This is a genomic window from Streptosporangium sp. NPDC050855, assembly GCF_044456585.1.
Taxonomy (GTDB): Bacteria; Actinomycetota; Actinomycetes; order Streptosporangiales; family Streptosporangiaceae; genus Streptosporangium; species Streptosporangium longisporum.
Map to the genome: position 1 here is coordinate 1 of NZ_JBITFY010000026.1, position 57114 is coordinate 57114.

Annotated in this window: 49 protein-coding genes and 2 pseudogenes (1 of these 51 only partly in view); 29 read left to right on the forward strand and 22 right to left on the reverse strand. The window is 72.5% G+C overall.

Annotation, left to right across the window (positions count from 1 at the left end):
• The 12 genes and pseudogenes from ACIBCT_RS35835 to ACIBCT_RS35890 form a co-directional block, all read left to right on the forward strand.
• Positions 1–183: pseudogene (locus tag ACIBCT_RS35835) on the forward strand (alpha-L-arabinofuranosidase); the annotation flags it as partial.
• Between the two features lie 4 nt (positions 184–187).
• A complete protein-coding gene (locus tag ACIBCT_RS35840) occupies positions 188–1528 on the forward strand; it encodes an extracellular solute-binding protein (RefSeq protein ID WP_399196422.1) in 1341 nt (446 codons plus the stop codon).
• On the forward strand, positions 1525–2469 hold the full coding sequence (locus ACIBCT_RS35845; protein WP_399196424.1) for a carbohydrate ABC transporter permease: 945 nt from the start codon (positions 1525–1527) through the stop codon (positions 2467–2469). The genes ACIBCT_RS35840 and ACIBCT_RS35845 overlap by 4 nt, the downstream gene beginning before the upstream one ends.
• Positions 2466–3302, forward strand: coding sequence for a carbohydrate ABC transporter permease (locus ACIBCT_RS35850; RefSeq protein ID WP_399196426.1), 837 nt, complete (start codon positions 2466–2468; stop codon positions 3300–3302). The genes ACIBCT_RS35845 and ACIBCT_RS35850 overlap by 4 nt, the downstream gene beginning before the upstream one ends.
• Positions 3303–3321: 19 nt before the next feature.
• Positions 3322–4143, forward strand: coding sequence for a patatin-like phospholipase family protein (locus ACIBCT_RS35855; protein ID WP_399196428.1), 822 nt, complete (start codon positions 3322–3324; stop codon positions 4141–4143).
• A gap of 7 nt (positions 4144–4150) precedes the next feature.
• On the forward strand, positions 4151–4768 hold the full coding sequence (locus tag ACIBCT_RS35860) for an AAA family ATPase (RefSeq protein ID WP_399196430.1): 618 nt from the start codon (positions 4151–4153) through the stop codon (positions 4766–4768).
• A 637-nt stretch (positions 4769–5405) separates the two neighbouring features.
• The gene (locus ACIBCT_RS35865) at positions 5406–6365 is read left to right on the forward strand and encodes a LysR family transcriptional regulator (protein WP_399196432.1); all 960 of its coding nucleotides are present in this window, start codon (positions 5406–5408) and stop codon (positions 6363–6365) included.
• 85 nt (positions 6366–6450) lie between these two features.
• Positions 6451–7956 carry a S1 family peptidase gene (locus ACIBCT_RS35870; RefSeq protein WP_399196434.1) on the forward strand — a complete coding sequence of 502 codons (1506 nt, stop codon included), beginning with the start codon at positions 6451–6453 and terminating at the stop codon, positions 7954–7956.
• Between the two features lie 208 nt (positions 7957–8164).
• Positions 8165–9757: a hypothetical protein gene (locus tag ACIBCT_RS35875; RefSeq protein WP_399196436.1), complete on the forward strand. Its 1593-nt coding sequence runs from the start codon at positions 8165–8167 to the stop codon at positions 9755–9757.
• Positions 9758–10072: 315 nt separating this feature from the next.
• Positions 10073–11260 carry an ROK family protein gene (locus ACIBCT_RS35880; RefSeq protein ID WP_399196511.1) on the forward strand — a complete coding sequence of 396 codons (1188 nt, stop codon included), beginning with the start codon at positions 10073–10075 and terminating at the stop codon, positions 11258–11260.
• 246 nt (positions 11261–11506) lie between these two features.
• Positions 11507–12043 carry a GNAT family N-acetyltransferase gene (locus ACIBCT_RS35885; RefSeq protein WP_399196438.1) on the forward strand — a complete coding sequence of 179 codons (537 nt, stop codon included), beginning with the start codon at positions 11507–11509 and terminating at the stop codon, positions 12041–12043.
• A gap of 178 nt (positions 12044–12221) precedes the next feature.
• Positions 12222–12950, forward strand: a complete 729-nt coding sequence (locus ACIBCT_RS35890) for a hypothetical protein (protein ID WP_399196440.1) — start codon at positions 12222–12224, stop codon at positions 12948–12950.
• Between the two features lie 50 nt (positions 12951–13000).
• Here the strand turns inward: ACIBCT_RS35890 and ACIBCT_RS35895 are convergent.
• The 5 genes and pseudogenes from ACIBCT_RS35895 to ACIBCT_RS35915 all read right to left on the reverse strand — a co-directional run.
• Positions 13001–13165: pseudogene (locus ACIBCT_RS35895) on the reverse strand (NAD-dependent epimerase/dehydratase family protein); the annotation flags it as partial.
• On the reverse strand, positions 13162–14286 hold the full coding sequence (locus ACIBCT_RS35900; protein WP_399196442.1) for a glycosyltransferase family 9 protein: 1125 nt from the start codon (positions 14284–14286) through the stop codon (positions 13162–13164). The pseudogene ACIBCT_RS35895 and the gene ACIBCT_RS35900, both read right to left, overlap by 4 nt.
• A gap of 92 nt (positions 14287–14378) precedes the next feature.
• The gene (locus tag ACIBCT_RS35905; protein ID WP_399196444.1) at positions 14379–15866 is read right to left on the reverse strand and encodes a glycosyltransferase family 9 protein; all 1488 of its coding nucleotides are present in this window, start codon (positions 15864–15866) and stop codon (positions 14379–14381) included.
• Positions 15867–16262: 396 nt separating this feature from the next.
• Entirely contained in the window at positions 16263–16706 is a 444-nt protein-coding gene (locus tag ACIBCT_RS35910) for a dCMP deaminase (RefSeq protein WP_399196446.1), read from the reverse strand.
• Positions 16707–16737: 31 nt separating this feature from the next.
• Positions 16738–17520, reverse strand: a complete 783-nt coding sequence (locus ACIBCT_RS35915) for a RibD family protein (RefSeq protein ID WP_399196448.1) — start codon at positions 17518–17520, stop codon at positions 16738–16740.
• A gap of 132 nt (positions 17521–17652) precedes the next feature.
• Here ACIBCT_RS35915 and ACIBCT_RS35920 point away from each other — a divergent pair, with 132 nt between their 5' ends.
• Positions 17653–18318 carry an AIM24 family protein gene (locus ACIBCT_RS35920; protein ID WP_399196450.1) on the forward strand — a complete coding sequence of 222 codons (666 nt, stop codon included), beginning with the start codon at positions 17653–17655 and terminating at the stop codon, positions 18316–18318.
• Positions 18319–18352: 34 nt separating this feature from the next.
• On the opposite strand, the gene ACIBCT_RS35925 is transcribed toward ACIBCT_RS35920, so the two are convergent.
• The gene (locus ACIBCT_RS35925) at positions 18353–19591 is read right to left on the reverse strand and encodes a damage-control phosphatase ARMT1 family protein (protein ID WP_399196452.1); all 1239 of its coding nucleotides are present in this window, start codon (positions 19589–19591) and stop codon (positions 18353–18355) included.
• A gap of 42 nt (positions 19592–19633) precedes the next feature.
• On the opposite strand from ACIBCT_RS35925, the gene ACIBCT_RS35930 reads away from it, so the two are divergent.
• The gene (locus tag ACIBCT_RS35930) at positions 19634–20320 is read left to right on the forward strand and encodes a helix-turn-helix domain-containing protein (RefSeq protein WP_399196454.1); all 687 of its coding nucleotides are present in this window, start codon (positions 19634–19636) and stop codon (positions 20318–20320) included.
• On the opposite strand, the gene ACIBCT_RS35935 is transcribed toward ACIBCT_RS35930, so the two are convergent.
• The 6 genes from ACIBCT_RS35935 to ACIBCT_RS35960 all read right to left on the reverse strand — a co-directional run bounded on the left by ACIBCT_RS35935 (position 20301) and on the right by ACIBCT_RS35960 (position 26524).
• Entirely contained in the window at positions 20301–21698 is a 1398-nt protein-coding gene (locus ACIBCT_RS35935; RefSeq protein WP_399196455.1) for an FAD-dependent oxidoreductase, read from the reverse strand. The two genes, ACIBCT_RS35930 and ACIBCT_RS35935, sit on opposite strands and share 20 nt — an antisense overlap.
• A gap of 1 nt (position 21699) precedes the next feature.
• The gene (kynU, locus tag ACIBCT_RS35940) at positions 21700–23034 is read right to left on the reverse strand and encodes a kynureninase (protein WP_399196456.1); all 1335 of its coding nucleotides are present in this window, start codon (positions 23032–23034) and stop codon (positions 21700–21702) included.
• 334 nt (positions 23035–23368) lie between these two features.
• Positions 23369–24385: an LLM class flavin-dependent oxidoreductase gene (locus ACIBCT_RS35945; protein WP_399196457.1), complete on the reverse strand. Its 1017-nt coding sequence runs from the start codon at positions 24383–24385 to the stop codon at positions 23369–23371.
• A 10-nt stretch (positions 24386–24395) separates the two neighbouring features.
• Positions 24396–24800: a TIGR04076 family protein gene (locus ACIBCT_RS35950; protein WP_399196458.1), complete on the reverse strand. Its 405-nt coding sequence runs from the start codon at positions 24798–24800 to the stop codon at positions 24396–24398.
• 57 nt (positions 24801–24857) lie between these two features.
• Positions 24858–25283, reverse strand: coding sequence for a DUF4440 domain-containing protein (locus ACIBCT_RS35955; RefSeq protein WP_399196459.1), 426 nt, complete (start codon positions 25281–25283; stop codon positions 24858–24860).
• Entirely contained in the window at positions 25280–26524 is a 1245-nt protein-coding gene (locus tag ACIBCT_RS35960; RefSeq protein ID WP_399196460.1) for an amidohydrolase family protein, read from the reverse strand. Before ACIBCT_RS35960 ends, ACIBCT_RS35955 begins: the two co-directional genes overlap by 4 nt.
• Positions 26525–27255: 731 nt before the next feature.
• Here ACIBCT_RS35960 and ACIBCT_RS35965 point away from each other — a divergent pair.
• From ACIBCT_RS35965 to ACIBCT_RS35995, 7 genes are all read left to right on the forward strand, one after another.
• Positions 27256–28854 carry an ABC transporter substrate-binding protein gene (locus tag ACIBCT_RS35965; RefSeq protein ID WP_399196461.1) on the forward strand — a complete coding sequence of 533 codons (1599 nt, stop codon included), beginning with the start codon at positions 27256–27258 and terminating at the stop codon, positions 28852–28854.
• Between the two features lie 13 nt (positions 28855–28867).
• Positions 28868–29932 carry an ABC transporter permease gene (locus tag ACIBCT_RS35970; protein ID WP_399196462.1) on the forward strand — a complete coding sequence of 355 codons (1065 nt, stop codon included), beginning with the start codon at positions 28868–28870 and terminating at the stop codon, positions 29930–29932.
• Positions 29933–29954: 22 nt separating this feature from the next.
• Positions 29955–30944: an ABC transporter permease gene (locus ACIBCT_RS35975; protein WP_399196463.1), complete on the forward strand. Its 990-nt coding sequence runs from the start codon at positions 29955–29957 to the stop codon at positions 30942–30944.
• Positions 30941–31981 (forward strand): ABC transporter ATP-binding protein, encoded by a 1041-nt coding sequence (locus ACIBCT_RS35980; protein WP_399196464.1) that lies wholly within the window; start codon positions 30941–30943, stop codon positions 31979–31981. Before ACIBCT_RS35975 ends, ACIBCT_RS35980 begins: the two co-directional genes overlap by 4 nt.
• The gene (locus ACIBCT_RS35985; RefSeq protein ID WP_344898265.1) at positions 31978–32943 is read left to right on the forward strand and encodes an ABC transporter ATP-binding protein; all 966 of its coding nucleotides are present in this window, start codon (positions 31978–31980) and stop codon (positions 32941–32943) included. The genes ACIBCT_RS35980 and ACIBCT_RS35985 overlap by 4 nt, the downstream gene beginning before the upstream one ends.
• A 217-nt stretch (positions 32944–33160) precedes the next feature.
• On the forward strand, positions 33161–34363 hold the full coding sequence (locus tag ACIBCT_RS35990; protein WP_399196465.1) for an amidohydrolase family protein: 1203 nt from the start codon (positions 33161–33163) through the stop codon (positions 34361–34363).
• Positions 34364–34389: 26 nt separating this feature from the next.
• The gene (locus ACIBCT_RS35995) at positions 34390–35466 is read left to right on the forward strand and encodes a LacI family DNA-binding transcriptional regulator (protein ID WP_399196466.1); all 1077 of its coding nucleotides are present in this window, start codon (positions 34390–34392) and stop codon (positions 35464–35466) included.
• Positions 35467–35592: 126 nt separating this feature from the next.
• Here ACIBCT_RS35995 and araA read toward each other — a convergent pair whose 3' ends face one another.
• From araA to ACIBCT_RS36030, 7 genes are all read right to left on the reverse strand, one after another.
• Complete coding sequence (araA, locus tag ACIBCT_RS36000; RefSeq protein ID WP_399196468.1) at positions 35593–37089, reverse strand: L-arabinose isomerase; 1497 nt, start codon at positions 37087–37089, stop codon at positions 35593–35595.
• On the reverse strand, positions 37086–37757 hold the full coding sequence (locus ACIBCT_RS36005) for an L-ribulose-5-phosphate 4-epimerase (protein ID WP_344898273.1): 672 nt from the start codon (positions 37755–37757) through the stop codon (positions 37086–37088). The genes araA and ACIBCT_RS36005 overlap by 4 nt, the downstream gene beginning before the upstream one ends.
• Positions 37754–39436, reverse strand: a complete 1683-nt coding sequence (araB, locus tag ACIBCT_RS36010; RefSeq protein WP_399196469.1) for a ribulokinase — start codon at positions 39434–39436, stop codon at positions 37754–37756. Before araB ends, ACIBCT_RS36005 begins: the two co-directional genes overlap by 4 nt.
• 70 nt (positions 39437–39506) lie before the next feature.
• Positions 39507–40493, reverse strand: coding sequence for a galactofuranose ABC transporter, permease protein YjfF (gene yjfF / locus ACIBCT_RS36015; RefSeq protein WP_399196470.1), 987 nt, complete (start codon positions 40491–40493; stop codon positions 39507–39509).
• Positions 40490–41542: an ABC transporter permease gene (locus ACIBCT_RS36020; protein ID WP_399196471.1), complete on the reverse strand. Its 1053-nt coding sequence runs from the start codon at positions 41540–41542 to the stop codon at positions 40490–40492. The genes yjfF and ACIBCT_RS36020 overlap by 4 nt, the downstream gene beginning before the upstream one ends.
• Positions 41539–43056, reverse strand: a complete 1518-nt coding sequence (locus ACIBCT_RS36025) for a sugar ABC transporter ATP-binding protein (protein ID WP_399196472.1) — start codon at positions 43054–43056, stop codon at positions 41539–41541. The genes ACIBCT_RS36020 and ACIBCT_RS36025 overlap by 4 nt, the downstream gene beginning before the upstream one ends.
• 298 nt (positions 43057–43354) lie before the next feature.
• On the reverse strand, positions 43355–44344 hold the full coding sequence (locus ACIBCT_RS36030; protein ID WP_399196513.1) for a LacI family DNA-binding transcriptional regulator: 990 nt from the start codon (positions 44342–44344) through the stop codon (positions 43355–43357).
• A 235-nt stretch (positions 44345–44579) separates the two neighbouring features.
• Between ACIBCT_RS36030 and chvE the strand changes: the two genes are divergently transcribed.
• The 4 genes from chvE to ACIBCT_RS36050 all read left to right on the forward strand — a co-directional run bounded on the left by chvE (position 44580) and on the right by ACIBCT_RS36050 (position 49872).
• Positions 44580–45716, forward strand: coding sequence for a multiple monosaccharide ABC transporter substrate-binding protein (gene chvE / locus ACIBCT_RS36035; protein WP_344898285.1), 1137 nt, complete (start codon positions 44580–44582; stop codon positions 45714–45716).
• Between the two features lie 103 nt (positions 45717–45819).
• Entirely contained in the window at positions 45820–47349 is a 1530-nt protein-coding gene (gene mmsA, locus ACIBCT_RS36040) for a multiple monosaccharide ABC transporter ATP-binding protein (RefSeq protein ID WP_399196473.1), read from the forward strand.
• A gap of 9 nt (positions 47350–47358) precedes the next feature.
• Positions 47359–48612: a multiple monosaccharide ABC transporter permease gene (gene mmsB, locus ACIBCT_RS36045; RefSeq protein ID WP_399196474.1), complete on the forward strand. Its 1254-nt coding sequence runs from the start codon at positions 47359–47361 to the stop codon at positions 48610–48612.
• Positions 48613–48741: 129 nt separating this feature from the next.
• On the forward strand, positions 48742–49872 hold the full coding sequence (locus tag ACIBCT_RS36050) for a TerC family protein (RefSeq protein ID WP_399196475.1): 1131 nt from the start codon (positions 48742–48744) through the stop codon (positions 49870–49872).
• A gap of 50 nt (positions 49873–49922) precedes the next feature.
• Here ACIBCT_RS36050 and ACIBCT_RS36055 read toward each other — a convergent pair whose 3' ends face one another.
• Positions 49923–50681, reverse strand: a complete 759-nt coding sequence (locus ACIBCT_RS36055) for a maleylpyruvate isomerase family mycothiol-dependent enzyme (RefSeq protein ID WP_399196476.1) — start codon at positions 50679–50681, stop codon at positions 49923–49925.
• 187 nt (positions 50682–50868) lie between these two features.
• Here ACIBCT_RS36055 and ACIBCT_RS36060 point away from each other — a divergent pair, with 187 nt between their 5' ends.
• Both ACIBCT_RS36060 and ACIBCT_RS36065 read left to right on the forward strand, forming a co-directional pair.
• On the forward strand, positions 50869–51579 hold the full coding sequence (locus ACIBCT_RS36060; RefSeq protein ID WP_399196477.1) for a TetR/AcrR family transcriptional regulator: 711 nt from the start codon (positions 50869–50871) through the stop codon (positions 51577–51579).
• A gap of 34 nt (positions 51580–51613) precedes the next feature.
• Positions 51614–53863 (forward strand): SDR family NAD(P)-dependent oxidoreductase, encoded by a 2250-nt coding sequence (locus ACIBCT_RS36065; RefSeq protein WP_399196478.1) that lies wholly within the window; start codon positions 51614–51616, stop codon positions 53861–53863.
• 71 nt (positions 53864–53934) lie between these two features.
• Here ACIBCT_RS36065 and ACIBCT_RS36070 read toward each other — a convergent pair whose 3' ends face one another.
• Positions 53935–54606: an ArsR/SmtB family transcription factor gene (locus ACIBCT_RS36070; RefSeq protein ID WP_399196479.1), complete on the reverse strand. Its 672-nt coding sequence runs from the start codon at positions 54604–54606 to the stop codon at positions 53935–53937.
• Positions 54607–54610: 4 nt separating this feature from the next.
• Positions 54611–55105, reverse strand: coding sequence for a cupin domain-containing protein (locus ACIBCT_RS36075; RefSeq protein ID WP_399196480.1), 495 nt, complete (start codon positions 55103–55105; stop codon positions 54611–54613).
• A gap of 255 nt (positions 55106–55360) precedes the next feature.
• Here ACIBCT_RS36075 and ACIBCT_RS36080 point away from each other — a divergent pair, with 255 nt between their 5' ends.
• Positions 55361–55957, forward strand: a complete 597-nt coding sequence (locus tag ACIBCT_RS36080; protein ID WP_399196482.1) for a DUF1349 domain-containing protein — start codon at positions 55361–55363, stop codon at positions 55955–55957.
• A 243-nt stretch (positions 55958–56200) separates the two neighbouring features.
• A protein-coding gene (locus ACIBCT_RS36085; RefSeq protein WP_399196483.1) for an N-acetylmuramoyl-L-alanine amidase crosses the window boundary here: on the forward strand, positions 56201–57114 show its 5' portion. It continues 673 nt past the right edge of the window; 914 of the gene's 1587 nt are visible here — the first part of the coding sequence; the start codon lies at positions 56201–56203; its stop codon lies off the right edge, out of view.

Sequence of the window (57114 nt, forward strand, 5' to 3'; positions counted from 1 at the left end):
CCGGTGGAGCACATCGAACTCGCCGACGACGACCCCTCGGCCGTCAACACCGCCGAGGCGCCCGACCGCGTCGTGCCCCGGCCCGGCGCGGGCGCGCGCCTGGAGGGCCGCAGCGCCTTCCTGGACCTCTCACCCGTCTCGTGGAACATCGTCCGTTTCGCTCCCTCTTCCCCCCAGGAGTAAGAACATGACCAGTCCCCTGTCCCGCCGCTCGTTCATGGGCCTGACCGGCGCCGCCGGCCTCACCGCCGCGCTGGCCGCCTGCGGCGGCGGTACCAAGATCGGATCCGGCGCCTCCTCGCCGGCCTCGGCCGCGCCGACCTTCGCCGGCGGGGAGTACTCCGGCCCCAAGGTGACGCTGGACTACTGGAACGGCTTCACCGGCGGTGACGGCCCGCACATGCGGACCATGCTGGAGGCGTTCAACAAGGAGTACGCCGGCCGCATCGAGGTCCGCAACGTCACCCGGCGCTGGGAGGACCTGTACCCGGCCATGCCGACGGCCATCACCGCGGGCAAGGGCCCGGACGTGGCGGTCATCCACAACGACTGGATCGGCACCTTCGCCACCCGGCAGACGCTGATCCCGCTGGACGACGTGGTCGGCGCGCTGCAGCTCAGCGAGGCCGACTTCATCCCCGCGGTGTGGAACGCCGGGATCTACGAGGGCAAGCGCTACAGCGTCCCGCTGGACGTGCACAGCCTGGCCGACTACTGGAACACCTCCCACCTGGAGAAGATCGACCTCAGCGAGGCCCCGTCCGACAAGGCCGGGTACGAGGAGGCCCTGGGCAAGCTGAAGCAGGCCGGGATCGAGCACCCGTTCTGGATGCCCAGCAAGTGGCCGGCCCACCTGATGTTCATGACCCTGCTGTGGCAGTTCGGCGGCGAGCTCTACAGCGAGGACGGCGCGAAGGCGCTGTGGGGCTCCGACGCGGGGGCCAAGGCCCTGGGCTGGATGGTCGAGCAGATCGACAAGGGCTTCAGCCCGGCCAAGGTCGCCCAGGACAGCCAGTACGCCGCCTTCAAGAACGACAAGGTCAGCTTCACCTGGGACGGCATCTGGCAGATCAACGACCTGAAGACCAACGCCAAGTCGCTGAAGTGGGGCATGTCCCCCATCCCGAACATCGGCGGCACGGCCGCTGCGTGGGCCTCCTCGCACAACTTCGTGATGACCTCCCAGGCGGGCAAGGACCCGAACAAGGTCCAGGCGGCCAAGTTCTTCATCGACCACATCAGCCGCCAGTCGACCGAGTGGGCCAAGGCCGGGATGATCCCGGCGCGCAACTCCGCCCGCCAGGACCCGGCGATCGCCGACCTGCCGCAGATCAGGCTGGCCTCCGACGTGAACATCTTCCGCTTCCTGCCGCCGCTGCCCGGCGTCGGCGACGTGCAGTCCAAGGCGCTGGAGCTCGCCATCGCCAAGGCCGTGCTGAAGCAGGCGTCCCCGGCCGACGCGCTGAAGGAGGGCGTGGCGTCCGCCGACAAGCTGCTCGCCGCCAACAAGCGGAAGTACGAGAAGTGAGCCTCCTCACCGAGGAGATAGGCCGGTCCGGCACCGCCGGACCGGACCGGCCCGCCAAGGCCGGGAGCACACGCAGAATGCGGGCGTGGACGCCGTACGCGTTCCTCGCCCCCTACCTGGCGCTCTTCGCCGTCTTCATGCTGCTGCCGATCGGCTTCGGGTTCTGGACCAGCCTGCACGAGTGGGACATCAACCTCCCGGACAAGCCGTTCGTCGGGCTGGAGAACTACGTCGAGCTGTTCGACCCCGACAGCGTGGACGGCTCGCGGTTCTGGACGGCCATGAAGGCCACCGGCATCTTCACGGTCGCGTCGGTGCCGCTGCTCATCGTGCTGCCGCTGCTCACCGCGCTGCTGATGAACGGCCGCTTCGCGGGACGCAACGTCTACCGCGCCGTCTACTTCGCGCCGTACGTGCTGGGCGTGGCGGTCGTCGGGTTCGTCTGGCAGTTCCTGCTGGACGGCAACATCGGCCTGGTCAACCACTACCTCGGCCTGAACGTGCAGTGGACCAACGACGTGGTGCCCGCCTGGATCGCCCTGGTGGGCGTGACGGTCTGGTGGACGCTCGGCCTGAACTCGGTCATCTTCCTGGCCGGGCTGCAGGACATCCCGCGCGAGCTGCACGAGGCCGCGATGGTCGACGGCGCCTCCGCCTGGCAGCGGTTCCGCTCGGTCACCCTGCCCGGCCTGCGGCCGGTCACGGTGTTCGTGGTCAACGCCACGATCCTGGCCTCGGCCAACATGTTCGGCCAGTCCTACATCATCACCCGCGGGGCGCCCGCCGACCAGACGAAGACCGCGATCTACCTCATCGCCGAGACCGGTCTGCGCCAGTTCGACATGGGCACCGCGTCCGCGATGAGCTTCATCCTCGCCGCGTTCCTGATGGTGGCCAGCGCCCTGGTCTTCGGCGCCTTCAGAGACAGGAGCACGCGATGACCACCGACACCCGAAGGCTGCGGCGCGCCCTGCTGCACCTGGTCCTGGCGGTGATCGCGGCGCTGTACCTGAGCCCGCTGGTCTACATGTTCGTCACCTCGTTCAAGACCCGTGAGGCGGCCGGCTCCACCGAGCCGCAGTGGATCCCCGACCCGATCTCGCTGGACGCCTACCGGCAGTTGCTCGGCAGCGCCGACAGCCCGATCATGACGTGGTTCTTCAACAGCCTCGCCGCCGCCACCGGCCACGCGGCCCTGGTCCTGGTGACCGCCGCACCGGCCGCGTACGCACTGGCCCGGCTCCGCTTCCGCGGCCGGAACACGATCTTCGCGACGGTCGTGGCGACCCTGTTCGTGCCGCCGGTGGTGCTGCTGATCCCCAACTTCCTGATCGTCAACGAGTTCGCCTGGGTGGACAGCCTGCCCGCGGTGATCGTCCCGGCGGCGGCGGGGGCGTTCGGCGTGTTCTTCCTGCGGCAGTTCTTCATCACCCTGCCCGGGGAGCTGGAGGAGGCCGCCGAGCTGGACGGCTGCAACCGGTGGCAGATCTTCACCACCATCGCGCTCCCGCTGGCCCGCCCGGCGCTGGCCACTCTGTTCCTGCTGTCGTTCCTGACCAACTGGAACGACTTCCTGTGGCCGATCTTCGTGCTGCTCAGTCCCGAGTCCCTGACCCTGCCCGCGGGCCTGGGCAACTTCCAGAGCGCCAACAGCATCCGCTACGACCTGCTGATGGCCGGGGCGGTGATCGCGAGCATCCCGGTGATCCTGATCTATCTCGTCGCCCAGCGCTGGGTCATCGAGGGCATCTCTCGTTCCGGCCTTAAGGGATGAACAGGTAAGAATAGGGCGCATGACGAGAGCACTGGTGCTGGGTGGCGGAGGAGTGGCGGGCATCGCCTGGGAGGCCGGGGTCATCACGGGCCTGCGCCGGGCGGGCGTGGACCTGGGAGAGGCCGACCTGGTGGTCGGGACCTCGGCCGGATCGGTGGTGGGGACCCTCCTCGCCACCGGGGCCGACCTGGAGGCCGCGGTCGGCGGGCCGGCGCGGCCGGAGACCACGACCGCCTCGGCGGTGGACATGGAGGCGGTCATGGCCGCCTTCAGCCTGCTCTACGACCCGACCCTGGAACCGCAGGAGGCCCGGCGCCGGGTCGGCGAGCTCGCGCTGGCCGTGCCGGACACCGGTGCCAGGATCGAGACGATCGGCGACCGGCTGCCCGTCAAGGAGTGGCCGTCGCGCCGCCTGCTCATCACCGCGGTCGACGCCGGGACCGGCGAGTTCACGGTCTGGGACCGCGACTCCGGGGCACCGCTGGTCTCGGCCGTCGCCTCCAGCTGCGCGGTGCCGTGCGTGTTCCCGCCGGTGGAGATCAACGGGCGCCGCTACATGGACGGCGGGGTGCGCTCGGCGAGCAACGTCGACCTGGCCGCGGGCAGCTCCGTCGTCGTCATCCTGGAGCCGCTGGCGCACGTCTCGCCCAGGGCCCGCTTCGAGGCCGAGGTCGCCGAGCTGAGCGACGCCCGGGTCGCGCACGTCGGCCCCGACGAGGCGGCGATCGCCGTGTTCGGCGCCGACGTCCTCGACCCGGCCCTGTGGCGCCCGGCCTTCGAGGCCGGTCTCGCCCAGGCGTCCGGCGTCGCCGGGAGCGTGGCCGAGGTCTGGAAGAGCTGAGGACGGCATGGACGGGGGACGGCCGGCGGCGCTGTGGGTGGTGAGCGGCCCGCCGGGGGCCGGGAAGTCGACCGTGGCGGCGGCGCTGCTGGCGCTGCTGGACCCGGTCCCGGCCCTGCTCGACAAGGACACCGTCTACGGCGGTTTCGTGGCGGCCACCCTGCGGGCCCACGGCCGTGACGAGGGCGAGCGCGAGGGCCCCTGGTACGACGAGCACGTCAAGAGGTACGAGTACGAGGGTCTGACCGGGCTCGCCCGGCAGATCCGCTCGCACGGCTGCCCGGTGCTGCTGGAGGGCCCCTTCACCACCCAGGTGCACGACGGGGCCGTCTGGGAGCGCTGGGTCGAGCACCTGGGCGGGCCCGTGGTGCGCCTGCTCTGGGTCCGCTCGGACGGCCCGGCCCTGCGTTCCCGGCTGGAGGCCAGGGGGCTGGCCAGGGACGCGGGCAAGCTCGGCCGCTTCGAGGAGTACCTGCGGGCCATCAGGGTGGACGAGCCGCCCGTCGTCCCGCACGACGAGATCGACAACCGTCCCGGCGCGCCCCCTCTCGCCGCGCAGCTGCGCCGGCTCGTCGTCCCGGGGAGGCCACCGGGCCGAACGGATCCGGGCCTCCCGGAAAGGTGAGCGCGGGACAGGTGAGCGCGGCCACGTCCATCGGCGGATCATAACCGCGCCCCCGCCCGGAACCCCTGTCCCGTACCCGCACACTTCCCTGTCCTCCGCCTCACGCGGGCCCGGCCGCCCACGAGCACCGTCCGGCACCGCGCGCCCCGTGCCGACGTCCCGTGCCGACGTCCTGTGCCGTCGTCCCGTCCCGTCCCGTCGCCGCGCCGTCGCTCCTCACGGCCGTCGTCACCTCCCGTCGCCCGGTGTCACGGTGCGTCACCCGAGGGCGTCCCGGCCCCTCCCCCGCACCGCCCCGGCGCCCCCGTACCGGCCGCTCAGCGGCTCCTTTCCGGTCATCGCGGGTCCTCCCCGGCGAGGGCCGGCGGGATATATCTCGCATGCTGAGATAGGGGTCGTCGGGCTGACCGAAACATCGGTGAATCCCGGATCCCGGAAACGAGTGGTAAGGAAGGGGGAATCTCGCCTCCCACAAGGGACGGAACGGATATTCAGCCTCAGATGAGGATAAAAAGGCTGTCCGAAACCGGGCGTCCCTCTCACCCGCAACAGCCATTGGAACGATTCGACAAAATTGAGTCATATTTCATGACATGTTGGCATTGCGGCCATAACGTTGCGGCCTTACGTTCCCGGTATGGATCTCGAGCTCCGGCATCTCAAGATCGTGCGCGCGGTGGCCCAGGCGGGTAGCGTCACCAAGGCCGCCACTCACCTCGGACTTGCACAACCCGCACTGACCGCGCAACTCAAACGGATAGAGCGTGTGCTCGGGGGAGCTCTCTTCGAACGCGACCACAACGGCGCACGGCCCACGCCCCTGGGGGAGCTGGTGCTGTCCAGGGCGATGGTGCTGCTGCCCGCCGCCCGTGAACTCCAGGAGGAGGCACTCAGGTTCGCCAACGCGAACTCCGACGTTCCCAGCTACCGGCTGGGCGCCACCAACGGGCCGATCCTGGGCGGCCTGATGGACCGCCTCGCCACCGCCTGGCCCAACACCCCGGTCAGCACCCACACCTCCTGGTCGGCCAAGGAGCTCACCACCATGGTGATGCTCGGCCGGATCGACTTCGCCTTCATCGGGGCCTGCGGGATGAGCCCGCCTCCGGTGGAGGGGCCGGTGGTGTGGTCGACGGTGGGCATCGACCCGGTCTTCGTGCTGCTCAACGAGGACCATCCGCTGGTGGACAGGAAGGAGGTGGAGCTGGCCGAGCTGGCCGACGAGCAGTGGACGGTCACCCCGGGCGACAGCTGCTTCGGCGACTGCTTCGCCACGGCCTGCGCCCGCGCCGGGTTCACCCCCCGGACCATCTACGAGACCGACGTGGCCACCTGCATGCACCTCGCCAAGGTGGGCCGTGCCGCCGCCCTGTGCCAGGGGACCTTCCAGCCCGCCGAAGGGCTGCGGCTGGTGCCGATCGCCGGTGCCCCGCTGCGCTGGCGGCAGCTGTTCGGCTGGCACCCGGAGTCCTCCAGCGCCGCGGTCGCGGCGTCGATCCTCGAGCACGCCAAGGCCGCGCACTCCGATGCGGTCGGGCGGAGCAGAAGGTACGCCGAATGGCTGGTCGACAACCCGGGACTGGGCACCGCTCCATAACGTGACGATAGGGGACATTTGGTAGAGCCCTCCCTTGCGGACGGACCGTTACCGTGACGGGACCCCCCACGCAAGGAGAGAACCAATGCTCCGCAGAAGTGCCGTGACGGCGGGCTTCGCGCTCGCCCTCACACTGGTGGCCGCCCCCGCCCTGGCCCAGCAGGGTCCGGGCGAGGCCGCGACCCCCTACACCTTCGCCGAGGCCCGCGCCAAGGTGGCGGCGACCGCGGCCAAGCCCTCCCCCGGACTGCTCGACGCCATCCGGCGCGACCTCGGCGGCACGGGCGAGCAGGCCGCCGCCCGACTGATCAACGAGGCCGCCGCGGCCAAGATCGAGCCCGCCCTGCGCGGACAGCTCGGTGCCGCCTACGCCGGGGCATGGGTGAACGGCCCCACCTCGGAACTGGTCGTCGCCACCAGCGACTCCACCAAGGTCGCCTCCCTGGCGAAGTCCGGCGCGGAGGTCAAGCTCTTCAAGAACTCCCTGGCCACGCTGGAGGCGGCCAAGGCCACCCTCGACGGGCTCGTGAGCAGCGCGCCGAAGTCCATCCCCTCCTGGTACGTCGACGTGCGCACCAACAGCGTCGTCGTGCTGGCGGGCGACGTCGCCGAGGCCCAGGCCTTCGTGAACGGCAGCGGCGTGGACGCCTCGCTGGTCCGCGTCGAGGCCTCGCAGGAGAAGCCCACGCCGCTGTACGACGTCCGCGGCGGTGACGCCTACTACATGGGCGGCCGGTGCTCGGTCGGCTTCTCGGTCACCCGCGGCAGCCAGGGCGGCTTCGCCACCGCCGGTCACTGCGGTGACGTCGGCACCGCCACCCAGGGCTTCAACCGCGTCGCCCAGGGCACCTTCCAGGGTTCCTCCTTCCCGGGCAACGACTACGCGTGGGTCGCGGTCAACGCCAACTGGACGCCCACCGGCGTGGTGAACGGCTACAGCGCGGGCATCCTGCCGGTGAACGGCTCCACCCAGCAGGTCGTGGGCAGCTCCATCTGCCGCTCGGGCTCCACCACCCAGTACCGCTGCGGCACCATCAGCCAGCACAACACCAGCGTGACCTACCCCGAGGGCACGATCACGGGCCTGACCCGCACCACCGTCTGCGCCGAGCCCGGCGACTCCGGAGGCTCCTACATCTCCGGCACCCAGGCCCAGGGCGTCACCTCCGGCGGCTCGGGCAACTGCACCTCCGGCGGCACGACCTACCACCAGCCGATCAACGAGATCCTCTCGGTGTACGGGCTCACCCTGGTGACCAGCGGCACCAACCCGCCGCCCACCGGCTGCACCGGCTACACCAACACCTACACCGGCTCGCTGACCTCCAACGCCAACGCCTACCAGCCCGGCACCGCCGGCTACAGCGCCGCGGCGGGCGTCCACCGCGTCTGCCTGGACGCCCCCAACGGCACCGACTACGACGCCTACCTGCAGAGGCTGAGCGGCTCCACCTGGACCACCGTGGCCAGCGGGACCAGCTCCGGCCCCGACGAGGCGTTCACCTACAACGGCACCGCGGGCACCTACCGGGTGCGGGTGCACGCCTACAGCGGCTCCGGCTCGTACACCCTCGGCCTGACCAGGCCGTAGGGGAACGGCCCCGGCCGGGGCCATGAGCACGCGGACGTCACCCGACCCGCCGGGATCGGCCCCGGGCCCGAGAACCTCCGGGCCGGTCCCGGCGGCCCCGGCCCCCGGGCCGCACCCCCTGGCCGCCCTTCCCCCTTCCCGGAGCGCACGGGCTCCGAAAGGGGGGAGGGCGGCATCGCCGTGCCGGGACGTCGAGAACAATGAGGGGATGAGCGACCTTCTGACGTTGAGCGAGGGCGCGGTGCTGACGCACCTCGTCACCCGGGCAGAACTGGCGAGCGGGGTGCTTCCGGCCTCCGACGACCTGAGGCTGTGGGCGCGGCTGGCCGACGGTGACGGCGTGCCGCTGGCCCGGGGCGGCCGGGTCCGTACCTCGATCGACACCGGCGAGCCCGCGCTGACCGGGCCCGACGGCTGGCTGGACGGGGTGGAGCCCGGGCAGGTGGTCGCGCTGCGCCTGCGCGGCGGCGCCCTGGAGGTGTCCGTGGCCGGGCTGGAGGACGTCCCGGCCGAACGGGCGATGCGGGTCGTCCAGGCGTTCGGCGAGCAGGCGCTCGACGCGCTGCGCGCCTTCGCCGAGGGCCTGGAGCCCAGCCCCGGCGTGCCGGTCGACGTCGTGGTCCTGGAGCTGCTGATGAAGGCGCCCGAGACCTTCGCCGACCCGCTGCCGCCGCTGGCCCCGCTGCTGCGCAACGCCTCGCTGGAGCTGCGCGACGGCCGGGTGGGCATCGTCGGCGCGCCGTGGGACGTGGCGTCGGTCGCCGACCTCGCGCCCCTGGACATCATCAGGCTGGCCCTGGTGCGCAGCGCGCTGCGCACCTACGGCGAGGGCGCCGACCTGTCCAAGGCCGTCACCTACCTGTCCCGGTCGGAGACGGTGCTCGCCAGGATCGCCGACGAGGTGGAGCGCGAGCCGCTCGCCCCGGCCGTGGCCGAGGCGCTGCCCCGTACCGAACCGGCCGCGCTGCTGCTGGTCGCCCGGTCGGCCGAGGGCGAGGGCCGCTCGTTCGAGGCCGCCGGGCTGATCTCCGAGGTGCTCTTCCTCTCCCCCGGCCTGGAGCCGGCCGAGCGCGACGCGGCCGAGTACGCCGCGTGCCGCACCGACCCGGGCGCCCCGCTGCCCGAGCGGGCCGCGCACCTGTTCCGCCAGCTGCTCGTGTACGCCTACCGCCCGGCCCGCAGGCGGCTGATCGAGGACCTGATCGGGTTGAGCGTCCGGGTGGCCGAGCCCGCCCTGGCGGACCTGGCGCTGTTCGAGAACGACGTCGTCGGCGAGTTCCTGGCCGCGCGAGGGGACTGGCTGCGCGAGGACGAGGTGAGCCTCCTGGAGTCCTGGCGGCGGACGCCGCTGCGCCTGTGGGAGGTCCTGGACGTGTCCGGGGACGAGATCACCGTGGCCGCGGTCACCGGGCCCGGGAACGGCCCGCCCGAGCACGTCCCGTCGGGGAACGACCCGTCCGCGGGCACCGGCCCCTCCCGAAGCGGCACGGACGCCGCCGGGGACGCCGATGGGGATGCCGCCGGGGCGGCCGGTGGGGAGCGGGTGACACTGGCCGACGAGCTGTTGGCGGGTCAGGCGCTGCCCGGCGACCTGATGCTGACCCGGCTGCTGAGCGACGGCGCGGGCCCGCACGTGTTCGGCCACCCGTTCAAGGTCGACCCGGAACGCCGGGAGGAGATGCTCGGCCTGCTCACCGACCCCGTCGACCCCTACGAGGTGGCCGCGTTCTTCCGCCGCCCCCGGCGCGCGCCCGGCACCCCGGGCACCCCAGGCGCCGCGGGAGGGGGCGCGGAGGACTGAGCCACGGCGTGCCGGGAGCGCGGCCCCGCCGAGCCCTCCGAGCACCCCGAGCACCCCGAGCACCCCGAGGACACTGAGGACACTGGGGACCCGACGGCCCGCACGCTCCCGGCGGCCCGGTGTCCCCGAATGTCCCGGTGTCCCCGAACGACCCGGCGCCCCCACCCCTATGGCCGAAAAGGTGTAGAAAAGACCGAATCACCCGGAGCGGACACCTCTTACGTCGACGCCCGGTCAGAAGTAACTCTTCGCTGGGCATAATGGAGCCGTCGAAGGACGTAAGTCTCTCGGCGGTGGAGACGAGAGGTGTTGACTGTGCGCATGATCAACGAGGCGAACGGCTCGATCGCCGGGGCCGGGGCGCTTCTGAACATCCTGCGCGACGGCCGGGCCCGGACCCGCGCCGAGCTGGTCCAGCTGACCGGGCTGGCCAGGTCCACCCTCGCCCAGCGGCTCGACGCGCTGGTGAGCCTGGAGTGGATCGTGCCGACCGAGGAGGCCATCTCCTCCGGGGGGCGTCCCGCCATCGCCTTCACGTTCAACCGCACCGCCCGCGTGGTCCTCGCCGCCGACCTGGGCGCCACCCACGCCCGGGTCGCGATCACCGACCTCGGCACCACCGTCCTGGCCGAACGCGCGGTCGAGATGCCCATAGACCGCGGCCCCGAGGAGACCCTCGGCTGGCTGCAGCACACCTTCGAGGACATGCTCGCCGGGACCGGCCACCGCCTCGACCAGGTCTGCGGCGTCGGCGTCGGCCTCCCGGGCCCGGTCGAGTACGGCTCGGGACGCCCGGTCAACCCGCCCATAATGCCGGGCTGGGACGGTTTCCCCGTCCCGGAGTGGCTCGGCTCACGCCTCGGCGCCCCCGTCCTCGTCGACAACGACGTGAACATCATGGCGCTCGGCGAGCACTGGGCGGCCCGCCCCGAGGCCGACCACCTCATCTTCATAAAGATCGGCACCGGTATCGGCTGCGGCATCATCAGCGACCGCCGCCTGCACCGGGGCGCCCAGGGCGCGGCCGGCGACATCGGTCACATCCGGGTGGCCTCCGGGCTCGACACCGTCTGCCGCTGCGGCAACGTCGGCTGCCTGGAGGCCGTCGCCGGCGGCGCCGCCATGGCCACCCGGCTCCGCGCGGAGGGAGTGGACGCCGAGGACAGCCGCGACGTGGTCCGCCTGGTACGGGCCGGCAACACCCAGGCGGTCCAGCTGATCAGGCAGGCGGGCCGCGAGGTCGGCGACGTGCTCGCCTCGATCGTCAACTTCTTCAACCCCGCGGTGATAGTCGTCGGCGGCGACATCTCCGAGGCCGGGGAGCAGGTGCTCGCGGGCCTGCGCGAGGTCATCTACAGCCGGTCGCTGCCGCTGGCCACCCAGCACCTGACGATCACCGCCAGCGAGCTGGGCGACCGTGCGGGCATGATCGGCGCCGCGGTCATGGTCATCGAGCACGTCCTGGCACCGGGCAGCGTCGACCGGTCCATCACCACCACCTGACCGCGCGCGGCCATGCTCGGACGATCCACGACCACCATCTGACCGCGCGGCCGCACTCGGACGATCCACGACCACCACCTGACCGCATTCCGGCCCGCTCGGGCGGTCACCACGACCACCGCGGCCTTCGCGCACCTCAGGAGGCCCCCTGGGCTCCACGCGAGACCAAGGGGGCCAGGACCGGGGGCAAGGTCACCGCCTCGCCTGAGGACCGCCCGGCGGCGCCCGTGGGACACTCGTCCGACCATGGACGCCGAACCCATCAGGACCGCCCGGCTCACGCTCGAACCCCTTGCGGTGCACCACGCGGCCGAGATGGCCGAGGTGCTCTGCGATCCGGCCCTGCACACCTTCATCGGGGGCTCTCCGGAGACCCCCGAACGGCTCCGCGAGCGGTACGCCCGCCTGGTCGCGGGCCCGCCCCCCGGCCACGCGGAGTCGTGGCTCAACTGGGTGATCCGCCTCGACGGCCCGGACCGGCTGGTCGGCCACGTCCAGGCGACCGTCACCCGTGACCGAGCGGCCGTGGCCTGGGTGGTGGGGACGCCGTGGCAGGGCCGGGGCATCGCCGGGGAGGCGGCCGTCGCGCTCGTCGGCTGGCTCAGGGACCGCGGTACGGCCACCGTCGTCGCCACCGTCCATCCCGATCACGCCGCCTCGTCGGCGGTGGCGCGCCGCGCGGGCCTGGCGCCGACCCCCGGCAGGGTGGACGGCGAGGTCGTCTGGAGATCGGACCGGGACGAGCCCCGGGCCCCGGAGACCGGACGCCCGGAACCGCACTGATCGCGGATCCGACGCGGCCGGGGACGCTCCGGCCGAGAACGACCGGGACGACAATGGCCGGGGCGAGGACGGCCGGGGCGGGACGGAGCACGGGCGGGCGGATCTGAGTAGCGGTGCTCAGGCGTGGCTGAGTGCCCGGCCTCTCCCGGGACTTCGCGATCTTCGAAATGCTTTGATCATGAAATGGTGGATTTTTCTGGTCGCCCTCGTCGGCACGGTGGTCGCCGCGTGGCTCCTCGTGTACGCCGACGTCCCGCTGTCCACGTTCCTGTCCCTGGGACTCGGCGCGATCAGTCTGATCTGGCTGGTCGTGCTCCTCACCCTGCCGTGGAACCTCTACTTCGGGGCACGGCAGGTGGTGCACGAGATCGGCGTGTCCCGGGAGCGCGGCATCGAGGTGCCCGCCGGGCACGAGGCCGAGGCCCTGGAGATCGCCCGGCGGATGCTCCGGTTCGCCGTCGGCGGCCACCTCGTCTCGGCACTGGTCCTGGCGGTCATCACCTACTTCTCCGGCGCGTCGGTGGGCTACTACTTCGCCGGTTTCTACCTGCTGAGCACGTTCTTCCGCCCGGCGGGCGCCTACCTGTCACACCTGCGCGAGCGGGTCGGCACGCTGATGAGCGAGGCCCGGCATCCCCGCGAGGACGTCGTCTCGCTCGTGGCCAGGGTGGACGGACTGACCGCCGAGGTGGCCGCGCTGAACGAGACCTCCGAGCGGCTCCACCGGGACGCCGAGTCGCTCCGGGCCGCCCTGCGCGACGGTGACGAGGCCCTGGACCGCAGGATCACCGGGCTCGCCCGGCGTTTCGAGGACACCGTGGACGGTCTCACCGACAACCACGAGGTCATCACCGGGCTCAAGGCGTTCCTGCGCCTCGTCCGCGCCGACGCCCACGGCCGGACCTGACCCCCACCGTCTCAGCGGGGGGCCGGCACGGTCAGCTCCGTCGGGGTGCCGATCCGGAACCCGGGCGACCCGCTCAGGTGCCGGACGTTACGGGACGAGCCGGTCAGGAAGTTGTCCAGGCAGACCACCTCCGCCCCTTCACGGACGAGGCGTTCGCACAGGTGCGAGCCGAGGAACCCGGCGCCCCCGGTGACCACCACCCGTCGGGCGCTCACCGTACGCTCATCTCCAGCAGGCGTTCCGCGGCGCCGAGGACGTCCCGCACACCGATCTCCAGCAACCCCTGGTCGGGCCGGTACGCGTACGGGTCCCCCTGGCCGCCCGCCCAGAGCACGACGTGCGGTCCCGTCGGCGGGGGTCCCCAGAGCGTGGGCGGGACCGGGCCGAACATCACCACGGACGGGGTGGCGAACGCGGTCGCCAGGTGGGCGACCCCGGTGTCCCCGCAGATCACCAGGCACGCCCCGGCCACCAGCGTGGCCAGTTCCAGCGGCCCGGTACGCCCGGCGAGCACGCACGAGGACGGCAGCCGCGCGAGCAGCGCCACCCGTTCGGCCAGGTCGCGCTCCCTGGCGCCGCCGGTGACGACCACCTCGTGGCCGTCCTCCCGCAGTGCCGCGGCGACCAGCGCGAACCGTTCCGGTGGCCAGCGTCTGGCCGGGTAGGCGGCACCGGGATGCACGACGACCGGCCGGGACTCCCCCTCGGCGCGGGCGGGGCGCTCCAGGGCCAGATCCGCCGGGTCGGCCGGGATGCCGTACCAGCCGAGCAGGTCGCACCAGCGCTTCACCTCGTGCACGCCGTCCTGCCAGGGCGGTCCGGGCACGGTGGGAAAGGCCGGGTGCGCGTGGGTGAGCAACCGGGCCGGACCGGTGCGGTACAGCGCGGCGACCCCGTGCGGGCCGCCGCCGTACAGGTTGACGGCGACGTCCACGCTCCGGCCGAGCGGCGGGACGTGACCGGGACCGGCGACGTCGCAGATCTCGTCCACCGCGCCGATCAGCGGCACCAGGGGTGCCAGGGCGGAGGGTACGGCCAGCACGATCCGGTGGCCGGGATGGGAGCGCCGCAGGGCGCGCAGCGCGGGCACGGCGGTGAGCAGGTCGCCCATGCCCAGGCCGCGCAGCACCACCATGACCGGCCGGTCGGCCGGGACGGTCAGGGCCACCGGGGCGGCCGGGATCGCCGAAGCCGCCAGGGCCACCGAAGCCGCCGGGGCCACCGAAGCCGTCGGAGCCTCCGAGTCCGCCGGGCCCGCGACGGGCACGTCCTCCTCCGGTGTCCCGGCATCGGCCGGGAGAGGGTCCGCCTGTTCCGGCGCGGGGTCGGCGCTCATGTCCGGGCCTTCATGTCCGGGCCTTCATGTCCGCGCCCTCATGTCCGGGCCCTCATGTCACGGTCCTCATGTCACGGTCTCCTTCGTGAACGTCATGTCACGCTCTCCTTCGCGAACGTCAGGCGGTCGACCGCCTCGACGACCCGTGCACTCGCCACCGACGACAGGCACGGATGCCCCGGGACCGGGCAGACGGCGGCGCGGGTGCCCCGGCAGGGCGCCCGCTGGTCCCCGAGGACCACCACCGGGACCCCGTACGGCGCCCAGCGTCCGGCCGGGACCACGGGGGCGAACAGGCTGACCACGGGCGTGCCGACCGCCGCCGCGAGGTGGGCCGGGCCGCTGTCGGCGGCGACCACGACGCACGCCCCGGCGAGCACCGCGGCCAGTTCGGCGAAGGTCGTGCGGCCCCCCAGGTCGGTCACGGACCTCCCCGAGGCCCCGGCCGGCCAACCGGCGGGCGGCACCGGCGATCCGGGACCGGCCGCGCGGTTCACGCCTCCGGCGCCACCCGCGCCGTTGACGCCACCCCCGCCGTTGACGCCTGCGGCGCCACCCGTGCCGTTGACGTCACCCGCGCCACCCCCGCCACCCCGGCCACCTGCGCCGTCGGTGCCGGTCGCGCCGTTCGTGCCACCGGTGCCGGTCGCGCCGCCCGCGCGGTCCGGCGCGACGAGCTCGCCGTCGCTCCAGCCGTCGATCCAGCCGTCGACCCCCGTCTCGACATGGCGGCCCGCCCACCCGCCGGTACGGGCGGGCTCGTCCCGTTCAGGACCGCACGCGTCCCCGGGCCCGCCCCTCGTCCAGCCGCCCGCGAAGACCGGGCCGGGAGACAGGCCGTGCTGGCCGGCCCCGGAGGCGAGCCGCGCGGTGAGCACCCGCTCGTCGACGCCGCCGGTCACCACGACCCTGTGCCCCGAGCGTGCGAGGTCCTGGACGGTACGCGCCCAGCTCTCCACCGGCCACGCCCTGGCGGGACAGGAGACGCCGGGGTGGACGGCCACGTATCCCGGTGGCCCGGTGAGGTGACCGACCTCCGGCAGCGGGTGCCGTACGGCGAGGCGCCCGTCGTCCCCCGGAGGGAGGTCGAACCCCGCGGACCGCGCCAGGGCGAGCATGCGTTCGGCCTCGGGCACGTCCACACCCTCGTCGGCGACGTGCCGTACGTCGAGCAGCGAGCCGACCTGGTCGGCGGAGGCCGCGGTGATCCTGAACGCGCCCGCCAGCCTGAGCAGCAGGGCCAGCGGCAGCGGGGACTCGTGGGCCGAGGTGAGGATCAACGCCTGGTCGGGGGCCACGTCCCGGACTATCCGCAGCAGCCTCAGCACGTGCGGCCCGGTCACGGGCGGCACGGACGGTGCGGACGGTCCGGTCACGGGCGGCGCGGCCGGCTCGATCCACGGGGCGCGCCACTCCACCGTCCGCGAGACGCCGGGCAGCAGGCGGGCCGCTTCCCTGCCGTAGGGCCCGGTCAGCAGCACGACCTCTCGCCCGCCCGCCGCCACCGCCCGGATCGCGGGTCCCGCCAGCAGGACGTCTCCGGCGTTGTCCAGGCGGGCGACGAGAACGGTGCCGCTCACCGCGGGTCCGTCTCCGTGTCGTCCACGGAGGCGGCCGGCGGAACGCGGAAGATCGCCTCTACACCGGGAAATCTCATGGCGCCGGCCTCTCGCTCGATACCTACTGACTACCGAGAGCAGCGTTCTTCAAACCGAAAAATCGCATATAGAGGCAGTTAAAGGCATTAAGCGGTCGTCTTTATCACTATAAGTGACTACTTTGACGGTTATCTCATCCTTCGCTCGGGTACCATCACCGCCGGACGCGCAGGGACGCGCAGGGACGCGCAGGGACGCGCAGGGACGCGCAGGGACGCGCAGGGACGCGCAGGGACGCGCCCGAACCGGTCGGGTGTGGGCACCCCCCGGACCGGACGTGTCCATCGGAACCGGGCCGGCTCCCTCGTCCGGGATCGGTCAGCCGGTGACGAGGTGGGCGTTGGGCTCGCGGGCGCGCTCCGCAAGCTCGGGGATCTCCAGCACCGTCACCCCGGCCGCCGCCAGTTCCTCGGCCCCGTGGCAGTCGACGAAGAGCAGCGGCTCGCGCCAGGCCATCACCACCCGGCCCGCGCCGCTCTCCAGGATCAGGCGGGTACAGGTCTTCGTGCGGGACCTGCGCGCGCTGCACGGCTCCAGGCTGCTGTAGACCGTGGCGCCGGCCAGCCGGGGATCGTCCGGGTCGAGCTTGGCGAGCGCCGCCTCCTCGGCGTGCACGTGCGGGTCGGTCTCCCGGGAGTACCCGCGGGCGAGCTCCTCCCCTCGCGCGGAGACCACCACGGCCCCCACCGAGAAGGCCGTCTCCGAGGGCGGGCACAGCCTCGCCAGGTCGCACGCCAGCCCCAGCCAGTCGCGGTCGTTCATGCGCTTCTCCCCCCGTGCACGGCAGGCCGGATCAGGTCAGCAGGTAGCGGATCAGGGTGACGTCACCCATGGCGCGGACCTCGGCCGTCTTCATCCTGCGGCGGCCGTCGCGCGGGAAGGGCCCGTCCCCGACGAAACGCGGGGCGGCGGGGTCGCCGACGAAGAACGGCGCGACGGCGAGGTGCAGCTCGTCGACGAGGTCCTCCCGCAGGAAGCGGGTGTGCACCGACGTGCCGCCCTCGACCATGAGGCGGCGCACCCCCCGCCCGTACAGGTCGGCGAGAACGCGGCCGAGCACGATCGGGTCCCCCGCGTCGACCACCTCGGCCCCGAAGGCCCCGAAGGCCCCGAAGGCCCCGGAGCCCCTGAGGTCCCTGGAGGTCCCGGCATCTCCGGACGGCCCGGAAACCCCGGTGCCCCCCGGACCCCCGACGGTCGCGTCGTGCAGGCGGCCGGTGAGACCCGCCACGGCCGGGGAGGCCGCGTACACGATCCTGGGCGCGTCACCGGCCGTGAAGAAGGCGGCGGAGGGGTTCAGGTCGCCGGTGGCCGTCAGCGTCACCTTCGCGGGCGACGGCGGCAGGCCGCGCGCGACCCGCTCCCGCCTGCGCTCGGGCGACCGGACCAGCAGCCGGGGATCGTCACGCCGTACGGTCTCCGCGCCGACCAGGATCGCGTCGCAGGTCGCGCGGACCGCGTCCACCCGGTCGAAGTCCTCGTCGTTGGAGAGCAGGAGCCGCCGCGGCGTGCCGTCGTCGATGTAGCCGTCGACGGACATCGCACAGCTCAGCAGCACGTACGGACGCTCGTCCACGCTCTCCTCCGGGGTCGTGGCACCGGCTCCCCGCGCCGGGCACCGGCCGATGGTAACAACCGCCGGGGAACTCCTGGGCGGCCGGATTCGTCGTTCAGGGTGCGACGTCCCCGACGCTGAGAGGCATCCTCCGTGCGCAGTTCGTTCTTCGGAAATCTCGAGCACGGCCACTTCCCCGGCCACTTCACGCTGCAGAACGGCAAGATGCTGCGGGTGGAGCTGAACGGGGAGGTGATGGCCCGGCAGGGGTCGATGGTCGCCTTCCAGGGGCAGATGGAGTTCGACTACGCGGGGGGCGGGGTCGGCCGGATGCTGAAGAAGATGGTCACCGGCGAGGGCGCGCCGCTGATGCGCGTCCGCGGCCAGGGAGCCCTCTTCATCGCCTACAACGCCGACGACGTGCACCTGTTCTACCTGGAGAACGAGGCGATCACCGTCAACGGCTCCAACCTGCTCGCCTTCGACCCGCAGCTCACCTGGGACATCCAGCGCGTGCAGGGCGCGGGCATCGCGACGGGCGGCCTGTTCAACACCACGATCACCGGGACCGGCTGGGTGGCCGTCACGGCGCACGGCGCCCCGGTGCTGCTCGACACCTCCCACGCGCCGACCTTCGCCGACGGCCAGTCCGCGGTCTGCTGGAGCGCCGGGCTTCAGGTGAGCGTCAACCGCACCATGAAGATGGGGGCGCTCATCGGGCGCGGGAGCGGCGAGGCCGCGCAGCTCGCGTTCCGGGGGCAGGGGTTCGTCCTCGTCCAGGCGAGCGAGGGGCCGATCCTTCCCCAGTCCTCCGGCTGAGCATTGAGCGAGCCCCGCCCCGCGGTCCCGGCCCTCAGGCCCTGGCCTGGATCAGCGCGTGGGTGCCGGTGGTCAGCCAGGGGCGGCCCGTCCGCTCCAGGGCCTCGACCGTCCCGCCGGTCAGGCCGACCGCGACCTCGGACTTCAGGGTGCGCAGCGCCGCGACCGGGCCGGGGAAGTACGCGGTGGCCTCGGCGAACGGGGTGGTGTGCGGCCAGGCCCGGTCCCCGACGAGGCGGCGGTAGTTCAGGTCGCCCTTCATGATCGTCAACGACGCGGAGGCGAAGTCGTCGCGCATGCCGGCCGGCATCTCGCGGTAGGGCAGCGGCGCGCAGGAGAAGGCGTGCGCCCGCAGCACCAGCCGGTCCGCCCCGACCGCGGCCCGCAGCCTGTCCGCGACCCGTCCCGCCTCGCCGCCCGCGGCCGCCATGCGCCGCAGGCAGGCCAGGACGTCGGTCACGGTGGCGTCGGACACGTAGTACGGCAGGGGCTTGACGTGCAGGATCACCTGGCCCGTCCCGCGGGCGTGCAGCAGGTGGTCGATCAGGACGAGGTCGGGGAGCAGTTCGCTCCCGGCGTTGTCGGCGACCAGGCAGACCCGTCCGGTTCCGGCCAGCGACCACAGCAGCGCGCTGTCGTCGGCCACCAGCCCGGCCTCCCGGTCGGCGAGGTCGGGTCCGGCCGAGATCCGGAAGACCAGGTCGGCCCGGTTGCCCCACAGCGCCCTGAGGATCAGCGCCTGGTCCCGCTCCCCGGTGGGCACATCGGCCAGGGCGTCGAGCTCGCGGAGCTCCTCGTCGACGGCCTCGCCCGCCAGCTCGGCCTGCTTGAAGGGCTCGAACGGGTCCACGCCGCGCCACGGCCCCGGCTCGAAGTAGCCGACCGCCGACAGCAGCCTGCGGTAGAAGTAGCTCTCCGCCCACAGGAACGGCACCTCGTCCCAGCGCCGCCCGAGGTGGCCGCGGTCCCAGCTCTCCCAGAGGTCGCGGTCGTGCGCGGAGTCCTCCGGCGGCGCCATGACCCCCTCGATCTCCTCCAGGAGCGCGTCCAGCGCCCGGTTGCGGCGGGCGTCGTACGGGGTGGCCTCGCGGACCCTGGCGATCAGGGAGGGGTGCCGCTCGTGCAGCACCCGCCAGGTGAAGGAGCCGGGGACGTCGCTCAGCAACTCCGGCGGCTCGTACGGTGCCGGGAGGCCCCCGGGCCGCTGCCGGACATGACCGGCACCGCCGACACCGCCGGCACCGCCGGCACCGCCGACATCACCGTCTGCCATTTCCCACTCCCTTTTGACGCGCGAGGACTCTTGCTGTGAAATATGTTTAGCTACAGCGAACAGGCGGCCACGCCGCTCGACGGAGGGGAGCCGCAGGTGGGCACATCGGAGCGCCGGGGCGGGATGGAGCTGGACCGCCACGACGCCGTCGGAGCCCGGATGCGGCAGTTCCGCAAGGAGCGCGGTCTGACACTACGCGGTCTGGCCACCCATTCCGGGCTCTCGATCGGGTTTCTCTCGCAGGTCGAGCGGGGCATCTCCTCGATCGGCCTGACCGCGCTCAACAGCGTGGCCACGGCGCTGGACCGGAGCGTGGCGGAGTTCTTCAACGACGCCCCGGCCGAGGAGGGCACGGAGGAGGACCGGCGGGCACCGGCCTCACCGCTGCCGAGCCACTTCACCCTCACCCGCTCCAGCACGGCCGCCACCGAGTACATCTCGGGCCAGCAGACCTACCGCATGCTCTCGGCCAGGGGCCCGAACCTGGTGCTCGAACCGCTGCTGGTGCACATCGCGCCCGGCGGCAGGCGGGAGAACTCCTACGGCCACGCCGGCGAGGAGTTCGCCTTCGTCCTGGAGGGCGAGCTGCTGTACGAGGTCGACGGCGTCGAGCACCGGCTTCACCCTGGCGACAGCGTCCACCTGCGGTCGACCGTCCCGCACAGCATGTTCAACGACACCGACCGGGTCACCACGGTCGTGTCCGTGGTCACGCCCCGCCTCTTCTGAGGCGCCGCAGCAGCCCGGCGGTCACCGCCGCCGCGACCGGCACGCCGAGCGCCGTGCCGAGCACCACGGCCGCGACCGCCCGGTTCTGGCGGGCGATGCGCCGCCTGACCTCGGCGTAGGGCACCGTGCTGAACGACACGAGCTCGTAGCGGGAGACGTAGCGGCCGGGCAGCAGCCGCTCCAGGCCGTGTTCGAGGCGCTTGCGCAGCAGGAACGACCGGGAGGCGACCCTGTCGCGCATCTCGACGAAGTTCTCCAGGGCGAGCTCGGCGATGGTGTCGGCGTGCTCCTTGCGGCGGCTCCCGTACAGGGCCAGGGCCGCGGGGAAGTCGTCGCCGGTCTCCTCCAGGCAGCGGTCGAGCTCCACGCAGTCCTCGAAGCCGCAGTTGGCGCCCTGGCCGTAGAAGGGCACGATGGCGTGGGCCGCGTCGCCGAGCAGCCCGGTCACCGCGCCGGCGCCGCGCACGTGCCAGGGCCGGGCCCGTACGGTGACCAGGCGCCCGATCGGGTTGCAGGCGTAGTCGTCCGCGAGGTCGGGCATCAGCGCGCGGGCGTCGGGGTAGACGGCGGCGAAGAACTCCTCGAACCGCTCGGCGGTGTCCAGCTCCTCGAAGCTGCCGGGCCCGCTCCGGGGCCAGAACAGCGTGCAGGTGAACGACCGGTCGGGGTTGGGAAGCGCGATCATCATGGCCTTGCCGCGCGGCCAGATGTGCAGCGCGCCCGGGTCGAGGGCGAACTCGCCGTCGCGCGCGGGGATCGTCAGCTCCTTGTAGCCGTAGTCGAGGTGGTCCTGGGTGACCTCGACGCCGCCGAGGAGCCGCAGCCGCTCGCGGACCGCGCTGTAGGCGCCGTCGGCGGCGAGCACGACCGTGGCGGTACGGGTGACCGGGCCGCCGGGCGTGTCGAACTCCATCCGGCCGGAGTCGGCGTCGAGCCCGGTCAGCCGGTGTTCGAACAGGGCCTGGACGCCGGGCATGCCCAGGGCCGCCTCCAGCAGGGTGCGGTTGAGGTCGGAGCGGCTGATGGAGTTGATCGCCCGCTCCCCTCCGGCGCTGTAGGACTGGAAGCCGAGCGTGCCGTCGGGGGCGTGCATCATCCGGCCGGACATCGGCAGCGCGGTCTCCAGCACGGTCCGGTCCAGCCCGATCCGGCGCAGCGCGTCGATCCCCCGCTCGGAGATGGCCAGGTTGATCGAGCGCCCGCGTTCCGGCGCCGCCGAGCGCGGGTCGGGCCTGCGCTCGTACAGCACGACGCGGTGGCCGCGCCGGGCCAGGTAGCAGGCCGTCAGGCAGCCGACCAGCCCGGCGCCGACCACGGCGACCTCCTCGGACCTCATGACGACCCCCCGCGGGACCTCGTACGGGACCTGGTCGGGCACCTCATGACGGGCTCACCTCCGCGGCGAGCGCGTCGGCCGCTCGCCAGCAGTCGTGGAACGTGGAGTACATGGGCACCGGGGCCAGCCGGACGACGTCCGGGCGGCGCACGTCGGCCAGGACGCCGTGCACCCGGTGCAGCCGGTCGGCGAGACCGGCGGCGTCGGCGGCGCCACTCCCTGCGCCCCCGCCCACCCGCAGGGAGAGCTGGGCGCCGCGCCGGGCCGGGTCGGCGGGGGTGACGATCTCCAGCGGGCGGTCCCGGACCACCTCGGTGAGCAGCGTCTCCAGGTACCCGGTCAGCGCCAGGCTGCGTTCGCGCAGCCGGGCCATCCCGGTCTCGGCGAACATCCGCAGCGAGACCCGGACCGGGGCCATGGACAGGATCGGCGGGTTGGAGATCTGCCAGGCGTCGGCCGTGGGGACGGGCACCAGCTCGGGCCGCATCTCGAAGCGGGTCGCCTGCTCGGTGCTCCACCACCCGGCCAGCCGGGGCAGATCCGGGTCGGTCACGTGGCGCCGGTGCACGAAGCAGCCCGCGACGGCTCCGGGCCCGGCGTTGAGGTACTTGTACGAGCACCAGGCCGCGAAGTCCACGTCCCAGTCGTGCAGGGCGAGCGGCACGTTGCCGACCGCGTGCGCCAGGTCCCAGCCCACCCGGCACCCGGCCGCGCGCCCGGCGGCGGTGATGGCGGGGATGTCGAGGAACTCGCCGGTCAGGTAGTTGACCCCGCCCAGCAGGACGAGCGCCACCCGGTGCCCCTCGCGGGCCAGGTGGTCGACGACGTCCTCGGTGCGCAGGCAGTCCTCGCCCGGACGGGGGCGCAGCCGGACCACGGTCTCGTCGGGGTCGAGGCCGTGGTGGACGGCCTGGCTGCGCACCGCGTAGCTGTCGGAGGAGAAGGCGTGGTCCTCGATGAGGATGCGGGTCCGCTCGCCCTCGGGGCGGTAGAACGTCGCCATCATCAGGTGCAGGTTGACCGTGAGGGAGTTCATCACCACGGTCTCCTCGGGGGCGGCGCCCACCAGCGTGGCGGCGTCCTCGCGCAGTTCCGCGTGGTAGGGCAGCCAGGGGTGGGCCGCCCGGTGGTGCCCCTCGACCGCGTGCAGCGCCCAGTCGTCCAGCTCCGCCAGGACCGCGGCGCGGGTGGCGCGGGGTTGCAGGCCCAGCGAGTTGCCCGCGAAGTAGGCGACCTCGGGGTGACGGGCGGACGCGGGCGAAGGCGGCAGGAGGAACTCGGCACGGCGGCAGGTGGTGTCCCGGGCGTCGGCGGCCAGCGCTTCCTGCTCCCCGGGCCCTCCGGTCCTGGTCGCCGGGCCTGCGGTGCGCTCGCTCATCGCGTCATCTCCTTACGTCCCCTTCATGTTCACTCATGCCGAACGCAGGTGAAATCAGGAGTACGAGAGGATTCGGGGCGTTCGCTTTACGGATGGAAGGTTCTGCGGGCATCCGGTTTCCAGATGACGGAGCGTCACCTCCCGGGACCCGCGACGGGTATACCCGTTCCGCTCATCCGGTCACCCCGCCCGCCCCCGCTCTCGGTCCCGGCCCTCGGTCCCGGCCCTCGGTCCCGGTCCCGGTCCCCAGTCCCGGCCCCAGTCCCAGTCCCCAGTCCCGGCCCCGGTCCCGGTCCCGGTCCTGCCGCCGGTGACGGCCCCGGTCCCGAGGTCGTCACCGGCGGCCCCGGGTGCGGTCCAGCAGCGGCAGCACCGCGCCGCCCAGCAGCTCCACCCCGCCGTCGTCGGTCAGCCCGTGCGGGGTGCCGAACTCCACCCGGTGCGCGCCCGCGTCGATCAGGGCCTGTGCCTGGGCGGCCACCTGCTCCGGGGTGCCGGAGAAGGCGAACAGGTCGAGCACGTCGTCGGGGATCAGCCGCCCGGCGTCCTCGTCCCGCCCGGCGTCGACCAGCTCCTTGACCCGGCCGAGCAGGTCGGCGGGGACCCCCGCGGTCGGATCGAGGTCGGCGACCACCGCGAGGTACATGGCGACCTCGGTGCGGGCCCTGGCGCGGGCCGCGGCGCCGTCGGCGTCCACCACGGTCACCGCGCCCAGCACGACGCCGACCTCGCCGGGGTCGCGCCCGGCCGGGACGGCCCCGGCCGCGACCCGCTCGCGGATCACCCCGACCATCGCCGGGTTCGCGCTGCCGCCCACTTTGATCTCGTCGGCGATCCGGCCGGCCAGGGCCGCGCCCTTCGGCCCCCAGGCACCCAGCAGCAGCGGCGGACGGGGACGCCGTACCGGGTAGCGCAGCCGGGTACCGGGCGCGAGGCGGAACATCTCCCCCTCGAACCCCCCGGCGTCACCGGCCAGCAGCAGCCGGACCACCCGCGCGGCCTCCGCCAGCGCGGTCAGCGGGCGGGGCTGGGCGATGCCCACCGCGCCGAGCCAGGTGCCGCGCGCCAGCCCCAGGTAGGCGCGGCCGTGCGAGGCCAGGTCCAGCGCGGCGAGCTGCCCGGCGATCTCGTACGGGGCCAGCGAGTACGGGTTGAGGCAGGCCGCGCCGAGCCGTACCCGCTCGGTGGCGGCGGCCATCTCCAGCAGCGGGAAGATCGGCGGCTGGTACATCAGGTCGCCGAACACGCTCAGCACGTCGAAACCGTGCTCCTCGGCGCGGCGCGCGAGCCGCGCGTAGTCTCCGGCCCGCTTGTCGCTCTGCAGGCCGAGGCCGATCTCGGCGGTGCTCATGGGGACCCCCTCAGGTCAGGTCGGCGGAGTTCATCCGGCGGCGGCCGGTCCGCTCGACCCGCATCACCAGCCGTTCCTCCGGGTCGGGGCAGCAGAACAGGGAGTCGCGCGCCAGCCAGTCCCCGGAGGCCAGGTCGCGCTGCTTGGCCGCGAGGAAGGGCAGGACCGCGGCGAGCGCGTAGACGCAGAAGTGCTCGCCGTCGGGGAGCCGCAGGTGCGCGCTCCGTTCCAGGACGAAGCAGTCGCCCACCTCCATCCCGCAGACGGACCTGCCCTCGATGCGGTCGACCACGACCCGCAGGTCGTACAGCTCCATGTCACCGCCGGCACCGTCAGGGCCATCAGTGCCGTCAGTGCCGTCAGTGCCGCCGGTGCCCTCGGCACCTCCGGCGCCGGTGTTCGCGTCGTCGCTCATGCCCGTCCCCTCTCCGGCCCGTGCGGGCCGCGGATCCCTTCCGCCCATGACGTGCCCTCACCCGTGCCCGGTGAGCAGTTCCGAGTGGTGGTGGACGATGAGCCAGTCACCGCCGACGCGGCGGAGCACGTCGGTCACCCTGCTGTGCTGGGCGGGCCCGCCCGGCGGCTCGGCGACCAGCACGTACCGCGCCAGTCCGGTGTCGCCCCACACGTCGATCCGCTTGTCCTCGGCCGCCAGCCGGTCGAGTTCGGGACGGGCGCCCGAGCCGTCCCGGCCGTCCCGGTAGGCGTCCAGCTCCGAGCGGGTCCGCAGCGGTCCCGGCAGGTGCGTCTCCCAGGTGGTCACCTCGGCGTGCAGGTGCCGGTCGAACCGGGCGCGGTCGGCGGACAGGAACGCGTCGTACATGTCGTCGATGCCCGCGGCGATCGCGGTGGCGTCCGCCCCGGCATCCGTGGCGGAATCGATTGCGCCGGTGCTCACGGGCCCTCCCATCCCGACCGGTCGTCGCGGACGACCCGGCCCGCCTTCATCACCCAGCGGACCCCGCGGAAGGCCGAGGTGTCCGCCAGCGGGTCGGCGTCCATGGCGATGAGGTCCGCGTACTTCCCCGCCTCGACGGTGCCGAGGTCGGCGTCGGCGCCGAGCCAGCGCACCGGGCCGAGCGTCCCGGCGTGCAGCGCCCCGGCCGGGCCGAGCCCGCCCTCGGACATGAACTCCAGCTCGCGCACCGTGGCGTTGGTCCCCTCGAACGCCCAGAAGGGCGGCATGTCGCTGCCCAGCAGGACCTCCACCCCGGCGTCGAGGGCCATGGCGTAGCTCTCCAGGTGCCGGGGCCCGGCGCCGAGCGAGCGGCACTGCATCCACCCGGGCACGCCCAGCTCGTCGAAGAACTCCTTGCAGCGGGTGACCAGCAGCGTCGGCACCAGGGCCGTCCCGTGCCGGGCCATCCGCTCCGCCACCTCGGGGGTGAGCTGGTAGCCGTGCTCCACGCAGTCCAGGCCCAGCTCGACGGCCTCGGCGATCACCGCCGCCGGTCCGGCGTGCGCGGTGACCTTACGGCCCCAGGCGTGCGCGGTCCGCAGCGCGGCGGCCATCTCGTCGGAGAACAGCTGCGGGGTGTCGATCCTCTCGTGCTCCCCGGCGATCCCCCCGGAGATCATGATCTTGATGAGATCCGCTCCGGCCTTGATCTGGGCGCGCACCCCCCGGCGGAACCCGTCGGCGCCGTCGCACTCCAGGGTGTCGCCGCCCTCGTGCCCGTGGCCCCCGGTGCAGACCAGGGCGCGGCCCGCGGTGAAGATGCGCGGGCCGGTCGCCCTGCCCGCCTCGATCGCCCGCCGCAGCGCGAAGTCGGCGTGGTCCTTCTCGGCGACGCACCGCACCGTGGTGACCCCGCAGTGCAGGGTCCGGCGGGCGCCGTCGGCCATGTAGAGAGCCAGCTCGTGCGCGGTCATGTCCCTGACGTCGGCGCCGGCCCGTCCGGGCAGCGACAGGGACAGGTGGGTGTGCATGTTGACCAGGCCGGGGGTGACGTGCGCGCCGCCGAGGTCGATCACCCGGGCGTCACCGGCCAGGCCCGTCACCTCCTCGCGGGGGCCCGCCGCCTCGATCCGGTCGCCGTGGACCCACACCGCCGCGTCGGCGACACGCCCCTCGGCGGTGCTCCCCCGTGCGGCACGGGCGTCAGTGACCGTGCAGTTGACGATGACCACGTCGTTCATCGGGGCCTCCACTCCGTAGGTCCGGCGGGTGACGTCCGCCGGGACGCGGCCGTCGGCCGTGTCCCGCGGACCTGGTCCCGATCATGCCCGGCCGGTCCCCGCACCGGGCTCCGGAGCGGCACCCGCCCCGGCCGCGCGGTCGAGCCCTCTTCGGCCTCCGTCTTCGGCCTCCGTCGCGCGGGCGTCGTGAACGGGGATCGGCGCCGGGGCGCCCCGCGGGCGGCCGTGGACGGCCCGCCCGGTCCGCACATGCCGTATGTTCTATCAGACGCGAGTTCACTGAACAAGTGAACGATGATCGTTCATGCACAAACCCCATGCTCAGAGCGGTTACGGTGAAAAAGATAGATCGTTTCACCGGTTCCTGTTCATGGAATTTCACACAAACGTCTCCGATACGTGACCGAGGCGCCCTAGCCTTCGAGGCAGGATCGCACCGGTCCTCGCCCCTCCGGCACGCGGCCGGGCCCTCCGGGGCCGCGTCGCCCCGGCGCTCCGGCACCGCGGATCGCCCCGGAGCCCGAGGGGGCGGGACGGTCGCGGGTCCCGGCGCGCCCGGACGCCCCCGGGCCTTGCTTTGCAGAAACATTTCCGAAAGATTACGTATACGCTCACCTGTGGTTTTATCGGTCGAAGCCTTGACATAAAAGAGGTTGACCGGAATCGTTTGCGTCCTTGCGGAACCGTCTCGCGCCATGAGCCCGGTACGCGACGTATGAGAGGCGGACAGGATGGTTGGTCGTAGAGGTCTCGCGGTCCTCGGCCTGGGCGTGGTGGCCGCGCTGACCGCCGCCTGCGGCGGCGGAGGAGGAGGAGCGGCGGGCACGGCTCCGGCGAGCGGCGGGACGGGCGGTGCGGCGGGCGGCGGCACGCTGGTCGTCGACACCTCGTTCCAGTTGAAGACCGCCGACCCGGCCCGGCAGTTCGAGCCCACGGCGCAGACGGTGCTCTATCCCGTCTACGAGACGCTGGTGACCTACAAGGGGGCCGACGTCAAGACGGCCGTCCCCGGGGTGGCCGAGCTGCCCGAGATCGACGAGAGCTTCAAGAAGTTCACCTTCACCCTGCGCGACGGCGTCAAGTTCAGCGACGGCACCCCGATGACGGCCAAGGACGTCGTCTACACCTTCGAGCGGATCGCCGGTCTGAAGGGCAACCCGTCCTTCCTGCTCGACGGCGTCAAGACCGAGGCCCCCGACGACAAGACCGTGGTGCTGACCACCGAGAAGCCCGACTCGGCGCTGATGGCCAAGCTCTCCAACCCCGCGCTCGGCATCGAGAACAGCGCGGCGGTCGAGAAGATGGGCGGCACCAAGGACGCCGAGAGCGACAAGGCCGAGCCGGAGTTCGCCAAGGCCTCCTACGGCAGCGGCCCGTACAAGATCACCAAGTTCGACGCGGCCAGCGAGGTCGTGCTGGAGCGCAACGACGGCTACTGGGGCACCAAGCCCGTCTACAGCAAGATCGTCGTGCGTAACGTCCAGGCGAACGTGCAGCAGCTCAACCTCACCCAGGGCGGCAGCCAGCTCGCGCTGGACCTGCGGCCGGACCAGGCCACCTCGCTGGGCGAGAACGTGACGGTCAACAAGACCGCCGCCGCCGACATCGCGTTCCTGCTGGTCAACGACGACCCCGCGGTCTCGTCGACCACCTCCAACAAGGACTTCCAGGAGGCCGTGCGCTACGGCGTCGACTACGCGGGCCTGCTGAACCTGGTGGGCGAGGGCGCGGTCCAGCCGGGCGGCGTCGTCCCCTCGATGTTCTCCGGGGCGCTCGCGCCGGCCGACGCCGTCAAGCGCGACGTCGCCCGCGCCAAGGCGGCGCTCGCCAGGTCGGGCATCTCCTCCCCCTCGGTGAAGCTGAACTACGCCTCCGACCTGACCTACAAGGGCGTGGGCATGGCCGACATCGCGGCCCGCCTCCAGCAGAACCTCAAGGAGGTCGGCATCGACGTCCAGCTCGACGGCAAGCCGGTGACCACCGCGCTCGACTCCTACCGCGCCGGCAAGGACGAGCTGAGCCTGCAGTGGTGGGGACCGGACTACAACCACCCCAACGACTACCTGCTGTTCACCCCCGGCCAGATGGTGGGCCTCCGGGCCGGCTGGAAGGAGGACGCGGCGCCGGAGATCACCAAGCTCGCCGAGAAGGCCGAGACCGCCGACGACGCCACCCGCGACGCCGACTTCCAGGCGCTGCAGAAGGCCATGAACGCCGAGGGCCCCTTCATCCCGCTGTTCCAGCCGTCGGCCGTGGTCGCGGGCGCCAAGCAGCTCGGCCCGCTCGACTACAACCCCCTGTGGACCGTCGACCTGACCACGCTGCGCTAGCCGGCGCCGATCGATGACGTCGTTCCTCACACCGGTCGCCAGACGGTGGTACGCGTTACCGGGCCTGCTCCGGTTCACGCTCCGCCGGCTGGCGGCCGGCATCCTCCTCGTCCTCGGCATCACGCTGGTCTCGTTCGTGCTGACCCAGCTGGTGCCGGGTGACCCGGTCACGGCCAACCTGGGCGAGCGCGCCGCCGCCGACCCCGCGGTCGTCGAGGCCTGGCGCCGCCGGCACGGCCTGGACCTGCCGCTGCCGCAGCAGTACCTGAACTACCTGGGCAACCTGCTCGGCGGCGACCTGGGCACCTCCCAGCAGAGCCACCGGCCGGTCACCCAGGACCTCGCGCAGTTCATGTCGGCCACCTTCGAGCTGGCCCTGGCCGCGATCGCGGTGGCGCTGGTGCTCGGCGTCGGCCTCGGCGTGCTGGCCGCCATGCGCCGCGACCGGCTCGCCGACCAGATCATCCGGGTCGTCTCGCTGGCCGGGGTCTCGGTGCCGACGTTCTGGCTCTCGCTGGTGGCGATGTACGTGTTCTACGCCCGCCTCGGCATCTCGCCGGGCTCGGGCCGGCTGAACCCGGGCACCACCCCGCCGCCGGACGTCACCGGCCTCTACACCGTCGACGCCGTGCTGAGCGGCCAGTGGACCGTGCTCGGCGAGGCCGCCGCCCACCTGTGGCTGCCCGCGCTGGTGCTGGCGATCTTCACCATCGGGTCGCTGACCCGTTTCACCCGGGCCTCGGTGCTGGAGGTGGTGGGCAACGACTACGTGCGGGCCGGCCGGGCCAAGGGCCTGTCGCCGTCGTACGTCACGTTCGGCTACATCCTCCGCCCCGCGCTGGTCAGCGTGATCACCGTGGCCGGGCTGGCGTTCGGCAACCTGTTGGGCGGCGCGGTGCTGGTGGAGACGGTGTTCTCCTGGCCGGGACTGGGCGCCTACGCCTACCGGGGCGCGCTGACCCTCGACCTCCCGGCGATCATGGGCGTGAGCCTGGTGGTGGCCGTGGTCTACGTGGTCGTCAACTTCGTGGTCGACCTGCTCTACGCGGTCGTCGACCCCAGAATCAGGCTGGGGTGAGCCCCTCGTGAAGCCCGCAGGCATGAAGCCCGGAGACGCGGAGCCCGAAGGCGCGGGCACCGGTGGCGTGGAGCCCGGTGGCGTGGGCCTCGGAGGTGTGGACCTCGGAGGTGTGGGCGCGGGGACGGTGAGCCTCAGGGCCTCCGCGCGTGCCGCCCGCCGCCTGGACCGCGAGGACGCCTCGGCGATGCGCTCGCCCTGGCGCAGGCCGCTGGGCGTGATCGGCCTGGTCATCCTGGCGCTGTTCCTGTTCCTGGCGATCGCGGCCCCGCTGGTCGCGCCGTACGACCCGATCGCGCAGGACTCGATGAAGCTGCTGCCGCCCTCGGCCGAGCACTGGTTCGGCACCGACCAGATCGGCCGCGACGTGTTCAGCCGGGTGATCCACGGGGCCCGGCTCTCGCTGCCGGTCGCCCTGCTGCTGGTCGCCGTCGCCTGCGCGGTGGGCACCCTGCTCGGCGCGATCGCCGGTTACTTCGGCGGCTGGGCCGAAGGGCTGATCATGCGCAGCGCCGATCTGGTCTTCGCCTTCCCCGGGATCATCCTGGCGATGGCCGTGGTGGCGGCGCTCGGGCCCGACCTGGTCAACGCGGTGCTGGCGGTCGTGATCGTGAGCTGGCCGGCCTACTCGCGGGTCGTGCGCGGCATGATCCTCAGCATGAGGGAGGAGAACTACGTGCACGCCAGCCGGTTGCTGGGCGCCTCCAGCCTGCGCACCCTCTGGGTCGACGTACGGCCCGGCGTGGTCGGGCCGATCGTGGTCCTGGCCGCGCTCGACGTGGGCAACGCCGTGCTGACCCTGTCGGGGCTGTCGTTCCTCGGCCTGGGCGCCCGCCCGCCGGTCGCGGAGTGGGGGTCCATGGTCGCCAGCGGCGCGCAGTACTTCGACAAGTGGTGGCTCGGCGTCTTCCCCGGCCTGGCGATCCTGCTGGTCGTGCTGGCCGCGAACTTCCTCGGCGACACCGTCCGCGACGTGCTCGACCCGCGCTCGGCACGCAGGGGACGGGCATGAGCGCCCCCGCGGAGCCTGTCGGCGCGCCCGCGCCCGTCCTGGACGTCCGCGACCTCACCGTCACGCTGCCGCGCCGCGGCGGCGCCCGGCTGTCGGCCGTCAGCGGCATGAACCTCGTCCTGCGCCCCGGCGAGATCGTCGGGCTGGCCGGGGAGAGCGGCAGCGGCAAGACGATGACCGCGCTCGCCGCGCTCGGCCTGCTCCCCGGCGGGGCGCGGACCACCGGGGAGATCCTCTTCGAGGGCCGCGACCTGCTGGCGCTGCCGCAGCGGGCGCTGCGCGACGTGCGCGGGCGCGACATCGCCATGGTGTTCCAGGACCCGATGACGTCCCTGCACCCGATGCTCACCGTCGAACGGCAGATCACCGACCACCTGCGTCACCACCGCAGGGTGAGCAGGGCCGACGCCCGCGCGCGGGCGCTGGAGCTGCTGGAGACCGTGCGCATCCCCGGCCCCGAGCAGGCGCTGCGCTCCTACCCGCACCGGTTCTCCGGCGGCATGCGCCAGCGCATCGCGATCGCGGTGGCGCTGGCCTGCGACCCGAAGGTGATCATCGCCGACGAGCCGACCACCGCGCTCGACGTGACCGTGCAGGCCGGCATCCTGCGGCTGCTCGACCGGCTGCGCCGGGAGCGGGACATGTCGGTGCTGCTGATCACCCACGACCTGGGGGTGATGTCCTCGCTGGCCGACCGGATCTCGGTCATGTACGCCGGCCGGGTCGTGGAGAACGGACCGCGCCGGGCGGTGCTGACCGAGCCCCGCCACCCCTACACGCGCGGCCTGCTGGACGCGCTGCCGCACCCGGAGGAGGAGACCTCCGAGCTCCGCCCCATCCCCGGCCAGCCGCCCTCCGCCGGTACGACGCCCACCGGCTGCCCCTTCCACCCCCGGTGCGCGTGGGCGCGCGAGTCGTGCGTCGAACGGCTGCCCGGCCTCGTCGAGCTGGCGCCCGCGCACTCGGCCGCCTGCCCGGTCGACCCGTTCGGCCCGTCGCTCTCCGGTCCGCCGCTCTCCCGGGAGGTCCCCTCATGACCCTGCTCGACATGAGGGACCTGGTCGTCACCTACCAGACGCCGGGCAGGCCGCCGGTGACCGCGGTCGCGGGAGCCGGGCTCTCCGTCGAACGAGGGCAGATCGTCGGCCTGGTCGGCGAGTCGGGCTGCGGCAAGTCCACCCTGGGCAAGGCCGCGGTGGGCCTGCTGGCCCCGTCCTCGGGCACGGTCGTCTTCGACGGGACACCGGTGGCGCCGCTCACCCGGCGGGCCAGGCCGGTCGCCCAGCGCCGGCTGCAGATGATCTTCCAGGACCCGTTCTCGTCGCTGAACCCCCGCCGGAGCGTCGGCGAGCAGATCAACGACGGGCTGCGGCTCGCCGGTCACCGGCGCGACGCCGGCCGGGTACGGGAGCTGCTGGAGCGCGTCGCGCTGCCGGTCGACGCGGCCGGCCGCTACCCGCACGAGTTCAGCGGCGGCCAGCGCCAGCGGATCGCGATCGCGCGGGCGCTGGCCGCCGAGCCGAGCTGCATCGTCGCGGACGAGCCCATCTCGGCGTTGGACGCCTCGGCGCAGGCGTCGGTGGCCACCCTCCTGGTCGGCCTGGCCAGGGAGCTCGACATGGGCCTGCTGTTCATCTCCCACGACCTGGCGATCGTGCGGCAGATCGCCGACGTGACCACCGTCATGTACCTGGGCACCATCGCCGAGCACGGCCCCACCCACGAGCTGTGGGCCCGTCCCCGGCACCCGTACACCCGGGCGCTCATCGACGCGGTGCCCAGGCCCGACGGTTCCGGGACGCTCCCGGCGCCGCTTCCCGGTGACGTGCCCGACCCGGCCGCGCCCCCCACGGGGTGCCGGTTTCACCCGCGCTGCCCGCTCGCCCTGCCCGAGTGCGCCGTCCGGGTGCCGGAACGGCTGGAGGTCGCCCCCGGGCACAGCGTCGCCTGCCCGGTGGTGAAGGAGCCGCTCACCGTCCCGCTCACCCCCCGTCCCTGACCCGTCCCCGACCCGCCCTCCGCGCCCGCGGACGGACCGTCCCCGTCCCGGCCGCGCGGCCCGTTCCCCGCCCCCGTCCTCCGTCTCGCGGCCCCTCTCCCGCCCATCCCGGCCACGCGGCCCGTCTCAGCCCCGGCCACGCCCCCGTCCCCGTCGCGGTCACGCCCTCGTCCCCGCCCTGCCCGTCCGTCCCCCTGCCCCGGAAGGAGCCCCCACCGTGTGGCTCGCGAACTGCAACATCGTCGACGTGGAGTCCGGCACGGTCCTGCGCGGCCGGAGCGTCCGGACCGACGACGGGCTCATCTCCGAGATCACCTCCGGCGGCCCTCCCCCGGGTGCCGACGTCCACGACCTCGGGGGCCGCTACCTGCTGCCCGGCCTCATCTCCTGCCACACGCACCTGTCGGTCGTCTACCCGTTCTCGGCGACGGACGAGGCCGAGAACCCCGCGCTCACCGCGTACCGCTCGGCGGTCCGTGCCCAGGACGCGCTGCGCGCGGGGGTCACCACGCTGCGGTGCGTGCACGAGCAGAACCGCGCGGACCTGCTGCTGCGCGAGGCCGCGGCGCACGGCTGGATCGACGCCCCGCGGATCTTCGGCGCGGGCCGGGCGATCTCCCGTCCCGAGGGGCACGGCAAGGGCGGCGCCTGCGCGTACGCCACCGGCGCCGGGGAGTTCGGCGCGGCGGCCAGGCAGGAGCTGCGGGCGGGCGCCGACCACCTGAAGATCTTCATCACCGGCGGGCTGGCGCACGAGGGCGAGGACTTCGCCGAGCCGGAGATGACCGACGAGGAGATCCGGGCGACGGTGGAGGCGGCCCACGAGCACGACACCTACGTCGCCGCGCACGCCGGGGCCTGGCAGGCCATCAGGCAGGCCCTCGCCCAGGGCGTGCGGTCCTTCGAGCACGCCTACGACCTGGACCAGGAGACCGCGCGGCGGATGCGCGAGGCCGGGGCGTTCCTGACCCCGACGCTCTGCGTGACGCGCTCGGAGGGCTGGATGCGGGCCAAGGGGTTCGAGGAGTTCTCCATCCGCAACGCGCTGGACGCCGCCGACCGGCACCTGGACAGCATCCGTACCGCCGTGCGCGAGGGCGTGCCGATCGTGGCCGGCACCGACTACCCGCCGGGCGACGACGTGGACGGGGTCAGCGCGCACGTGCACGAGATGCTCCTGCTGGCGACCGCCGGGCTGAGCAACCTCGACGTGATCCGGTCCGCGTCGCTGACCGCGGCCGAGCTGGTGGGGGCCTCGTCGCGGCTGGGCCGGATCGCCCCCGGCTACGCCGCGGACCTCATCGCGCTGCGCGACGATCCCCTTCGTGATCTGAATGCGTACCGGGACGTGTCGTTGGTCGGCATCGGGGGCCGTATCATCCGAGATGATGATCTAGGGGACACCCGGACGGCCGGATAGCGCCGGCCCTGAGGAACGGTGGGGACATGGCCGCCACGCTCCGCGACGTCGCGGCAGCCGCCGGGGTTTCGGTGAGCACGGCGAGCCGCGCGCTCTCGGGGTCCTCGGAGATCTCCGAGTCGACGCGCCTGCGGGTCTCCCGGACCGCCCGCTCCCTGGGCTACCGGCGCAACCTGGCCGCCGCGAGCCTGCGGACCCGCCGCTCCGGGCTGGTCGGGCTGGTGCTCAACAACCTGGTCAACAACACCTTCCACACGGTCGTGGAGGCCGTGCAGCGGCGCCTGGTCGCCTCGGGCTACCAGGCGCTGCTCTGCATCACCAACGCCGACCCCGCGGTCGAGGCGGACTACCTGCGGCTGCTGCGCGACCACCAGGTCGACAGCGTCCTGATCGTGGGCACCGGCCGGAACGTCAGGGAGGTCAACGAGCTGCGCGCGTCGGGGATCACCGTCATCGACCTGATCCGGGAGATCGAGGGCTCACAGGGACCGGCCGTGCTCGCCGCCGACCGCGAGGGCGCCGTGTCCGCCACCCGCCACCTGCTCGACCTGGGACACCGCAGGATCGCGTTCGTGGGCGGGCCGCCCGAGACCACCTCGGGCCGTGACCGGTACGCCGGGTTCGTCCAGGCGCTCGGTGACGCCGGCCTGACCCCGGACGCGGACCTGGTCCGGCGGGGCCCGTTCGAGGTGGCCTACGGGGCGCGGGCCATGGGCGAGCTGCTGGGGGCGGAGCGGGCGCCGACCGCGCTGATGCTCGCCAACCACGAGGCGACCTACGGGGCCCTGCCGGTGCTGGCCAGGTCCGGTATCGACGTCCCGTCCGCCCTGTCGGTCGTCGCGTTCGAGGACATGCCGCTGCTGGAGTGGTGGAGTCCGCCGATCACGGTCGTCGACACCGGAGCCCACGAGCTCGGCAGGCTCGCCGTCGAGCTCCTGCTGCGCTCGATCGACGGCCAGGAGCTGAAACCGCGCCGCTACACCGTCGGCGCCGACCTCGTCGTCCGCTCCTCCACCGCGCCGCCCCCGTCGTCCCCGCCACCCCTGTCGTCGCGGCCCGTCGATCCGCCTCCCGGAGAGCCCTCGGCCACGGAGGCGAGCTGAACCGCGCGGCCCGTACCGACTGACAGGGGCACGGACCGCGTGACAGGGACACGGACCGGACCGGACCGGACCGGCCGGGCGGACGTCCGCCCGTGCCGGGGGTCTAGGGGTTCCTCGGCGCTCCCCTCAGAGGCCCTGGGCCAGGCGGTAGTACGCCTGGTTCCAGCGGATCTCCTTGGCGAACTGGCGGGGGGTGGTGTCGGCGTCGATGACCAGCAGCTCGACCCCGAGCATGTCGGACAGGTCGGTGAGCTCCTCGACGGTCAGCGCGGCCGACAGCACGGTGTGGTGCGGCCCCCCGGCGGTCAGCCACGCCTCCGCCGAGGTGCTCAGCGAGGGACGGGGCTTCCACACCGCGCGGGCGACGGGCAGGCTGGGCAGCGGCTGGGCCGGGGCGACCACGTCGATCTCGTTGGCCACGAGCCGGAACCGGTCCCCCATGTCGGCCAGGCCGAGCACCACGGCGGGGCCGGGCTCGGCGTCGAACACCAGCCGGACCGGGTCCTCGCGCCCGCCGATGCCCAGCGGGTGGATCTCGCAGGAGGGCACCCCGGAGGCGATCGTCGGGCAGACCTCCAGCATGTGCGCGCCCAGGATGACCTCCTCGCCGGGCGTCAGGTGGTAGGTGTAGTCCTCCATGAAGGAGGTGCCGCCCTCCAGGCCGGCCGACATCACCTTGAGCGTGCGGACCAGCACCGAGGTCTTCCAGTCGCCCTCGCCGCCGAAGCCGTAGCCGTCGCCCATCAGGCGCTGCACGGCCAGGCCGGGAAGCTGCCGCAGCCCGCCCAGGTCCTCGAAGTTGGTGGTGAACGCGCCGAAGCCGCCCTCGGTGAGGAAGTGGCGCAGCCCCAGCTCGATGCGGGCGGCGTAGCGCAGCGCGTCGTGCCGCTCGCCCCCGGCGCGCAGCTCGGGAGCCACCTTGTAGGTGTCCTCGTACTCGGTGGTCAGCGTGTCCACGTCGGCGTCGGAGGAGGCGTCGACGACGGCGACCAGGTCGTTGACGCCGTAGGTGTTGACCGAGACGCCGAAGCGCCGCTGCGCCTCCACCTTGTCGCCCTCGGTGACGGCCACGTCGCGCATGTTGTCGCCGAAGCGGGCCAGCCGCAGCGTGCCCACCTCGGCGCGCCCGGCTGCGGCCCGCGCCCAGGCCGAGACGCGGGCGGCCACGGCCGGGTCGCTCACGTGCCCGGCGACGGTCTTGCGCGCCACGCCCAGCCGGGACTGGATGTAGCCGAACTCGCGGTCACCGTGGGCGGCCTGGTTGAGGTTCATGAAGTCCATGTCGATGGAGCTCCACGGCAGTTCCACGTTGGCCTGGGTGTGCAGGTGCAGCAGCGGGGTGCGCAGCGCGTCCAGGCCGGCGATCCACATCTTCGCCGGGGAGAAGGTGTGCATCCAGGCGATGATCCCGATGCAGTCGTCGGCCGCGTTGGCCTCCAGGCAGACCCGGCGGATCGCCGCGGCGTCGGTGAGCACCGGCTTCCACACCAGGCGGAACGCCAGCCGCTCGCCGAGCTCCTCGGCGATGCGCCGCGACTGCTCGGCGACCTGGGCCAGCGTCTCCTCTCCGTACAGCCCCTGGCTTCCGGTGAGGAACCAGATCTCACGCTCGTGGACGGTCAACGCGGACTCCTTTGCCCGTAGACGTTCTGGTAGCGGTCGTACAGACGGTCGATGTCGGGTCGCGCGATCGGCAGCGGCTCGCCGAGCTGGCGGGCCACGTGCACGGTGCGCGCGACGTCCTCGCACATCACCGCGGCCTTGACCGCGGCGCGGGCGTCGGCGCCGACGGTGAAGACGCCGTGGTTCTGCATCAGGACCGCCGGGGAGCGGTGGCCCTCCAGGGTGGCGACGATGCCCTTGCCGATGTCGTCCCCGCCGATCAGCGCGAACGGACCGACCGGGATCTCGCCGCCGAACTCGTCGGCCATCGCCGTCAGCACGCACGGGATGGCCTCGCCGCGCGCGGCCCAGGCCGAGGCGTAGGTGGAGTGGGTGTGCACCACCCCGCCCACCTGCGGCATCGCCCGGTAGACGTAGGCGTGCGCGGCGGTGTCGCTGGAGGGCGACAGCTCGCCCTCGACCAGCTCGCCGTCCAGGTCGCACACCACGATCGACTCCGGTGTCAGGTCGTCGTAGGACACCCCGGACGGCTTGATGACGAACAGGTCCTCACCCGGGACCCGGCCGGAGACGTTGCCGGCGGTCCAGGCGACCAGGCCGTAGCGGACCAGTTCCTCGTGGAGGCGGCACACCGTCTCCTGAAGCCTCCGTACCGTGACGCCGCTCACGCGTCCTCCTCCTTCTCGTCCACGGGTCGGCTCGCCTCGTAGCGCAGGGCCCGCAGGCCGTGCAGCATCGCTCCGTCGGCGAAGTGGTCGTGCAGCCGGCGGTACTCGGCGTACAGCCGGTCGTAGGCGTCGGCGCGGCCGGGGTCCGGCCGGTAGACGGTCTCGCCGCGCCTGCCCATCGCGGCCGACGCCTCGGTGATGTCGGGGTAGGCCCCGGCCGCGACGGCGGCGTGGATCGCCGATCCCAGGGCGCATCCCTGCTCGGAGCCGATCACCGAGATCGGGCGGCGCAGCACGTCCGCGTAGACCTGCATCAGGAAACGGTTCTTGATCAGCCCGCCGGCCGCGACGAAGTCGGTGACGGCCACCCCGGACGCCTCGAAGGTCTCCACGATCGTACGGGCGCCGAACGCGGTGGCCTCGATCAGCACGCGGTAGGTGTCCTCGGGCCGGGTCGCGAGCGTCTGGCCGACGACCACGGCGGAGAGGTTGTGGTCGACCAGCACCGAGCGGTTGCCGTTGTGCCAGTCGAGCGCCACCAGGCCGTGCCGGCCGACCGGCTGGGCCGCGGCGAGCTCGGTGAGGTACCCGTGCACGCTCAGCCCGCGCCGCTCGGCCTCGCGCTCGTAGGAGCCGGGCACCGAGGTCTCGACGAACCAGCCGAAGATGTCGCCGACGCCCGACTGGCCGGCCTCGTACCCCCACAGTCCCGGCACGATGCCGTCGCGCACCACCCCGCACATGCCGGGCACCTCGGCCAGGGTGTCCGACGGCATGACGTGGCAGGTGGAGGTGCCCATGATGGCGACCATCTGGCCGGGACGGACCGCGTCGGCGGCCGCGGAGGTGACGTGGGCGTCAACGTTGCCGACCGAGATCGGGGTGCCCTCCGGCAGCTTGGTCCACTCGGCGGCGCGGGCGGTCAGCCGGCCCGCGAGGCCGCCGAGCGGCGACGGCTCGCCGCCGAGCTTGGCGGTGAAGCCGGTGAAGCCGGGGTCGAGCTCGGCGAGGAACTCCTGCGACGGGTAGCGCCCGTCCTGGCGGACGGCCTTGTACCCGGCGGTGCAGACGTTGCGGGTCTCCACGCCGGTGAGCTCCCAGACGATCCAGTCGGCGGCCTCGATCCAGCGCTCGGCGCGGTCGTAGATCTCCGGGTCCTCCTGAAGGACCTGCAGGCCCTTGGCGAACGACCACTCCGAGGAGATCTTCCCGCCGTAGCGCGGCAGCCAGCTCTCCCCGCGGCGGGCGGCGACCGCGTTGATCCGGTCGGCGTGCGGCTGCGCCGAGTGGTGCTTCCACAGCTTGGGCCAGGCGTGCGGCCGGCCGGTGAACTCCTCCAGCTCGCACAGCGGGGTGCCGTCGGCGGTGGCCGGCAGCACGGTGCAGGCGGTGAAGTCGGTGCCCAGGCCGACGATCTGGGACGGGGAGACGCCGGCCGCGGCCACCGCCTCGGGCACCGCGGTGCGCAGCACGTCCCGCCAGTCGTCGGGCGACTGCAGCGCCCAGTCCGGGCCCAGGGGCGCGCCGCCCCCCGGCAGCCGGTCCTCGATCACCCGGTGGGCGTACTCGTGCACGGCGGAGCCGACCTCGGCGCCGTCGCTCACCCGCACCACCACGGCGCGGCCGGACAGCGTGCCGAAGTCGACCCCGACCGTGTAACGATCACTGTTAGCGTTCACATGCTCTCCCGGGACATCAGGACCTCCGTGGACGGGGCCCCGGTGCGGTCCGCCGCACCGGGGCCGTGGTTCAGGTGCGGCGGATCACGCCGAGGCGCTGCAGCAGGATGAAGGCGAACAGCAGCAGGCCGATGACGATCCTGGTCCACCAGGGACTGAGGGTCCCCTCGAAGCTGATGATCGTCTGGATCAGCCCGAGGATGAGCACCCCCAGCACGGTGCCGACCAGGTATCCCGACCCCCCGGTCAGCAGGGTGCCGCCGATCACCACCGCGGCGATCGCGTCCAGCTCCATGCCGACCGCGTGCAGCGGGTTTCCGGACAGCATGTAGAAGGAGATCAGCACCCCGCCCAGCGCCGAGCAGAAGCCGCTGATCGTGTAGACGGCGATCTTCGTTCTGGCCACCGGCAGTCCCATGAGCAGCGCCGACTGCTCACTGCCGCCGGTCGCGTACACGTTACGCCCCAGCCTGGTGTACTGCAGCACGTAGGCCCCGATGACGATCACCACGAACGCCACGATCACGCTGGGCGAGATGAACGCCCCGCCGGGCATGTCGATCCTGGTCTGGGCCAGGGCGGTGTAGGTGGGGTCGGTGATGGAGATCGACTCGGTGCCGATGACGTAGCACAGCCCGCGGGCCAGGAACATGCCGGCCAGCGTCACGATGAACGGCTGGATGTCGAAGTACTGGATCACACATCCCATGGCCAGGCCGATCACCGCGCCGATCAGCAGCACCAGCGGGATGACCAGCAGCGGGGACCAGCCCTTGTTCGTCACCAGGCTCGCCGAGACCATCGTGGCGAGCGCGGCCACCGCCCCCACCGACAGGTCGATGCCTCCGGTGAGGATGACGAACGTCATGCCGACCGCCAGGACCAGCAGGAACCCGTTGTCGACGAAAACGTTGAGCACCACCTGGCCGGAGGCGAAGCCCTCGTAGCGCAGGCCGCCGGCCGTGAACATCGCCAGGAAGAGGCCGGCGGTCACCAGCACCGGCACGTACGCCCTCGGGAACGGGCGGTTCAGGGAGAGAACGCTGGGGGTGGTCATGCCGGGATCCTCACCTTCGCATCGGTGCCGGAGGAGGGCGCGGCGGGACGGCCGCGTTCCCTGCGGTGGAACACCTTCGCCCGGAAGGTGGGTGACTGCAGCAGGCACACCAGGACGATGACGAGCGCCTTGAACAGCAGCGTCGTCTCCGGCGGCACGCCGATGGAGTAGATCGTGGTGGTCAGCGTCTGGATGATCAGCGCGCCGAGCACGGTGCCGCCGAGCGAGAAGCGCCCGCCGACCAGCGAGGTGCCGCCGATCACGACGGCGAGGATCGCGTCGAGCTCGATCCACAGGCCGGCGGCGTTGCCGTCCGCGCTGGAGATGTTGGAGCTGATCATCAGTCCGGCGATGCCGGCGCACAGCCCGCAGAAGGTGTAGACCAGGATGATCAGGCCCCGGGAGCGGATGCCCGCCAGGCGGCTGGCCTCGGCGTTGCCGCCGACGGACTCGATCAGCAGTCCGAGCGCCAGGCGCCGGGTGAGGAACGCGGTCACCGCGAGCACGACCAGCACGATCAGGATGCCGAACGGCACGGTCAGCCAGTACCCGCCGCCGACGAGCTTGTACGGGGTGCTGTTGATCGTGATGATCTGGCCGTCGGTGATGAGCTGGGCGACCCCGCGGCCGGCGACCATCAGGATCAGCGTCGCGATGATCGGCTGGATGCCGATGCCGGCGACCAGGAAGCCGTTCCACACCCCCAGGACCAGGGAGAGGACCAGCGCCAGGCCGATCGCGGCCAGCACGCCGCCCACGGCGTTCTGGTCCTCCAGCCCGCTGATCTGCAGGCAGGCCAGGGCTCCGGAGATGGCCACCACCGAGCCGACCGACAGGTCGATGCCGCCGGTGGCGATGACCAGCGTCATGCCGATCGCGACCAGGATCAGGGGGGCGCCGAAGCGGATGATGTCGATGAGGCTGCCGTAGAGGTGACCGCCCTTCATCTCCACCGACAGGAAACCGTCGGTGAAGACGACGTTGACGGCCAGCAGCAGCACGAGGATGAGGGCCGGCCAGAAAAGGCGGTGCCGGATCACCTGGTTCATGTGCGGGCTCCGCTCGCGATGGTCTGCATCAGTACGTCCGTGGTCAGGGCGTCGTCGTTGGGAAGCTGGGCCACCAGGTGCCGGTCGCGCAGCACGCCGACCCGGTGGCTCAGGCGCAGCACCTCCTCCAGCTCGGCGGAGATGAACAGCACGGCCATGCCTCCGTCGGACAGGGAGGCGACCAACCGCTGGATCTCCGCCTTGGCCCCGACGTCGATGCCGCGGGTCGGCTCGTCCAGGATGAGCAGGCGCGGCTCGACGATGAGCCAGCGGGCCAGCAGCACCTTCTGCTGGTTGCCGCCGCTGAGGTTGCGGACGAGCTGCTCGGGGTTGGGCGGGGTGATCTTCAGGGCGGAGATGTACTTCTCCACCAGCTCGTCCTGGCGCCGCCGCGGCACCGGCCTGGCCCAGCCGCGCGCCGCCTGCAGGGCGAGGATGATGTTCTCCCGCACGGTCAGGTCGGCGATCAGACCCTCGGTGCGCCGGTTCTCCGGGCAGAAGGCGATCTTGTGGGCCGTGGCCGCGCGCGGGGTGCGCAGCGAGGTCGGCGTCCCGTCGACGACGACCTCGCCGGTGCCGGCGTGGTCGGCCCCGAAGAGCAGGCGGGCGATCTCGGTGCGGCCCGAGCCGAGGAGCCCGGCCAGCCCCAGCACCTCGCCCTCGTGGATGGTCAGGGTGAACGGTTCCACGGCCCCGGCCCGGCCGAGCTCGCGCGTCTCGACGACGGCCTTGGCGTCCGGGGACAGGTCCTTGGGCTTGTCGTCGAGGCGTTCCAGGTCGGCGAGCGCCTGGCCGATCATCTTGCCGACCAGCTCGACCTGGCCGAGCTCGCTGGTGAGGTACTCGCCGACCAGCCGGCCGTTGCGCAGGATCGTCATCCGGTCGGCGATCTCGTAGATCTGGTCCAGGAAGTGCGAGACGAACAGGATGGCGATCCCCTCGTCCTTGAGCCGCCGCATCACCCGGAACAGCTGCGCGACCTCGCCGGCGTCCAGGCTGGAGGTGGGCTCGTCGAGGATGAGCACGCTCGCGGAGATGTCGACCGCCCGCGCGATCGCCACCATCTGCTGCACCGCCGGCGAGTACGACGACAGCGGCGCGTTCACGTCCAGGTCGAGCTCCAGGCGGGTGAGCAGCGCGGCGGCGCGGGTGCGCATCTCGCCCCAGCGGATGCGGCCCAGGCGGCGCGGCTCGCGCCCGATGAAGATGTTCTCCGCCACCGACAGGTTCGGGCAGAGGTTGATCTCCTGGTAGACCGTGCTGATCCCGGCCCGCTGCGCCTCCAGCGGGCCGGTGAAGGAGACGGGCCTGCCGGCCAGCTCGATCTCGCCGGCGTCGATGTGGTGCACGCCGGTGAGCACCTTGATCAGGGTGGACTTGCCCGCGCCGTTCTCGCCCATCAGGGCGTGCACCTCGCCCGGCAGGAGCCGGAAGTCCACGCCGTCCAGCGCCTTGACGCCGGGGAACTCCTTGCTGATGCCGGTCATACGCAGGATCGGATCGGGTGCGGTCATACGACGTCCCTTGTGCTCGCGGGGACGGGCCGTCCGCCGGGGGCGGCTCGTCGGGTCGGTGGTGAGGGGTGCGGGGGGCTCGGGCGTCCCGGCCCCCGGCGAGGATCTCCGGAGCCCGGTCCCGGACCGGAACGAGGGCCCGGACCGGAACGGAGGCCGGAGCCGAGGTCGGTACCGGCTCCGATGCCGGTCCCGAGGCGGGCTCCGGTGCCGGTGCCGATGCCGGTGCCGGCGTCGGCGTCGGCGTCGGTGCCGAGGCCGGTGCCCGCCTCCGGTGCGGTTCGCGACACGTCCGCGCTCATCCGCCCGGCGGGGCGGTGCTGGCTCTGGCCACGAACCGCGGCGGGACGACGTGACGTTCGTGGGACCATTCCGCTCCCGCCTCCAGCTGCCTGAGCAGCACTTCGATGCTGTACCCGCCGACCGCCCCGAAGTCCTGGCGGATCGTGGTGAGCGGGGGCGTGAAGAACTCCGACTCGGGGATGTCGTCGAACCCCACGATGCTGATCTGCTCGGGCACCCGCACGCCCCGCTCGGCGAAGGCCCGCAGTGCCCCCAGGGCCATCTGGTCGTTGGCGACGAACACCGCGGTGACCCCGGGCGTCCGCGCCAGGCGCAGTCCCGCCTGGTAGCCCGATCTCGGGCTCCAGTCGCCGGGCAGCGCCTCGGGGACGGGACGGCCGGCGGCGGCCAGCGTGTCGCGCCAGCCCTCCAGCCGTCCCTCGACCTCCAGCCAGTCCGGCGGTCCCGCGATGTGCCAGACGGTCTCGTGGCCCAGGTCGAGCAGGTGCCGGACGGCCAGGCGGGCGCCCTCCACCTGGTCGACGCTGACCACCGAGACGTCGCCGTCGTGGCCGCCCTCGACGGCGACCACGGGGATGTCGGTGGGCGCGTCGGCCAGCGCCGGGGCGGCCGAGCGCTGCGGCGCGACCACCACGATGCCGTCGACGCCCTGCTCGGCGAGGTAGCCGAGCGCGTCGCGCACGCCCGCGGTGTCGATGGTCTTGAGGCTGACCATGCTGACGAAGTAGCCGGCCGCCCTGGCCGCCTGCTCGATGCCGTAGACCATGCTGGCCGGGCCGTACAGGGTGGTGTCGAAGCTGACCACGCCCAGGGTGCGGGTGTGCCGGGTGACCAGGGCGCGGGCGACCATGTTGCGGCGGTAGCCCAGCTCGTCGATCGCCTCCAGGACGCGGGCCCGGGTCTCGGCGCGCACGTTGGGATGATCGTTGAGCACCCGGGAGACCGTCTGGTGGGAGACGCCCGCCTTCGTCGCGACGTCGGCCATCACCGGCGGGCGGCGGTCGCGGTTCGCGGTCACGGTCGGCTCCTTCTGGTGGCTTGGGACAGACTGTGAGCGTTAACAACACCCCGCGTCAAGCGTCTCCCGCGTTACGGTCCGGTTACACCAAGATCTTTGTTAACACCCTCTTGACGTGGTGGCCACTACCGCCTTAACTGACCCATACCCTTTTGTTAGCGCTCACATCTCCCGCGAGAAATACCCATACTGGAGGTATGCGATGAAGTTCGCGAAGCTGGCCACCGCAGCGGTGAGCCTGGCTCTCGCCATGGGGGTGACGGCCTGTGGCTCGAGCGTCAAGACCTCGGAGCAGGCCGCGACGAGCGGGGCCTCGGCCGCGCCCGCCGACACCCTGGTCGGCGTGACGATGCCCACGAAGTCCTCCGAGCGCTGGATCCACGACGGCGACAACGTCAAGAGCGCCCTGGAGAAGCTGGGCTACAAGGTCGACCTGCAGTACGCCGAGAACGACATCCCCACCCAGGTCAACCAGATCGAGAACCAGATCACCCGCGGCGCCAAGCTGCTGATCATCGCCTCGATCGACGGCACCGCCATCACCACCCAGCTCCAGCAGGCCGCCGACAAGAAGATCCCGGTCATCGCCTACGACCGGCTGATCCGCAACTCGCCGAACGTCGACTACTACGCCACCTTCGACAACTACAAGGTGGGCGTGCAGCAGGCCACCTCGCTGCTGGTCGGCCTCAAGCTGAAGAAGGAGGACGGCTCCGAGGGCGACGCCAAGGGCCCGTTCAACATCGAGGTCTTCGCCGGCTCTCCCGACGACAACAACGCCACGTTCTTCTTCAACGGCGCGATGGACACCCTCAAGCCGTACATCGACAAGGGCACCCTGGTCGTCAAGAGCAAGCAGACCGACTTCAAGACCGTCGCGATCCTGCGCTGGGACCCGGCCACCGCGCAGAAGCGCATGGAGGACCTGATCACCAAGTACTACTCCGGTGACACCAAGGTCCAGGGCGTGCTCTCCCCGTACGACGGCCTGTCCATCGGCATCCTGTCGGCGCTCAAGAGCAGCGGCTACGGCACCTCCGGCCAGCCCTACCCGATCGTGACCGGCCAGGACGGCGAGGTCGCCTCGGTCAAGTCGATCATCGCCGGTGAGCAGTACGCGACGATCTACAAGGACACCCGCCAGCTCGCCGCGGTCACCGTCGAGATGGCCGACGCCGTGCTCAAGGGCGGCAAGCCCGAGGTGAACAACACCAAGGACTACGACAACGGCAACAAGGTCGTGCCCTCCAACCTGCTGGAGCCGGTGATCGTGTACAAGGACAACTACAAGAAGGTCCTCATCGACTCCGGTTACTACACCGAGGACCAGCTCAAGTAGTACCGATCGGCACGACGGCGGACGGGACATCCGGCCGGCGGCGACCCCCGTCGCCGCCGGCCGGATGCTCGGAGGGTGGAGGGACCTTGCGAAGGCGGGCGGCATGACCGACGACATACTCCGGATGCGCGGCATCACCAAGACGTTCCCGGGCGTCAAAGCCCTGCAGGACGTCAACCTGGCGGTCCGCAGGGGCGAGATACACGCGATCTGCGGGGAGAACGGCGCCGGCAAGTCGACGCTGATGAAGGTCCTCTCGGGCGTGTACCCGCACGGCTCGTACGAGGGTGAGATCTTCTTCGAGGGCGAGCAGTGCCGCTTCTCCGACATCAGGGACAGCGAGAAGCTCGGCATCGTGATCATCCACCAGGAGCTGGCGCTCAGCCCGTACCTGTCGATCGCGGAGAACATCTTCCTCGGCAACGAGCGGACCAGCCGCGGCCTGATCGACTGGAACCGGACCAACGCCGAGGCCACCGAGCTGCTGGAGCGCGTCGGGCTCCGGGAGAACCCGACGACGCTCGCGATGGACATCGGGGTGGGCAAGCAGCAGCTCGTGGAGATCGCCAAGGCGCTGTCGAAGCGGGTACGGCTGCTCATCCTCGACGAGCCGACCGCCTCGCTCAACGACGAGGACTCCGCGCACCTGCTCGACCTGCTGCGCGGGCTGCGCGACGAGGGCATCACCTCGGTGATCATCTCGCACAAGCTGAACGAGATCCGGGCCATCGCCGACTCCACCACGATCCTGCGGGACGGGCGGACGATCGAGACCCTGGACATGCGCGGCGACGACGTCAGCGAGGACCGCATCATCTCCGGCATGGTCGGCCGCGACCTGGAGCACCGCTTCCCGCCGCACGAGCCGAACATCGGCGAGGAGGTGCTGCGGATCGAGGACTGGACCGTGCGCAGCCCCGCCGACCACGGCCGCGTGGTGGTCGCCGGCGCCTCCCTGACGCTGCGCCGGGGCGAGATCGTCGGCCTGGCCGGCCTGATGGGCGCCGGCCGCACCGAGCTGGCGATGAGCGTGTTCGGCCGCAGCTACGGGGTGGACATCACCGGCCGCGTCTACAAGAACGGCAGGGAGATCAAGGTCCGCACGGTCGGCGAGGCGATCGAGCACGGCATCGCGTACGCCACCGAGGACCGCAAGCGCTACGGGCTGAACCTGATCGAGGACATCAAGCGCAACGTCTCGGCCGCGGCGCTGGGCAAGCTGGCCAGGCGCGGCTGGGTGGACGACAACAGGGAGTACGAGGTCGCCGACGGCTACCGGAAGAGCATGAACATCAAGGCTCCCAGCGTGCTGTCGGTCACCGGGAAGCTGAGCGGCGGCAACCAGCAGAAGGTCGTGCTGTCGAAGTGGATCTTCACCGACGCCGACGTGCTGATCCTCGACGAGCCCACCCGCGGCATCGACGTGGGTGCCAAGTACGAGATCTACTCGATCATCAACCGGCTCGCCGACCAGGGAAAGGCCGTTCTGGTCATCTCCTCGGAGCTTCCCGAGCTGCTGGGCGTCTGCGACCGCATCTACGCCATGTCGGCCGGTCGCATCACGGGTGAGGTCTCCCGCGCGGAGGCCACCCCGGAGCGGCTCATGCAGTTCATGACCAAGGAAAAGGAATAGGGGAAGACAATGAGCAGCGGCAAGGTCCCGACAGAAACCGCGCCACCGACCGGCAGCCTTCCCCTGGTGCCCGCGAAGACGCCGGCGGGCCGTTTCTCGGTCAACCTGCGGCAGAGCGGCATCTACATCGCCTTCGCGCTGATCATCGTGCTGTTCTCCGTCCTGACCGACGGTGAGCTGCTCAGCCCGCAGAACATCTCCAACATCGTGGTGCAGAACTCCTACATCCTGATCCTGGCGATCGGCATGATCCTGATCATCATCGCCGGTCACATCGACCTGTCGGTGGGATCGGTGGTGGGGCTCACCGGCGCGATCGCGGCGGTGCTCATGGTCGACATGGACGTGGCGTGGCCGCTGGCGATCCTCGTCACGCTGATCGCCGGCGCGCTCATCGGGGCCTGGCAGGGCTACTGGATCGCCTACTTCGGCATCCCGGCGTTCATCGTCACCCTGGCCGGAATGCTGATCTTCAGGGCGCTGACCCTGACCGTGCTCGGCAACCAGGGCATCGGCCCCTTCCCCGACGAGGTCAGGACCCTGGCCAACGGCTTCGTGCCCGGCTACCTCGGCAACATCGGCCTGGGCCCGCTCGGCGGCGCCGACCTGCTGACGCTGCTGGTCGGCCTGGCCGCGGTGGGCGGGCTGGCCCTCACCCAGTGGCGGGCCCGCCAGGCCCGACTGGGCTACCGGCAGAAGGTCGACGCGCTGCCGCTGTTCCTGCTGAAGATCGGTGCCGCCGCCGCGGTGGTGATGGTGGTCATCGTGCAGCTGGCCAGGTTCAAGAACCTGCCCTGGGTGCTGGTGCTGCTGGCGATCCTGGTGCTGGGCTACACGCTGATGACCGACCGCGCCGTCTTCGGCCGCCACATCTACGCCATCGGCGGCAACCTGAACGCGGCGAGCCTGTCCGGCATCAAGGTCAAGTCGGTCACGTTCTGGATCTTCGTCAACATGGGGGTGCTCGCCGCACTCGCCGGGATCATCTTCGCCGGGCGGCTGAACCAGGCCGGCCCGACCGCGGGCGGCAACTTCGAGCTGGACGCCATCGCGGCCGCGTTCATCGGCGGCGCCGCCGTCCAGGGCGGAGTGGGCAGGGTGGTCGGCGCCCTCACCGGCGGTCTGATCATGGCCGTGATCAACAACGGCATGTCGCTGATCGGCGCGCCCAGCGAGCGGGTCCTGCTCTTCAAGGGCCTGGTCCTGCTGGCCGCCGTGGCGCTGGACGTCTGGACCAAGCGCCGGGCCGGCGCGGGCGGCTGACCCCGGGCCCGGGTCGGAGCCAGGGACGGACGCGGGACCGCGGCGGGTGCCGCCGTGGTCCCCGGGCCTGGTGTGGAGCCTCTTACGCCGGGTAAGGCGAATGATCTCGGCCGGTATGAGGGGACACGGATGGCGATCGACTCGTTGGGCATGTGGATCGCGGTCATCGGCCTGGTGGTGGTGCTGCTCGCGATCGACTTCGTGGTGGCCGCGCGACGCCCGCACGCGGTGGGCCTGCGCGAGGCCACCGCGTGGACGGTCTTCTACATCGGCGTGGCCATCGCCTTCGGCCTGGTCCTGTGGTGGCTGGCCGGGGCCACGCTCGCCACCGAGTACTTCGCCGGCTGGATGGTCGAGAAGAGCCTGTCCGTCGACAACCTCTTCGTCTTCGTGATCATCATGGCGCGGTTCTCCGTGCCGCCGGAACACCAGCAGAAGGTGCTGCTGTTCGGCATCGCCACCGCCCTGGTGCTGCGCGCCATCCTCATCGCGGTCGGCGCCGCCGCCATCACCCTCTTCTCCCCCACGTTCCTGATCTTCGGCCTGCTGCTGATCTGGACGGCGATCCAGCTCGTCCGGCACCGCAACCAGGACCCGGACGTCGAGAACAACCCCCTGATCAACGGCGCGGGCAAGATGCTCCCGGTCACCGAGGAGCTGCACGGCGGCAAGCTCGTCACCCACGAGAACGGCAAGCGGATGGTCACGCCGCTGTTCGTGGTCTTCATCGCCATCGGCAGCACCGACCTGCTGTTCGCGCTCGACTCCATCCCCGCGGTCTTCGGCGTCACCAGCCACCCGCTCATCGTCTTCTCCGCGAACGCCTTCGCGCTGCTGGGGCTGCGCGCCCTGTACTTCCTGATCGAGGGCCTGCTGGAACGGCTGGTCTACCTGTCGATCGGCCTGGCGGTCATCCTCGGCTTCATCGGCCTCAAGCTCATCCTGTCGTTCCTGCACGAGGACGTCTCGAAGTCCTTCCCCGAGGTCTCCACCCCGCTCTCGCTGGGTGTGATCTTCCTGGTGCTGCTGATCACCGTCATCGCCAGCATGCGCCGGGTGCGCGCCCACCCCGAGGAGCGCGCGCACGCGGGGACCCTGCACCGGCTGCGCCGCAAGGACGGGGACCGGCGCGACGCCCCGGACGGCGACGACGGCCGGGGCGACGACCACGACGGCGCCCGCGACGGGACGGGAGACCGGACGGAGCACCGGGAGGACCGGGAGGACCGGCCGGGCCACCGGGGACCCGCCGCCGACTGAGGAGCCGGACCGCGGCCCCGTACCGGCCCTTACCGGCTCGTACCTCCCTGTCAGGCCAGGCAGCGCAGGGCGTCCCTGAGCCGGGCGTCCATCGGGTGGTCCTGTGGCAGCCGTCCGACCGTCGCCTCCACGAACACCGGCAGGGAGAGCTCCCGGCTCGTCCCGTAGACGTGCACCCGGACCGCGTTCCCGGTGTCCCCGGTGTCCTCGGTGTCCTTGGCACCGCCGGTGCCGACGAGTTCGGCGCGGGCCTCGGCGTCCTGCTCGGCCAGCACGAAGACGCCCAGCCTGGCCCGCCAGCGGGTCCGCGCCACGGCCTCGTCCGGTGCGACGGGCGCGCCCACGTCGTCGGCGTGGGTGGCGTACTCCGAGGCGTAGTGGAAGGTCTGCGACCCCACCGGGTACGGCCCGGCGAAGGTCGGCAGCGAGGCGTCACGGCCGAGCGCGCGCATCCGCTCGCGGGTGTCGCCGTTCTCGCGCCGCCACTCCCGGAGCACCTCCGCCACCGGCAGGTGCCTGCGCCGCTCCACGCACCACGCGTTGAAACCGTCGAAGCCCTCACCCGCGCCCTCGCGCCGGAGCATCGCGGTGAACCCGTCGATGTCGTCGTCCAGGCAGGCGTGGTTGTACAGCTCCTCCCCCGCCAGGTGCCCCAGCACGTCGCGGACCGACCAGCCCTCCGCCCGCGAGGGACGCCTCCAGCCCTCCTCGTCGAGCCCGGAGAAGTAACGGTCGAGACGGGCCGCCTCGGCGTCGAAGAGGTCGAACGGGTCGAGATCTCCCAGGGAGTCCTTCGGTTCTGTCGTCATGCCCCGGCAGTACCCGGGGAACGGCGTCCCTCCCCCGCCTGACGATCCGGCATGCCCTCGCCGGGACCTCGCTCCCCGGCCTCGGAGCCCGATCCCCGCCCCGGGGTCCTTCTCCCGCTCCGAACCGTCGCGTCAATCCCCTCACCGATGGATTATGGGGCGGGGACGAGCCTGGCAGACTGTCGGCATGAGCAACAGCGAGGAACCGGGGGCCGCCGCGGCGCCCCGGACGCGCCGCCGGGGGCGCCCGCCCGCGGACCGGTCGGCGCCGTCCACGCGCGACCGCGTCCTCGCCGAGGCGACCGCCCTGTTCGCCCGGCACGGCGCCGACGGCGTCTCCATGCGCGACATCGCCGCCCGGGTCGGGATCGACGTCTCCAGCGTGCACCACCACTTCCCGTCGAAGGCGTCGCTGTACGACGCCTGCTTCGCCCGCGTCTTCGAGCTGGAGCAGGCCACGCTCACCCCGCCGGTGCGCGCCTTCCTCGCCGCGGTGCGCTCCGAGCCCGCGGGCGACGTGGTCGGAGCCGCGCACGACCTGGTGGACGCGTTCGTCGACTTCCTCGACGAGCACCCGCAGACCACGTTCCTGTGGCTGCGGCGGTGGCTGGACCCGACCCTGCACCTGTCCCTGGACGAGGCGTACTCGCTGCCGATCTACGGCGAGATCGAGCGGGCCCTGCTGGAGGCGGCCACCCGGGGCCTCGTCGTCGAGCCGACCCCGCACATCACCGTGCGCAGCCTGGTCTGGGCGGCCCACGGCCACGTGACCGCCCTGAGCGCCCGCGGGGGCGACGCCGTCACGGCCGACCGCGAGAGGCGCGAGTTCCGCGCCTACGCCCACCGTTTCGTCGACCGGTTCTACGCACCCCCTGGCGCGGGCGCCGCAGACGGCTAGTATTCCATCACCTGATGGAATATGGAGGCAGCGGATGAGCTCGACGGAACCGGCCCCGGACGCGACCTCCGACACCGCGCCCCCGGGCCGGGACACGACCGCGGGCGCCGCGCCTCCGGGCCTGGACACGGCCGCGGGCGCCGCGCCGAGCCGGGGCGCGCTTCCCGGCGGCGTACCCGCCCGGGGGGTCACGGCCGTGGTCGGCGGCGGCGCGGCGGGCATCGCCGCGGTCAAGGCCCTCGTCGAGGCCGGCCTGCCCGTCCTCGGCATCGAGCGTGCCGCCTCCCTCGGCGGCCTGTGGCGGCTGGAACCCGGCACCGCCTCCTACGAGAGCCTCCGTCTCAACACCAGCAGGGCGCGTACCGAGTTCTCCGACTTCCCCATGCCGCGCGACTGGCCCGACCACCCCGGCCGCGCCCTGATGCTGGAGTACCTGCGCTCGTACGCCGACCACTTCGGCGTCGGCGAGCGGTTCCGGTTCGGCACCGTCCTGGAGTCCGCCAGGCGCGCGGACGACGGCTGGGAGCTGGAGCTGACCGGTCCCGGCGGGCCGTACCGCGAACGGGTGGAACACCTGGTGGTGGCCAACGGGCACAACCACGAACCCCGCCTGCCGGACCCGCCGTACCCGGGGACGTTCACCGGCACCGAGTCCCACGCGCACGACTACGTCGGCCCGTCCGCTCTGGCCGGCAGGCGGGTGCTCGTCGTGGGCACCGGCAACTCCGCGATGGACATCGCCGCCGAGCTGGCCGGGCACGCGTCCGGCGTGCTGCTCTCGGCCAGGCGGGGCGTGTGGGTACTGCCGAAGCGGCTGCTCGGCCGTCCCTCCGACCAGCTCAACGGCGCCCTCGCCGCCCTGCTGCCCTGGCGGGCGCGCCAGGTCGTCTCCCAGGCGGTGCTCAGGGTGGCCGCCCCCAGGTACGCCGGGCCGCGCCTGCCCGCCCCCGCCCGGGGCGTGCTCCAGGACCACCCGACCCTGAGCGACGCCGTTCCCGAGCTGGTGGCGCGGGGAGGGATCCTGCCCCGCGCGGGCATCGCCCGCCTGGACGGCACCCGGGTCCACTTCACCGACGGCCGGACGGACGAGGTCGACCACATCGTCTGGTGCACCGGCTACCGGGCCGTGACGCCGTTCCTCGACCCCGCCCTGGTGCCCGACCCGTCGTCCCTGCTGCTGTACCGCCACGTCTTCCCCATCGGCGACGCCTCGATCAGCTACATCGGCCTGATGCAGTCGACCGGCTCGGCGCTGCCCGTCGTGGAGGCCCAGGCCCGTCTCCTGGCCGCCGTGCGCGCCGGGACCCACCGCCTGCCCGACCCCGCGACCGCGCGCCGGATCGCCTCGGCCGAGCTCGCCGCCGCACGCGACCGCTGGGGGGAGCGCAGGCCGCACATGCGCATCGACGTCGACCACTACCTCCGCGTCGTGCGGCGCGAGCTGCGTCCCGCCGCGTCCCGCCCGCTGACCGGGCGCCGGATCCTCGTCACCGGGGCGGCCGGCACCTTCGGCAGGGCGATGAGCGCCCGGTTCACCGCCCTGGGCGCGCGCGTGGTCGGCCTGGACATCGCCCGCCCCACCGGCTCCGGCGACGGGTCCGGCATCCCGGTCATCTCATGCGACATCACCTCCCCCGAGTCCGTCGACGCCGCCGTGGCCGAGGCCGTGACGCTGCTGGGCGGCATCGACGTGCTGGTCAACAACGCGGGCCGGGGCGGGCCCGCGCCCGCCGAGCTCGCCCCCGGCGAGGAGGCCGAGGCGCAGCTACGGCTGAACCTCCTCGGCGCCTGGCGGGTGACGGCCGCGGCCATGCCCCATCTCGTACGCGCCCGCGGGCGGGTGGTCTTCATCGCCTCGCGGATGGCGGTCCTGCCGCTGCCGCTGGCGGCGGCGTACGGCGTCTCCAAGCGGGCGCTGACGGCCTACGCCGACGCGCTCCGCCTGGAGGTCGGCACGCACGTCGGCGTGACGACGGTCTACCCGAGCATGGTCCGCAGCCCGATCCACGACAGCACCAGGCAGGCCGGGCTCTCCCTGGACGCGGTCTCCAGGCCGGAACCCGTGGAGGGCGTGGTGGACGCGGTCGTCGGCGCCCTCACCGCCCGCCGCGCGCCCCGCGACGTGGCCACCACCGCCCGGGGACGCGTCGAGATGATGGTCGGCAGGCACGCCCCGGCCCTGGCCGACCGTCTCGTACGCCGCACCGTCGCGGCCCGGATCGCGGCCGGCGACCTCTCGGGCGCGCCCCTGGCCGCGGGCATGGTCCGCAGGCACCGGTCGTAGGAGGGCGGGAGACCGCGAGGGCCCTGGGAGGTGGCGGGGAGGCTGTGGGAAAGCCGTACGGGGGCCCGCCGTCACCTCGCCGCGGTCCCCTCCTCCAGCCGGTTGCCCGTACGCCGCCAGCGGGTGATCCCGCCCTCCAGGGTGCGCGCCCGCAGGCCGTGGTCGCGCAGCAGCCGCACGGCCTGCGGGGAGACCACGCAGTAGGGCCCGCCGCAGTAGGCCACGATCTCGGCGTCCCGGGGCAGCTCGCCGAGCCGGTCCCGCAGCTCGGCCAGCGGGACCGAGACGGCCCCCGGCACGTGGCCTCGGGCGTGGGCGGCGGCGGGGCGGACGTCGACGACCACGACGCCGGGGTCGGCCAGACGGCGCGCCAGCTCCTCGGCGGTCACCGGCTCCAGCGCCACGGGGTCGCCGAGGTGCCGGGACACGGCCTCCCGCAGGTCCGCGAGCCTGCCTTCGGCGAAGTCCTGCAGCTCCCCGAGGAACCGGGAGACCCGCTCGTCGGCCAGCCGGTAGTAGACCCGCGTCCCCTCCCTGCGGCTCGTCACCAGGTGGGCGGCGCGGAGCTGCTGCAGCTGGGCAGAGGTGTTCTTCAGCGGGACGTCGGCCTCCTGGGAGAGCTGCTCGACGGTGCGCTCGCCCGCGTCGAGCACGTCGAGCAGCCTCAGCCGCACGGGGCTGGCCAGCGTCCTGCCGATGCGCGCGAGCTGCCGGTAGATGGGCTCCTCGGGGAACTCCGTCACGGCGTCAGACCATGTACTGGTCGTGGCGGAGGTAGAGCTCCGTCCACTCGGCGTCGGTCAGGGTGCGCCCGCCGGTCGCGATCTCGGCGAGCTCCTCGAAGTACGCCTCGCGGGGCGCTCCGGGCGTGAAGAGGATCAGCATGGAGGCCGGTTCGCCGGACGTGTTGCAGAAGCTGTGCACGCCGCCCTGCGGGACGTACAGGAAGTCCCCCGCGGTCGCGTCGACCGTACGCTCCCCGTTGGACAGGCGGATCGTCCCGGACAGGACGAAGAAGGACTCGGAGATCGTCCTGTGGAAGTGGGGGGACGGGCCGGTCGGCTTGCCCGACATGTCCCAGCGGTACAGGCCGAACTGCCCGTCCGTCGACGCGCCCGTGCCCAGGTAGTGCACCCGCGTCCCGCCCACGCCCATCGTCAGGTCCGGTTCGGTGCTCGCGGGCCGGAAGACCCCGCTGCTCTCGCCCTGCTCGCCCAGGTAACGCGCCCGTGGGTACGACATCCCGCCCTCGCCTCTTCGTCGGCCGATGTTCCAAAGAACCATAGAACAGTCGACGATCAAGGGGAAGACCCGGCGAAGACGGGCCTGTCGGTCCCTCCCGCGGGAGCGGTACCGTCGCATCCCGGAGAAGATCACCCCCCGGTGCGGGATCTCCCGGACGGGCCGTCACGCGGCCGTCCGGTCGTTCCCGGACCCGGCCGATCGGGGCCACCGTGAGGAGATCGTTCCCGGTTCACCGCGAAGAGGGAGAGACACATGTCCGAGCCGGTCACCCTGCCCGCCTTCCCCGAGCCGCTGCGCTGGCTGAACCCGCCGGCCGGATGGAGCGCCGACGGTGACGACCTGACCGTCGAGGCGGGCCCGAACACCGACCTGTTCACCGACCCCGGCGGTCCCGACCGCTTCGCCAACGCGCCGGCCCTGGTCGGGCGCCTGGACGGGGACTTCACGCTGAGCGCCCGCGTCAGGGCCGACCTGCTGTCCACCTACGACGCCGGGGTCCTCCTGCTGTACGCCGGCGAGCACGCCTGGGCGAAGTTCTGCCTGGAGATGTCCCCGCAGGGCAGGCCCACGATCGTCTCCGTGGTGACCCGGGGGGTGTCCGACGACTGCAACTCCCTGACCGTGGAGGGGGACGACATCAGGCTGCGGATCTCGCGGCTCGGCTCCGCCTTCGCCTTCCACGTCTCCACGGGCACGGGCTTCTGGCACCTCGTCAGGTACTTCGCGCTCGACGGGGACCCGGAGGTCGGTTTCCTGGCGCAGTCGCCCACGGGCCAGGGCTGCACCGTCCGCTTCGAGGACATCCGCCGTTCGCCGGAACGCCTCGCGGACCTGCGGAACGGCGAGTGACCTATCCCACCTGCACACATGTCGGCCTATCAGATCAAAAAGGGGAATTAATTAAAACAAACAAAGGAGTGTTAATTATTTACATGTATTGCGATTCTGCTTTACGGTGCCGAATCAGCCGGTGTCCGGACGGGCCCGAATCCCCGTCCCCGAACCCCGCCACCGGGTCCCCGGGTCCCCGGGTCCTTTCGGACCCCCGGCCCGGGGCACCGGCCTCCGATCCCCGACTCCCGAGGAGGCTCCGTGCAGAACGCCCGGCCGCGCTCGCATCGCCGGTCAGCCGCCGTCCTGTCCGCCGTTCTCGCCGTCCTGCTCACCGCACCCGCCCAGGCGGCCTCCGCCCGGTCGGCGTCCACCCGGACGGTGAGCGCCGGGACGGTGAGCGCCGGGACGGCGGCCGTCCGGACGGCGGGCCCCCTGGCCGACGCCTTCGCCCGCGCCGCCGAGACGTACGACGTGCCGCGCGACCTGCTCGTGGCGCTCGCGTACGCGGAGACGCACCTCGACGGGCACGGCGGCGAGCCGAGCGCGAGCGGCGGGTACGGGGTCATGCACCTGGTCAGCAACCCCACCGCCCGCGTCCTGGAGCGCGCGGCCGAGCTGACCGGGCAACCGGCGGCGGCGCTGCGCGAGAACGACGCGGCCAACATCCGCGGGGGCGCCGCGGTGCTGCGCTCGCACGCCGACGCGCTCGGCCTCGACGCCGCCGCCAGGAAGGACGCCGGCCGGTGGTACCGGGCCGTGGCCGAGTACGGCAACGCCTCCGGCCCCGAGACGGCCAGGCTGTACGCCGACACCGTCTACGACCTCCTCGGCAGCGGCGTGCGCGCCACCGTCGCGGGAGGCGAGGTCGTCACGGTGCCCCCGACCGAGGTGCGGGCGGACCGCGGCCCGCACGAGGGACTACGGGAGGCGGCCCCGCCGCCCGCGAGCCCGGACCACCCGGGCGCGAGGTGGGTGGCCGCCCACGCGGGCAACCGGACCGCCGCCGGGCGGCCGGGGACCCACAGGATCGACCGGGTCGTCGTCCACGTCACCCAGGGGGCCTACGCGGGCGCGATCTCCTGGTTCCAGAACCCCGCCGCCAGGGTCTCCGCGCACTACGTCGTCCGGTCCTCAGACGGCCGGATCACCCAGACGGTGCGCGACAGGGACGT

Coding starts and splice junctions, on each gene's coding strand:
- ACIBCT_RS35840 (WP_399196422.1), top strand. CDS start 188: ATGACCAGTCCCCTGTCCCGCCGCTCGTTCATGGGCCTGACCGGCGCC.
- ACIBCT_RS35850 (WP_399196426.1), top strand. CDS start 2,466: ATGACCACCGACACCCGAAGGCTGCGGCGCGCCCTGCTGCACCTGGTC.
- ACIBCT_RS35855 (WP_399196428.1), top strand. CDS start 3,322: ATGACGAGAGCACTGGTGCTGGGTGGCGGAGGAGTGGCGGGCATCGCC.
- ACIBCT_RS35860 (WP_399196430.1), top strand. CDS start 4,151: ATGGACGGGGGACGGCCGGCGGCGCTGTGGGTGGTGAGCGGCCCGCCG.
- ACIBCT_RS35865 (WP_399196432.1), top strand. CDS start 5,406: ATGGATCTCGAGCTCCGGCATCTCAAGATCGTGCGCGCGGTGGCCCAG.
- ACIBCT_RS35870 (WP_399196434.1), top strand. CDS start 6,451: ATGCTCCGCAGAAGTGCCGTGACGGCGGGCTTCGCGCTCGCCCTCACA.
- ACIBCT_RS35875 (WP_399196436.1), top strand. CDS start 8,165: ATGAGCGACCTTCTGACGTTGAGCGAGGGCGCGGTGCTGACGCACCTC.
- ACIBCT_RS35885 (WP_399196438.1), top strand. CDS start 11,507: ATGGACGCCGAACCCATCAGGACCGCCCGGCTCACGCTCGAACCCCTT.
- ACIBCT_RS35890 (WP_399196440.1), top strand. CDS start 12,222: ATGAAATGGTGGATTTTTCTGGTCGCCCTCGTCGGCACGGTGGTCGCC.
- ACIBCT_RS35900 (WP_399196442.1), bottom strand. CDS start 14,286: ATGAGCGCCGACCCCGCGCCGGAACAGGCGGACCCTCTCCCGGCCGAT.
- ACIBCT_RS35910 (WP_399196446.1), bottom strand. CDS start 16,706: ATGAACGACCGCGACTGGCTGGGGCTGGCGTGCGACCTGGCGAGGCTG.
- ACIBCT_RS35925 (WP_399196452.1), bottom strand. CDS start 19,591: ATGGCAGACGGTGATGTCGGCGGTGCCGGCGGTGCCGGCGGTGTCGGC.
- ACIBCT_RS35930 (WP_399196454.1), top strand. CDS start 19,634: ATGTTTAGCTACAGCGAACAGGCGGCCACGCCGCTCGACGGAGGGGAG.
- kynU (WP_399196456.1), bottom strand. CDS start 23,034: ATGAGCGAGCGCACCGCAGGCCCGGCGACCAGGACCGGAGGGCCCGGG.
- ACIBCT_RS35945 (WP_399196457.1), bottom strand. CDS start 24,385: ATGAGCACCGCCGAGATCGGCCTCGGCCTGCAGAGCGACAAGCGGGCC.
- ACIBCT_RS35950 (WP_399196458.1), bottom strand. CDS start 24,800: ATGAGCGACGACGCGAACACCGGCGCCGGAGGTGCCGAGGGCACCGGC.
- ACIBCT_RS35960 (WP_399196460.1), bottom strand. CDS start 26,524: ATGAACGACGTGGTCATCGTCAACTGCACGGTCACTGACGCCCGTGCC.
- ACIBCT_RS35965 (WP_399196461.1), top strand. CDS start 27,256: ATGGTTGGTCGTAGAGGTCTCGCGGTCCTCGGCCTGGGCGTGGTGGCC.
- ACIBCT_RS35970 (WP_399196462.1), top strand. CDS start 28,868: ATGACGTCGTTCCTCACACCGGTCGCCAGACGGTGGTACGCGTTACCG.
- ACIBCT_RS35975 (WP_399196463.1), top strand. CDS start 29,955: ATGAAGCCCGGAGACGCGGAGCCCGAAGGCGCGGGCACCGGTGGCGTG.
- ACIBCT_RS35980 (WP_399196464.1), top strand. CDS start 30,941: ATGAGCGCCCCCGCGGAGCCTGTCGGCGCGCCCGCGCCCGTCCTGGAC.
- ACIBCT_RS35985 (WP_344898265.1), top strand. CDS start 31,978: ATGACCCTGCTCGACATGAGGGACCTGGTCGTCACCTACCAGACGCCG.
- ACIBCT_RS35995 (WP_399196466.1), top strand. CDS start 34,390: ATGGCCGCCACGCTCCGCGACGTCGCGGCAGCCGCCGGGGTTTCGGTG.
- yjfF (WP_399196470.1), bottom strand. CDS start 40,493: ATGACCACCCCCAGCGTTCTCTCCCTGAACCGCCCGTTCCCGAGGGCG.
- ACIBCT_RS36020 (WP_399196471.1), bottom strand. CDS start 41,542: ATGAACCAGGTGATCCGGCACCGCCTTTTCTGGCCGGCCCTCATCCTC.
- ACIBCT_RS36025 (WP_399196472.1), bottom strand. CDS start 43,056: ATGACCGCACCCGATCCGATCCTGCGTATGACCGGCATCAGCAAGGAG.
- ACIBCT_RS36030 (WP_399196513.1), bottom strand. CDS start 44,344: ATGGCCGACGTCGCGACGAAGGCGGGCGTCTCCCACCAGACGGTCTCC.
- chvE (WP_344898285.1), top strand. CDS start 44,580: ATGAAGTTCGCGAAGCTGGCCACCGCAGCGGTGAGCCTGGCTCTCGCC.
- mmsA (WP_399196473.1), top strand. CDS start 45,820: ATGACCGACGACATACTCCGGATGCGCGGCATCACCAAGACGTTCCCG.
- mmsB (WP_399196474.1), top strand. CDS start 47,359: ATGAGCAGCGGCAAGGTCCCGACAGAAACCGCGCCACCGACCGGCAGC.
- ACIBCT_RS36050 (WP_399196475.1), top strand. CDS start 48,742: ATGGCGATCGACTCGTTGGGCATGTGGATCGCGGTCATCGGCCTGGTG.
- ACIBCT_RS36055 (WP_399196476.1), bottom strand. CDS start 50,681: ATGACGACAGAACCGAAGGACTCCCTGGGAGATCTCGACCCGTTCGAC.
- ACIBCT_RS36060 (WP_399196477.1), top strand. CDS start 50,869: ATGAGCAACAGCGAGGAACCGGGGGCCGCCGCGGCGCCCCGGACGCGC.
- ACIBCT_RS36065 (WP_399196478.1), top strand. CDS start 51,614: ATGAGCTCGACGGAACCGGCCCCGGACGCGACCTCCGACACCGCGCCC.
- ACIBCT_RS36075 (WP_399196480.1), bottom strand. CDS start 55,105: ATGTCGTACCCACGGGCGCGTTACCTGGGCGAGCAGGGCGAGAGCAGC.
- ACIBCT_RS36080 (WP_399196482.1), top strand. CDS start 55,361: ATGTCCGAGCCGGTCACCCTGCCCGCCTTCCCCGAGCCGCTGCGCTGG.